The sequence below is a fragment of the Vibrio sp. 2433-A1 genome, assembly GCF_056726085.1.
Window position 1 is genome coordinate 1 of the sequence record NZ_JBRESC010000014.1, and the last position, 57,671, is coordinate 57,671.

The window sequence follows — 57,671 nt, forward strand, 5'->3', positions numbered from 1 at the left end:
GTAATGCCAGTCAGTTAAGCTGACTGGCATTTTTTCTATTTGTTGCGTACTTCTTGGGTTTCAACTTCACCCATCGAGGATAACTTCTATCTTCTCTTCGAGGCGGTAAGATAAACATGGATACATGCTCTAGTAATACCTCATAGTGTTTAGGGAGCTTTCCTGGGCTTGTTAAAGGCAACGCTGCAAAGTATTGCGTCACAGCCATAGCGCTACTCGTAAAGCTCAGTTGATTTGGCCAGACGCTATCTAACCTACTTGCCGCTTTTGTCATAACCTGCCTGATAAGGTTATAGGCGAGTAAAATACCCCAGAGCTCCTGCTTAACCATATCTGGACGCTTGCTTCGCAATGTATACTCACTGTCAAGTAAGGTCTGCTTCATTTCCCGATAGCCTAATTCGATTTCCCAGCGATAACGATAGAGCTCTACGATTTCTTCGCCAGGAAAACGTAACCCATCACGCATTGATGTAAGCACCTGATACTCCTTACCTTTAATGATTTTTGAGACTAACCTTGCTTCAACTACATCAGGAAGTTCACTAAACTTCTTTCTTGCCTGAGGTGTTGTTTTAATCGCAACGATTGCATCACTCTTGCTGTACCTATGAACGACTTCATACTGGAAGTCTTTTCTCACAGGGAGCATCCAATGCCTCTCTTGGCCGACTTTGTTCCATCGGTTAAGCAGTCCCAGAGAGTAATATCCTTTGTCAAAAATAGTCAGAGAATGGTCTGGCGTTTGTTCTATGAGTTCTTCTGCAAGCCGCATTTCGTTGGTTCGATAGTCAGAGAATGCACTATCGATGAGCTGATGACTTGTAAGCTCCATCAAGCAAACCATGCGTATCTTAGGGTAAATATTTTCAGATGACTGATTACGCTGTGCTTTAAACTCTTGATGATTTTCAGGTGTATCTGCCGTTCTCCAAACGACACCATCGACAGATAGAAGATTGAGTCCACACCAAGTTTCAAACTTAGAAGATTGATAACTCTGAGCCGCCATCGTCTTAAAGACTTGTTTAACACCTTCTTCGCCTAATCTCTGCCTCGCTTGGACAACAGCACTTGGCGCAACAAAGCGCTGTTTGTCTGGTAGGACAATATCAAGTTGGTTAGCGATATCCCAAACAGATTGTTGCCGAAAAAGACTCATTCCTACAACGGACCAAAGTACTGCTTCCAAGGGTAAGCGTCTTCTTCTCACTGTTGCTACACCAGCTTTTTCAAAACCTTGCTGGATAAGCTCTGGACTAAGGATCTCAGAGTATTTGTCAAAGTGATGGAAGGTATTGCATGAGCGAAAAGTATTCGCAAGTTGGCTTTCTAAAGACATGAAAAATCCGATATTAGTTTCCTAATATCGGATTTTGAAGCCTTTTGAGGATCGGTCAAATGATCTCAAAAATTTTTCTTAACTGATCGGCATTAGTCACCTCGGTGACCTTTTTTTGTTTTTGTGGGTAGTTACTTAATAGTCATTCCATTACGTTTTACCACTGTCATCACTCAAGAGTGAGGAACGAACGAGTTGGGGATTAAAGCAAGTCGAATAGGGTATAGAGATTCCTTACTCACTCATGCTTCGTTCTAAGGAATGACAATCAGAACCAATACTTTCACTTAACGATTCAAGGCAAAAGTCGGCAGTGACAAGTGCCAACGTATCGCACCTAAGCGAATCAATAGAGTTGAAAACACGCCAGCTAAGAAGGCGCTATCACTGTCACAGCCCATGGCTAATGCAGTGGTATGGAATACGCCACCAATGATACAAGCGGTCGCATAGACTTCGCTTCTCAGTACCATTGGAACTTCCCGAGCGAGAACATCACGAATAATACCGCCGCCACAACCAGTGATCACACCCATGATAACAGCGACTAGTGCTGAATCTTGGTAAGCCATGGTCTTTTCGACACCAATGCCGACAAACACGGCTAAGCCGATGGCGTCACAAACGGGTAAAATCCACCAAGCAAGGCGTTTAGGGCGTCTAACAATCAACATTGTTAGTAGGCACGTAATAAGGATCGTCCAAAGGTAATTGGTGTCGGTGATCCAAAAGACGGGAGTTGCGCCTAATGCCATATCACGAATGGTGCCACCACCAATAGCGGTCACGCTGCCGAGTACAGCAACCCCGAAAGGATCCATTTTTAATCGACCTGCAAGTAGGACGCCTGAAATTGCAAAAATTGCCGTACCGAATAAGTCGATACTGTAAAGCAGCATGGAATCCATGTTACTAAAATCTCTTACTAAATATGGGAACAAGAAGTGAGGAGGAATTGTACGAGATCTTGTAGTTAAACGTTAGCGTTTTTCCCTTGTGGTCTCGAAATGTTCACAAACTTGCTCAATCGCGTTCAGTGTTCGCGGAGTAGGACGGTTAATCCAATCGGAATTGAGTGACCAGATATGGTTATTTTGCACTGCTGATAGCTGATCGTGCCACTTTTGCCACATATTACCATTTTCGATGGCATGCTCTGAGGTAAAGATAACATCCGGGTTTTGGATGATCACTTGTTCAATGCCGACTTGCGGGTAAGGGGCTGCGCTATGCTCAAAAATGTTTTCGCCGCCACAGAAACTAAACACTTCGCTCGGCCACTTGCCTTTAGCGAGTGTGATTATCGGCTGCTCGCTGAGTTGATAGAAGTAGCGTACCGGAATATCAGTTTGATACTTGGCTTTTAACTCTTTTAAGCTCTGTCTGAAGTCGTTTGCCGCTTTTTTACCAATACTTGGGTCGTCTGAGTATTGGCTGAGCTGTTCAATATTATTCGCAATATCTTCGAGCGAGTTAGTCTGCGAGTAATAGATCTCAAAGCCGAATTGCTCTAGCTTTTTGAGTTCACCGACTGGGTTACCCGATGGCCAAGCAATGATTAAATCAGGCTGCAGAGCAATGATGCGCTCAATTTTGATTCCTTGGTAGTTGGACACCTTCTCAATGCTTTTAGCTTGCTCAGGATAATCACTACGTTCACTGACAGCGACCAGTTTATCGCCGAGTCCTGCTGCGAAGGCTATTTCCGTTGCATGTGGAGCAAGGCTAACGACCTTTTCAACAGTGGATGCGTGAGCGGTTGAAATAGCGATAGTCGTTAGAGCGATAAGATAGCGTCGCATTTAAAATCCTTGGTAGATGAGGCCCATAATAAGGCTTTGAATTACAACCCAAGCAAACATGCGCCAGGCGAGTAATTTCTGCACTTGGGCAACATGAATAGCGGATGGAGCAATGCGTCCGCCTAGTTTAGCTCTGACCGCTTTGTGCTGGTCATAGATGGCAGGCCCCCCTAGAGAAAGCTCTAACTTCGCACCAACAGAAACCAAAAGCCATGCTGGTCCAGGTAGCGGCCAAGACTTGGCCTGCTGCGAGATAAGTTGCGCGGTTTGTTTTGCTCGGTGACCAATAGCAATCATGATGGCAAACAGACGCATTGGGATGAAATCTAACACCGCAACGGCTCTTATTGCAGGAATACCAAATGGGGAAAACTGCTGTCTGGACGGAGACCAAGCTCGAGCAAGCTCTACACTCATTCGATACAAGAATGCTCCGATGCCGCCGCCGATGGCGTACCAAAATAGCACCCCAACCACATTGCGACCGTAAGACATGATCAGCGTTTCTGAGCCCGCTTTACCCAAACCGAGTAACGAAAGTGAAGAAGTTGAACGATTGACGATCGGCTTGATCAACATTTTGGCGTGCTCTTTATCCTCACGAGCCAACGCCGCGACAAATTGCGCGGTGAACTTATCGGTATTGCGCCAGTCGATTGCGAGTAGGAGAAAAGCCAGCTCGAACAGTTGAGGCTGCCACACCAGTGGCTTGAGCGCGATCAGGACAATTAGCATTGGTAGCAGCATTAATAGCCAAGCTAAAGTGCCTGAAATGATGCTTTGCGAGTAATTGCTGTTGTTATTAACTTTATCTGCCAGCTGTTCGGCAAATTTATGCCAGAGTATTGCTGGATGCGCTTCGCGTGGGAAAGGAAGAATGAGATGAAACAATAGAGCGCCCCATAATACTAGGAGCGCTCCATTTGAGTAAAAATGATTGAATATATCTTCCATGATATCGCTTATTTTCCTTCAGAGGCTTATTTCAGCAGCTCAACCATTTTAACCACCATCTCTGATGAGCTCTTAGCCGCTAGTGGTAGGAACTCATCGAAACTCATCCCAGCTTCTTTGTCAGCAACATCTGAAATAGCGCGTACGACAACGAATGGAACTTTGAATTGGTGACAGGTTTGTGCGATAGCTGAAGCTTCCATTTCAACTGCCACGACAGAAGGGAAGTTCTTGCGAATGAATGCTTGGCGTTCTGCGCTTGCAATGAAGGCATCGCCAGTACAAATTAGGCCACGCACTGCATGAGTATCTTGCATTTGTGCTAGTGCTTTTTCTGCCACATCCATCAGCTTATCATCCGCGATAAATGCCGCTGGCTGCTGTGCCATTTGACCAATTTCATAACCAAAAGCGGTTACGTCAGCGTCGTGGTGACGAACTTCAGTTGAGATAACCACATCACCTACGTTTAGGCTTGGATCAAAACCGCCTGCTGAGCCTGTGTTGATGACTACGTCTGGTTGGTACTCATCCAGTAGGATTGTTGTACCCACAGCTGCTGCTACTTTACCAATACCTGACTGAAGCAAAACCACCTCAACACCGTTGATCTGACCTGAGAAGTAAGTACAACCTGCTTTGCTAACTTCTGTACGGTTTTCAATTGCTTGTTTAAGAATGGAAATTTCTTGCTCCATTGCACCAATGATGCCGATTTTCATAGAGAATCCTGTTTATTCAAATAGGTAGGTTTTATTGGTCTAAGTGTAACAGAAAAGATTTGGATGCGGGAACGCCGAAAAGCGACCGTATTTCGAGTTGAGAGGTGTTATTCCATAGAGTGACGAAGGAGCGAGTAGGGAATCTCTTAAAATCTTCGACTCGCTTAAAGAGATCTCCAACTCACTCGTCCCTCGCTCTTGAAGATGACAGTAAATAGAGAGATAAACTCAGGTTTCCATCGGATGAGGTCAGTTCTAGAACCTCGACTCTCGCCCTTCGCTTCTTTCTCAAAGAACTTATTGCTTAACTTCTAGACATCCCATATAATTCGCGCTCCTCGTGTCGGCTGAATCAGAGATTGGCTGGCACAATGTTTAACTTACTCTTATTTAGGAGAGAATTATGTCTCTGAATGCAGAAACTAAAGCAGCAATCGTTGCAGAATACGCTCAAGTTGAAGGTGATACAGGTTCACCAGAAGTTCAAGTAGCTCTACTTACAGCTTCTATCAACCACCTACAAGGTCACTTCAAAGCGCACAAAGGCGATCACCACAGCCGTCGTGGTCTTCTACGTATGGTTTCTCGCCGTCGTAAGCTTCTTGACTACTTGAAAGGCAAAAACCTTTCTCGTTACCAAGACCTAATCAAACGTCTAGGTCTACGTCGCTAATTAGCGACTGCATAGCAGTTTGTCAGAAAAGGGGCTTGTAGCCCCTTTTTTGTTGCCTGTTACTTAATTTAATTGCGATAGCTTAGCCAAATCACTTTTATACCGTTATACTACGCACGGTAAAAATCCCTAATTGGGATTTTCTACGTAATTACTCATAGCATTACAGTCACCACGTCGACCAAAAGGTCGCGACTATTCAAAGTGAACTCGACGAATAACAGTTCATTTTCACTAGTCGCGATTTGTAGTGCCTTGAGTTTCAATCAATATCATCTGAGCACTATCGAATGATAGATGGCTGAGAAACAAGGAATTTCCATGTTCGAAAAACCAGTTGTTAAAACGTTCCAGTACGGTAACCACACAGTTACTCTAGAAACTGGCGTTATTGCACGTCAAGCTACTGCAGCAGTTATGGTGACTATGGACGATACATCAGTATTCGTCTCTGTAGTTGGTAAAAAAGAAGCGGTAGAAGGTCAAGACTTCTTCCCTCTAACGGTTAACTACCAAGAGCGTACTTACGCTGCAGGTAAAATCCCTGGTGGCTTCTTCAAGCGTGAAGGTCGTCCATCTGAAGGTGAAACACTGACGGCTCGTCTAATCGACCGTCCAATTCGCCCTCTATTCCCGGATGCATTCAAAAACGAAGTTCAAGTTATCGCGACAGTTATGTCTGTGAACCCTGACGTTCAACCAGACATCGTAACAATGATCGGTACTTCTGCTGCTCTTGCTATCTCTGGTATTCCGTTCAACGGTCCTATCGGTGCAGCACGTGTTGGTCATGTTGATGGTCAACTAGTACTGAACCCAAGCAACACTGAACTAGAAACGTCTAAACTAGACCTAGTTGTTGCTGGTACTGAAGGCGCTGTTCTTATGGTTGAGTCTGAAGCAGACAACCTAACAGAAGAAGAGATGCTTTCTGCCGTTGTATTTGGTCACGATCAACAGCAAGTAGTTATCTCTGCAATCAACGAATTCGCAGCTGAAGTAGCGACTCCAGCTTGGGATTGGGTTGCTCCAGAAGAGAACACTACGCTTGTAAACAAGATCGCAGAACTTGCAGAAGCGAAACTAGTAGAAGCTTACCAAATCACTGAGAAGATGGCGCGTTACGACCGTATCCACGCTATCGCTGGTGAAGTAAACGAAGTTCTACTTGCTGAAGATCCAGAAGCAAACACGAAAGAAATTCACACTATCTTCCACGATCTAGAGAAGACAGTTGTTCGTCGTAGCATCATCGCTGGTAACCCACGTATCGATGGTCGTGAAAAAGACATGGTTCGTGCGCTTGACGTACGTACTGGCGTTCTTCCACGTACTCACGGTTCTTCACTATTCACTCGTGGTGAAACTCAGGCAATCGTAACTGCGACTCTAGGTACGCAGCGCGACGCTCAAATCATCGACGAGCTAACAGGTGAGCGTAAAGATCACTTCCTACTACACTACAACTTCCCTCCATACTGTGTAGGCGAAACTGGTTTTGTTGGTTCTCCTAAGCGTCGTGAAATCGGCCACGGTAAACTAGCTAAGCGTGGTATTGCTGCTGTAATGCCATCTGTAGATGAGTTCCCATACACAGTACGTGTAGTATCAGAAATCACAGAATCTAACGGTTCTTCTTCAATGGCTTCTGTATGTGGTACTTCTCTAGCTCTTATGGATGCTGGTGTTCCAATTAAAGCTTCTGTTGCGGGTATCGCAATGGGTCTAGTTAAAGAAGGTGACGACTTCGTTGTTCTTTCTGATATCCTTGGTGACGAAGACCACCTAGGTGACATGGACTTTAAAGTAGCAGGTACTAACGACGGTATCACTGCACTTCAGATGGATATCAAGATCGAAGGTATCACTAAAGAGATCATGCAAATTGCTCTTAACCAAGCGCAAGGTGCACGTAAGCACATCCTATCTGTAATGGATGAAGCTATCTCTGGTGCTCGTGAAGATATCTCTGAGTTTGCTCCGCGCATTCACACAATGAAGATCAGCGCTGAGAAGATCAAAGACGTTATCGGTAAAGGTGGTGCAGTTATCCGTGCTCTAACTGAAGAGACAGGTACAACTATCGAAATCGAAGATGACGGTACAATCAAGATTGCTGCAACTGAAGGTACAGCTGCGAAAGAAGCAATCCGTCGTATCGAAGAGATCACTGCAGAAGTTGAAGTGGGCCGTATCTACACAGGTAAAGTTGCTCGTCTAGCTGACTTCGGTGCATTCGTTACTATTCTTCCTGGTAAAGATGGTCTAGTACACATCTCTCAAATTGCTGACAAGCGAGTTGAGAAAGTGTCTGACTACCTTGCTGAAGGTCAAGAAGTTCAAGTTAAAGTACTTGAAATCGACCGTCAGGGCCGCGTTCGTCTAAGCATGAAAGAAGCGGTAGAAAAGACAGAAGAAGCTGCTGCTGAAGAAAAGCCAGCAACTGACGCTTGATTTAGTCAACAATAGGCGAATTAGCCTATTACGCTAAAAGCATGTTATAAAGGGAGCATTACGCTCCCTTTTTTAATGTGGATAAACTGAGATTTTGCTCAGTGACAGGAGTACCTATACGTGAAATGGTTTCGAACAGCATCGATAAGTCTTGCACTATTAGTCACTGCCGGTTGTGCCTCAACCTCCAATGACAGTGCTCAATGGCTATACCCTCCAATGGCTGTTCCTTTGCAGGCTAGTGTGCAACAAGAAGTTCAGATTGCTCGTTTATCTCAATTACTAATGCGCCCCGACTTATCGAATGATGTTAGAGCAAAAATGCTCTATGAGCGGGGGAATTATTATGACAGTGTTGGTCTGCGTGATTTGGCTCGATTGGACTACAACCAGTCATTGACATTGAATCCTACACAGCCGGATCTGTTTAATCTACTCGGTGTTTACTTTACTCAAGTGGGTGAATTTGATGCCGCTTATGACGCGTTTGATTCAGCACTAGAATTAGCTCCTGACAACACCTATGCCGCTCGTAATAGGGCGATAGCATTGTATTACGGTGATCGTATCGACCTTGCGTTAGAAGACATTCAAAAGCATTACGATCAAGATCCAAGCGATCCATTTAGAGCGCTGTGGCTATATATCGTTAAGCACGAAAAAGAGCCTGAGTTAGCACGCCAAGAGTTGGAGCAAAGCTACCAGAACCGTGATGAGCAATGGGGCTGGGTGTTAGTCGCAATTACCTTAGGTGACGTGACTGAAGAGCAAGCCTTTAAAGCGATTCTTGCTGGTACAAGAGACAACACGGTTTTAGCCCAGCGCCTAACAGAAGCGTATTTCTACTTAGGTAAGCGTTACCAAGCTGAAGGTGACTTTGCTAGCGCAATCTCTCTGTATAAATTGGCGATCTCATTTAACGTATTTGAATATGTTGAGCACCGCTATTCCTTCCTTGAATTGAGTCGCATCTACAATCAAGTTAAAGCGGAGCACTTAGCTAAAGCAAAACAAGCGCAAGCTAAGAATACTCAGTAAGTAAAATGAACGAAAAGAAAACCGCTGCTCTCAGCGGTTTTTTATTGCCTAAAATTTGATTATGGTTAAAATAGTTAGCCTTGCTAACTAAAGTGCGACACTGATGACATTAGAGAACAGTTTGATTGAGTTAGAACGATTCTGTTCTAAAGCCTGGCGTGTCTATGCTAAGGAAGACTCGTTATCGCTACTGAGCTTTAATGAGTTCGATTACCTTAAAGTGATCCAAACTTCATCTGAAGGGATGAGGATTACTGACTTAGCGGAAGAGATGAAAGTCAGCAAGCCATCAGCATCAAACATGGTGGCACGTTTAGAAAAGAAAGGCTTAGTGCTTCGAGTGCCTTGTAACGAAGATGCACGTTCTAAGCGAGTGACGTTGACGGAAAAAGTGATTCAGGATTTATCACTAGAACAAGTTGTTTATAAGGAAATTGCTCAAGCGATGAATGCCAAGCTATCCGATAAAGAAGCTGAACAGTTGGTATCGTTGTTGGAAAAATCATTAAAAGCTTAAATTTAATTATTTAGTTAGCCTTGCTAACTAATGGTGATAACAATGCAAACTTCAATCTATAAACAGTTTTGGAAATACACCATCCCAACCGTTGCTGCGATGTTGGTGAATGGCTTATACCAAGTTGTCGATGGGATTTTTATTGGCCGTTATGTCGGCGCTGATGGTCTAGCGGGTATTAACGTTGCTTGGCCTGTGATCGGTTCGATCTTAGGTATTGGTATGTTGGTCGGAGTCGGTACCGGAGCGCTTGTCTCTATCCGTCAGGGAGAAGGAGATAATGCAGGGGCCAAGCAAACCCTCACTACTGGTTTATTATTGCTACTGGCATTGATGCCGATTGTCGCAGGTGTATTGTTCCTGTTTGCTGATGACTTTTTACGTTGGCAAGGCGCTGAAGGGCGTGTCTACGAGCTGGGTCTACAGTATCTTCATATCTTGATCGGAGCCTGTGTCTTTACTCTTGGTTCCATCGCTATGCCGTTCTTACTGCGTAATGATGATAGCCCGAATCTAGCCACTATGCTGATGGTGGTTGGCGCTGTGGTGAATATTGTGATGGATTACATCATGATTGCATTGTGGGGTTGGGAGCTTACGGGGGCAGCGATTGCAACCGCGATAGCGCAGGCAGTGGTGACCGCGTTAGGTTTAGCGTATTTCTTCTCATCTAGAGCTAATCTACGACTTAAGATCAGCGAGTTCAAGTTGAAGCTTAAAGCTGTACCACAGATCTTTGCCATTGGTACGTCTAGCTTCTTTATGTATGCCTATGGTTCAATGATGGTTGCACTGCACAACAGCCTGTTTACTCAATACGGTGATGTATTGATTATTGGTGCGTATGCTATTTTGGGCTACATCGTAACGGTTTACTACCTAACGGTTGAAGGGGTTGCTAATGGTATGCAGCCACTAGTGAGCTTCAACCATGGCGCTCGCAATCAAGATAATATCCGTAAGTTATTAAAAGTAGCGATGACGACATCCATTTTGATTGGTGTTGGATTTGTTGTACTGCTCAACCTGTTCCCTCGCGAGTTCGTATCGGTATTTAACTCGTCAGATAACCAGTTGATTGAAAATACGGTTCTGGGGATTCGCTTACATTTATTTGCGTTGTTTTTAGATGGCTTCTTAGTGGTTGCGGGTGCTTATTACCAAGCGATCAATAAAGGCAGTAAAGCGATGTTTGTTACTGTGGGTAATATGTTGATTCAGCTACCTTTCTTGTACATCATGCCGAAGCTATTTGGTGTGCCAGGAATATGGATTGCGTACCCTCTATCGAATATTGCCTTGAGTGCCGTCGTTATCTTTATGCTTCTCAAAGATATGCGTCGCTACCAAACACTGCAATCAGAGCAGGCTATCGCATAGAAAAAGGGGCTCATATAGCCCCTTATTTGTTGGTGTTTTTTATCTGGAAGTGAAATTAGATATTTTTCACTTCTAGGCCCGCAAGTTGGTGCCAATAGCCATTACATTGGCGACTTTCGATCGTTGACGGGCTATTACCATGCTCATTGGCGCGGAACTTATCCACTTGTGAAAAAGTATCGATACCAAGCGGGCTCAAGCGAACCACATCAACTAAACCGCTCATGCTTGGTAAGTCATTGATGAGGTTATAACAGTAGCCGGATTGAGTCTGGATGCCGTTTAGATTAAACACCTCTTGGCCTTCTTGGCTGCTCACTTGAATACCGGTTGGGTACTTAATGCAGCACGTCTCACAGTCATCTTTTGCCTTATTCTCAGCACGAGCAGTAAAGCAGCGAGCAGAGTAGGCCAGCGGCAGGTAACCGTGGCTAAACACTTCGACTTCAAACTTACCTTTAATGCCCAACTCATCACATTGAGTGAGCACGTTGCCTAACCATTCACGTGACAACTCAACGGGCATACACCAGCGGGTCATGCCTTGCTTTAGAAACAGGTTTAAGGTGTGTGCGTTGTAAGTATTGACGGCAGGGCCAACGACGAAAGGAACCTTGTGCTCGTGAGCCAATTGAATTGCCGATACATCATTGGCTTCGATAGCGAAGTCACCGTTGTTGATGTATTTCTTCATTACGTTGACTTCACTTGGTGCTTCAAGCAGTGCCATGGTGGAAAGCACTACTTGCTTACCTGTGCTACTAAGCTCTTTGGCAATATCAAACCAATGAGCAGGCTTCATCTCACGACGTTTTGAACAAACACTTTCGCCCAGATAAATAATATCAGCAGAGCTACTTTTAGCTTGGTTGTAAAAATCTTCGACATCTTGTTTTGGCCAGAAGTAAAGCAATGGGCCTAGTGCATATTTCATGTTGTTTTCCATTGTTCTCTCTACAAGTAAAGCTTTACTGCCATTTACGGTGGTATGCACCAAGCGTGGTCTGGGTGCCTTCCGAAACATTAGCTAGTGCCGCATCCCATGCTGGTTCAACATGGTAGCTATCTGGGTTCGCTAGGTAACGGTCGATAGCTGCGCGCCATGTGCGAGTGACTTGCTCTACATAAGCAGGGCTACGCTGACGCCCTTCGATCTTCACGGAAGCAACGTTGGCAGCAAATAAGTCCGGCAGCATAGATAATGTATTCAAACTGGTTGGCTCTTCCAGTGCGTGGTAAGCCTTAGTTTGGTTCTCAAGATCAGCGGTGAAGCGCCCTTTACACAATGTTGGATAGCCAGCATTTTCGCCATCACTGTAGCGATCGATCAGGATGTCATTAAGGCGTGACTCCAAACCGTTATCGGTCTCTTGCCAGCGAACATATTTTGCAGGTGAGCAAGCGCCGACGGTATTTGGTGATTCCCCGGTCATATATGAAGAAAGGTAGCAGCGACCTTCTGACATAATACATAGACTACCAAAGGCAAACACTTCAAGCTCAACATCACTGGTGATATTGCGAGACAACTGTTTCACCTGATGGATAGATAATACTCGCGGTAAGACGACACGTTTAACATCGAAGTTATTTTTATAAAAATCGATAGCAGCAACGTTGGTCGCAGAGGCTTGAACAGAGAGGTGAAGTTCCAGTTCAGGGTATTTACGTGCAGCATACTCCAGTACGGCAATGTCTGCGACAATCAGCGCATCAACCCCATTATGGGCAGCACGATCAACCGCTTCTGTCCAACGCTCAAATCCATTCGGGTGAGCAAAGGTGTTCAACGCAACATGAATCTTTTTGTTGTTGTCATGAACATACTGCACCGCTTTTTCGAGTTTTTTACCAGTGAAATTTAAACCAGCAAAATGTCGCGCATTGGTGTCATCTTTAAAACCGATGTAGACCGCGTCTGCGCCACAATCAATTGCAGTTTTTAATGCAGGTAGGTTACCTGCTGGGCATAGGAGTTCCATTGCTCTACCAAGGCTGTGTTCTTCTGAAATTGCTGAGCATTTTATGAAGAATTGTGAATGGCAAATTTGATGTAAGGCAGGTTTGAGTGAGTTTCTAAGTTAAATACTCACTTGGAGTTAGTTTTTGTGGCGACGATTTTGTGCAAACAGCTCTTCAACCTCTTGTCGTGGCTGCGGGCGATAGAAGTGGAAGCCCTGAATAGAGTTACAGTTGAGGTTAGATAGCAGGGTCGCCTGTTGTTGAGTCTCAACCCCTTCCGCGACCACGGTTAAGTTGAGTGATTTACCGAGGTTGATGATGTTTTCAATCACGGTGATTTGCTTAGGCAGGGTATCAATGTCTGAGATAAAGGCGCGGTCAATTTTAAGCTCGTCGATAGGAAAGCGTGCTAAGTATGATAGCGATGAGTAACCGGTACCGAAATCGTCAATCGATAGGGCGAAACCGAGCCTCTTAATCGCATTGAGCATCTGTAGTGTGTGTTCACTGTCGCTCATAACTGCACTTTCAGTCAGCTCAAAGGTGATGCAGCTAGGATCTAGTTCAGTAGTGCGTAGCAGCTTCTCCATATAATCAATCAGCTTAGGGTTACAAAATTGTTCTGGTGATAAGTTGATCGCCACGCGGCCTGGCAAAATACCTTGCAGTTTCCAGCGTTTAACCGTCGAAAAAACATCGCGCATCACTACGCGACCTAGATGCTCGATAAGACCTGCGCGCTCAGCAACAGGAATGAACGCGCCTGGACTGATATAGCCTTCAACAGGGTGTTTCCAACGGATCAACGCCTCGGCACCGTTAATGCTAAAGTCACGCGCGTTCACTTTAGGTTGGTACCAAACTTCTAAGCCGTTTTGTTGTAAGGCTTTTTGCAGTTCGATCTCAAGCCAAAGACGCATACGTGCTTCTTTGTTCATTTGATCATTGAACTTGATCAGGCGATTACGACCACGATCTTTTGCTTCGTACATCGCGGTATCGGCGTTTTGCAGCAGAATACGAGCGTCGTTGCCATCACCAGGGTAGGCGACACTACCAATCGAACAGGCCAGTCGTTTACTAAAGTGGTGCAAATCAAAAGGTTGATTGATCAAAGAGATAATGCGCTCTGACAACATTTCAACCATACGGTTGTTGTCAGGTTCAGGTAGAATAATACCAAATTCATCTCCTCCTAAATGCCCTAATACTGCGTGTTGCGGTAAAAGACGCTTAAGACGAGAAGAGACCTCTTTAATTACTTTATCGCCAATATGGTGGCCCAAAGAATCATTAATGTTTTTGAAGTTATCGATATCGAGGTACAGCATGATCAGCGGCGTTTCGTTATGAATCAGCTGCTCAAGTCGCTTGGTAAAGCCGAAACGATTGTATAGCCCTGTGAGTGAGTCTAGGTGGGCATCTTCATGTTGTGTGCTTGATAGCGTAACTTTGCTGGACTCAGCATCTTGAATCAGCACGAGTTGTGAGTCACTTCCTAAGACCATGGTTGAATCGGCAAGTAATTGTACTTTGCGCTCAAAGCCGCAGCGAGGTCCGGTTAAACACGTTAGAGGGGTTTCACTTAATTGGTCGACGAAAGTGTCTGAAAAGACCGTTTTCGTTTTCTCATCGACAAACAAGCGCGATAGATTCTCGCCAAGGATGTCTTGCATTGACTCAAAGCCGAGTAAGCGAAGAGCTGCTGGATTGGCTGATATGATGCAATCGCCTTCGAGCAGGAAAATACCTTCAGGCAACAAAGAAGTTAGGGTAGAAAACTTACCTTCAGACTCTTCGAGCGAGCGAACTAAGATTTGTTTTTCTGAGGTATCGAGTGCGTGAAAAATCACATGCTCAATTTTGCCATCATTATCGATAGGAGAGAGATTGAAATGCAGGCTAGTCTCGAGGCCGAGATCGCCAATGGTCATTTCAGCTTCGATAGATTCACCTTTGAAGGCTCTCGCATAGTAAGGCTTTAGGTGGTTATAGAATTGCTGGCCCATGATCTGGCTGTCATTCATACCGACCAATTCAGTTGAGGTTAAACCTGCAATATCACAATAGCGCCCGTTAACCATCGCATAATTATGCTGGTTATCCAGAATGGCGAAAAAAAACGGGCTATTGGCCGTTATTTTTGTAAACCAGTGCTGTAATTGTTGCGATAGCATCAAGTTTGTTCCGACTCTCCGACGAGCAATATATTCACAGTATAAGTGAATGTGAGTGATGTCATTACTATAACTGTCCTAGCGCCCAGTTTAAAGAGTTAAACCAGAGCACCTATTTTTTGACAAATAACAGGAATTGGCAGTAAAACATACTCTATGATGGGGGACTTAGCTAACAAAGTAACGGATAATTCGCGTGATTAACAAGATTCGCACCCAACTAGTTCAAAATGCCGCATCAATTTTGCGATCTCCAGTCCACTTATTGCCTCAAACCGTACAAAAAAAAGCCTTGCTTGAAGGGCTGAAAACCGTGTTTAAAGAAGCGTTAAATGATGGTGACTTTGAGTTTCTTGAAGGTAAGTGGCTAAAAGTAGAAGTAAAGGATATGCAGCTAAGTTGGTTGATTAGCTATGAAAATGAACAACTCATCGTGGCAGATCACGAAGTGAATGAGGATGTGCTATTTAGTGGCAATCTCAATGACCTTGTTTTGATTGCTGGACGCAAAGAAGATCCAGACACTTTGTTCTTCCAACGTCGCTTGAAAATTGAAGGTGACACTGAGCTAGGGCTTGAAGTTAAAAACCTAATGGACAGTGTTGATCTCGAATCTTTACCAAAAGCATTACAAACTCTTCTAAATCAACTAGCCGATTTTGTGCAAAAGGGCTTACAATCGCCAACAACACAAAAAGAGGTTGTAAATGCTTATTCGAACTGAAGCGCCAGCGGATATACTGGCTATCGATAGATTACTAAAATCTACGTTTGAAACCGAGGCCGAAGCCAACTTAGTGATGAAGCTAAGGGAAAATGGTCGTCGTACACTTTCCCTTGTTGCATGTAGCGATGAAGGCGAGGTGGTTGGTTACGTGCTGTTTAGCCCCGCAACTATTGATGGCACTGATCTTAATTGGCAAGGGTTAGCGCCTGTAGCGGTACATCAAGATTATCGTAACCAAGGCATTGCTGCCGAACTAATAAAAGAGGGCTTCTCTTCTTTACTAGAGTTTGGTTACCCAGCTTGTGTTGTACTTGGCGATCCTGCTTATTACGGTCGTTTTGGTTTTGAAAATAGCGCTAAGTTCAATATGCGTTGCCAATGGGATGTGCCGGAAGGTGCTTTCCAAGTTGTGGCATTAGTTGATGGTGAATTGGATGGCCATTCAGGACTCATCGAGTACAGCCCTGAATTTTCAGAAATTTAGAAGGCAATAAAAGATGGATGAAGGAAAAGTTATACTTTTGTCCTTTTTTTGACCGCTTAAGTCTAAGTGCGTGCTTTTTTGAAAAAATCTACTTGTCAGCGTAATCGTGTTTCGCTAGTATTGCTCGGCCTTCGATAAGGAGGTCGCTAGCCTTGTTCAAAAACACGATAAAAAGCGTTTTCGAGCGGCGCTGGCTCAACAATTTGGAACATAGGTGGAAATCATGTTTACAGTTCTACTTGTGATTTACCTGTTGGCAGCGGTTGGTGTAATCGGCCTAGTGTTGATTCAACAAGGTAAAGGCGCAGATATGGGAGCCTCATTCGGTGCAGGCGCATCAAACACAGTGTTTGGCGCAAGCGGCTCAGGTAACTTCCTAACCCGAATGACTGCAGTTTTTGCAACAGTATTTTTCATCCTTAGCTTAGTACTTGGTAATATGTCTACACATAAAACTGAGTCACAGTGGATAGACCCGACTCAAGGTCAGGTTATCCAACAAGCTGATGATGCGAGTGAAATTCCAGCCCCTCAAGGCGACGAAATTCCTCAATAAGCTATTCTAGCTTTTAGATAGATTTAGCTGCCGAGATGGTGAAATTGGTAGACACGCCAGCATGAGGTGCTGGTGCCTTAGGTGTGAGGGTTCGAGTCCCTCTCTCGGCACCATTGATTTACAAACTTGTAAAACACCTTGGAGAGCGTATAATGCTCGACAAGTCGGACGCGGGGTGGAGCAGCTTGGTAGCTCGTCGGGCTCATAACCCGAAGGTCGTCGGTTCAAATCCGGCCCCCGCAACCAAATCCTTTTTCTTTTATAGATAGTGGATTAGGACAAGTTTGCGTAGTAGCAATACTACGAGTTAAACGGCATAGATATCGTTTAACGTATCAGGGTCCAGCAACAAAAACCCCGACTTTTCGGGGTTTTTTGTTATCTAAATTTCCTTAATTGGATGTTTGGAGCTTTGCTTGGAATTTAAATTGGGCTCTGAGCCCTTTTTTTGTTTCTGGAGTGGTTAAAATGACTGGTTTAGAAAGACAACTTACTGAAATGCTTGACGCTCCTGTAGCAGCATCAGGTTATGAGTTAGTTGGATTAGAATTTATTCGCGCAGGCGAGCATTCAACGTTACGTATTTTCATCGATCACGAGAACGGCATTAATGTCGAAGATTGTGCTGAAGTTAGCCGCCAAGTAAGTGCGGTTATGGACGTTGAAGATCCAATCACTGTGGCTTACAACCTTGAAGTGTCTTCACCAGGTTTAGAAAGACCTCTTTTCAAAGCTGCACACTATGAACAATTTATTGGTCACGAGGTAAGCATCGTTTTGAAGATGGCTGTTGGTAACCGTCGTAAGTGGAAAGGTGTAATTCACGCCGTCGATGGTGAGACAATCTCTGTTACTGTTGAAGGTAACGAAGAAGAGTTTGTTCTAAGCAACATCTCAAAAGCTAACCTGATCCCTAAATTTTAATTAAAGTCTTAGAGGCTATTTAAAATGAGTAAAGAAATTTTAGCGGTAGTAGAGGCAGTATCGAACGAAAAAGCGGTACCTCGTGAACGCATCTTTGAAGCCCTTGAAATTGCTCTAGCAACATCAACTAAGAAAAAACACGAAATGGAAATTGACGTTCGTGTTGAAATCGACCGTAAAACTGGTGAATTTGAAACTTTCCGTCGCTGGGAAGTAGTAGAAGTTGTAGAAAGTCCAACTAAAGAGATCTCTTTAGAAGCGGCTCAATACGAAGATCCAGAACTAAATATTGGTGACTTTGTTGAAGATGATATTGAGTCAGTGACGTTTGACCGTATTACGACTCAAACGGCTAAGCAAGTTATCGTGCAGAAAGTACGTGAAGCTGAGCGTGCTCAAATCGTAGAACAGTTCATCGATAACGAAGGCGAGCTAGTTACTGGTGTTGTTAAGAAAGTAAACCGCGAAACGGTTGTTCTTGACCTAGGTAACAACGCTGAAGCGGTTATCCTACGTGATGACCAACTTCCTCGTGAAAACTTCCGTCCAGGTGACCGTGTTCGTGGTCTTCTGTACAAAGTTGCTCCAGATGCTCGTGGCTTCCAGCTATTCATCACTCGCTCTAAGTCTGAAATGCTAGCTGAGCTATTCCGTGTTGAAGTGCCAGAAATCGCTGAAGAGATCATCGAACTGAAAGGTGCAGCTCGTGATCCAGGTTCTCGCGCAAAAATCGCAGTTAAAACTAACGACAAGCGTATCGACCCTGTAGGTGCGTGTGTTGGTATGCGTGGTGCACGTGTACAAGCTGTATCTGGCGAGCTTGGTGGTGAGCGTATCGATATCGTACTTTGGGACGACAATCCAGCTCAGTTTGTTATCAACGCAATGGCTCCTGCTGACGTTGCTTCTATCATTGTTGATGAAGATGCAAATGCAATGGACATTGCTGTTGAAGCAGACAACCTAGCGCAAGCTATCGGCCGTAACGGTCAAAACGTACGCCTAGCGTCTCAACTAACTGGTTGGGAACTAAACGTAATGACAGTTGAAGACCTTCATAAGAAACACGCTGAAGAGTCTCAAGCTGCAATCGAAAACTTCATAAAGCACCTAGATATTGAAGAAGACTTCGCTCAACTACTTGTTGAAGAAGGTTTCTCAACGCTAGAAGAAGTTGCTTACGTTCCTGTAAACGAGCTTCTTGAAGTTGATGGTCTAGACGAAGACCTAGTAGAAGAACTACGTAGTCGTGCTAAGAATGCACTAACCACTCTTGCGCTTGCACAAGAAGAGTCTTTCGAAGGTGTTGAGCCTGCAGAAGACCTACTAGGCCTAGAAGGTTTAGAGCGTGAGATGGCATTCAAACTGGCAGCAAAAGGTGTAACAACACTAGAAGACCTTGCTGATCAGGGTATCGACGATATTGAAGGTATCGAAGGTCTAACCGAAGAACGTGCGGGTGAGCTAATTATGGCAGCTCGTAACATTTGTTGGTTCGGCGAAGACGCATAATTTTCAGCAAGGAGGAAGCGGCATGACACAAATTACTGTTAAAGCACTGAGTGAAGAAATTGGAACTCCAGTGGACCGCTTATTAGAACAACTTGCTGACGCTGGCATGAAGAAAGCGAGTAGTGATCAAGTTTCTGACGATGAGAAGCAGAAGCTTTTGACTCACCTTAAGAAAGAGCACGGTGACACTTCAGGTGAAACTGAGCCTACTCGCTTAACTCTACAGCGTAAAACTCGCAGCACACTGAGCGTGAATGCAGGTGGCGGCAAGAGTAAGGATGTTCAAGTAGAAGTACGTAAGAAGCGCACTTACGTGAAGCGCAGCACTATCGAAGACGAAGCAAAACGCGAAGCTGAGGATGCAGCGAAGCGTGAAGCCGAAGAGCTTGCGAAACGTGAAGCTGAAGAGCTTGCAAAACGTGAAGCTGCAGAGAAAGCACAACGCGAGGCCGAAGAGAAAGCGAAACGAGAAGCGGATGCAAAACGTGACGCTGAAGAGAAGGCACAACGCGTACAAGCTGATAAGGCTAAGAAAGACATGAATGCAAAAAATGCAGAAGTGAATACTCAAGCGAAGAAAGAAGCTGACGAACTTAAGCGTCGTCAGGAAGAAGAAGCACAGCGCAAAGCAGAGCAAGAAGCTGCAAAGCTTGTTGAAGAAGCTCGTAAGCTAGCTGAAGAAAACGAAGCGCGCTGGACTGAAGAAGAGAAGAAAAAGAAAGAGTTAGAGAACTCTGACTACCACGTGACGACTTCTACTTACGCTCGTGAAGCAGAAGATGCAGCTGACCGTAAAGAAGAAGGCGGCCGTCGTAAGAAGAAGAAAAAAGCTTCTAACAACGATGACCAAGGTCGTGGTGGCCGTAACCAGCGTGGCGGCAGAAACCGCAACAAAGGTAAGCTAGCTAAACCAACTTCAATGCAGCAAGGCTTTGATAAGACAGCAACAGTAGCCAAAGCTGATGTTGCTATCGGCGAAACGATCGTTGTTTCAGAACTTGCTAACAAGATGTCTGTTAAGGGCACTGAAGTTATCAAAGTAATGATGAAGATGGGCGCAATGGCGACTATCAACCAAGTGATCGACCAAGAAACAGCAGCGCTTGTTGCTGAAGAAATGGGTCACAAGGTAATCCTACGGAAAGAGAACGAGCTAGAAGAAGCGGTACTATCAGATCGTGATAACAGCTTAGAATCAGTACCTCGTGCACCAGTAGTAACTATCATGGGCCACGTAGACCATGGTAAAACGTCTACACTTGACTACATCCGTAAAGCACACGTTGCTTCAGGTGAAGCGGGCGGTATCACGCAGCACATCGGTGCATACCACGTTGAAACTGATAACGGTATGATCACTTTCCTTGATACTCCTGGACACGCGGCATTTACAGCAATGCGTGCTCGTGGTGCTCAAGCGACAGATATCGTTGTTCTAGTCGTAGCAGCAGACGATGGCGTAATGCCACAGACAATCGAAGCGATCCAGCACGCGAAAGCGGCGGGTGTTCCTCTGATTGTTGCTGTAAACAAGATCGATAAAGAAGACGCAAACCCAGATAACGTTAAGAACGAGCTAGCTCAATATGACGTTATTCCTGAAGAGTGGGGCGGTGAGAACATGTTCGTTCACATCTCTGCGAAACAGGGTACAAACATCGAAGGTCTTCTAGAGACTATCCTTCTACAATCTGAAGTTCTAGAACTGACTGCAGTTGAAGAAGGCATGGCGTCTGGTGTTGTTGTTGAATCTCGTCTAGATAAAGGTCGTGGTCCAGTTGCAACAGTACTTGTTCAATCAGGTACGCTAAACAAAGGTGATATCTTACTTTGTGGTCAAGAATACGGCCGTGTTCGTGCAATGCGCGACGAAAATGGTAAAGAAATCACTTCAGCCGGTCCTTCTATTCCTGTTGAAATCATCGGTCTATCTGGTGTGCCATCTTCAGGTGACGAAGCAACTGTAGTTCGTGATGAGCGTAAAGCGCGTGAAGTTGCAAACTACCGTCAAGGTAAATTCCGTGACGTGAAACTTGCTCGTCAGCAGAAGTCTAAGCTAGAGAACATGTTCTCTAACATGACTGCTGGTGAAGTTGCTGAACTTAACGTTGTACTTAAAGCAGACGTTCAAGGTTCTGTTGAAGCAATCGCAGACTCGCTACTGAAACTTTCTACTGACGAAGTGAAAGTGAACATCGTAGGTTCTGGTGTTGGTGGCATTACTGAAACTGACGCAGTTCTTGCTGAAGCTTCAAACGCTATCATCCTTGGCTTCAACGTTCGTGCAGATGCTTCAGCGCGTCGTGCAATTGAATCAGCTAACGTTGACCTACGTTACTACTCAATCATTTACCAATTGATTGATGAAGTGAAACAAGCAATGGGCGGCATGCTAGCTCCAGAATTCAAGCAAGAGATCATTGGTCTTGCTGAAGTACGTGACGTATTTAAGTCACCTAAACTGGGCGCAATCGCTGGTTGTATGGTTACAGAAGGCACCATCAAGCGTAGCAACCCTATCCGTGTACTACGTGAAAACGTTGTTATCTACGAAGGTGAACTAGAGTCACTACGCCGCTTCAAAGACGACGTTCAAGAAGTTAAGAATGGCTACGAATGTGGTATCGGCGTTAAGAACTACAACGATGTTCGCGTTGGCGACCAAATCGAAGTATTCGAAATCGTTGAAGTTAAACGTACTCTAGACTAATTGACTATGATTACTGGCTTACTCTTTGATGAATAAGCAGTAATTGGTTGTTGAATACACCATGGGGGGTTGGAATTTATCCATCCCCCCATTCTTTCTAATAAGAGAAAAGATATGTCAAAAGAATTTAGCCGCACGCAGCGTGTTGCACAGCAGCTGCAAAAAGAACTAGCGATGATCCTTCAGCGTGAAGTTCGTGATTCTCGCCTAGGTATGGTGACCATCTCTGATGTAGAAGTGTCACGTGATCTAGCTTACGCAAAAGTATTCGTTACTTTCCTATGCGTTGGCGAGCAAACACCAGAATCTTGTCTAGAAGCACTGCGTGAACACGAAGTGCACATTCGTATGATGCTAGGTAAGCGCATTCGTCTACGTCTAACACCTGAAGTTCGTTTCTACTACGATAATACTCTTGTTGAGGGTATGCGTATGTCGAACCTTGTGTCTGAAGTGGTAAGCGAAGATAAGCGCAAGCAGCAAGATTCAGGTCGTGAAGAAGATCAGGCAGGTGAAGAGTAATGGCTCGTCGTCGTAAAGGTCGTCCAATTAATGGCGTTATCCTTCTGGATAAACCAACAGGCATTTCATCTAATGATGCACTGCAAAAAGTAAAGCGTATTTACTTTGCAGAAAAAGCAGGTCATACCGGTGCTCTGGATCCCCTAGCGACAGGTATGCTGCCAATTTGCCTTGGTGAAGCAACCAAGTTTTCTCAGTTCTTGCTTGATTCAGATAAGCGTTACCGAGTGATTGCTAAACTAGGTGAGCGCACTGATACATCAGATTCTGATGGTGAGGTTGTTGAGACTCGTCCAGTTGATGTATCTCTTGAGAAGCTAGAAGCATCTATCGATAAGTTCCGTGGTGAGTCTGATCAAGTACCTTCAATGTTTTCGGCGTTGAAGTATCAGGGTAAGCCATTGTACGAATATGCTCGTAAAGGCATTGAAGTGCCGCGTGAATCGCGCAAGATCACTGTGTACGAAATCGTACTACATCGTTTTGAAGGTGATGAAGTCGAGATGGAAGTTCACTGCTCTAAAGGTACTTACATCCGTACAATCGTAGATGACCTTGGCGAGATGCTTGGTTGTGGTGCTCACGTGACTATGCTTCGTCGTACTGGAGTTGCAAAATATCCTTACGAGAAGATGGTGACGCTTGAACAGCTCAATGAGCTCCTTGAGCAAGCACACCGTGATGAAGTGGCACCAAAAGAGTTGCTTGATCCGCTGCTATTGCCAATGGATACCGCAGTTGAAGATTTGCCAGAGGTGAATTTGAATGCTGAGTTGACCAACTTAGTGCAGCACGGTATGCCAGTACAAGTATTGGGTGCACCAGAAGGAACGCCTCTGCGTATGACTTCTGGTGAAGAGAAACTGTTTATTGGTGTAGCAGAAGTCAATGGTGACGGTAAGGTTGCGCCTAAGCGCCTTGTTGTTTTCCGTGATGAAACTGAGCAGTAATTTGCTTTCCCGCCAATTAAAAAGCCGAAGCCTAATGCTTCGGTTTTTTGTATCTGGCCACGACATTGCTACTCGATAAGACCGCCTTCTTTTAATCGCTCACGCAGCAGATCGGCGCGTTTACGATTCACGCCAAAATCTGAATACCCAACACGTGACTCTGAGCGTACTACCAGTGTGTCACCATCTATTTTCAACTCTAAGTCATCAACAAAGCGCATGATCTTCGAGGTACACTCGATACGTAAGTAACCCCCTTCTTTGACTGCAGTTTTCGCTCCTGGTAGCTTAAGGGCTGCTTGCTCGATACTATCTAGGTTCGCATTTGCTGTCAGGGTAAACGGGGCGAGTTGATATTTCTCGCGCTGATCTTGCGTTGAGACACAGTTGGGTTTATCACCGCAAGGTGAAGCAGTACGATCCGTCATGGTTTGAACTCCTTGGCTACAGGCGGTTAAACCCAACATAGCGATGGAAATGAGAGCCGCTTTCTTCATGTTGAATTCCTGTTTGTTATTTTTGGCTTAATTATATGTAGCGCAAGAAAAAAGGATCCAACTGTAGGATCCTTTTGTGATGTTGATAGAGCTAAAAGTCGAATTAGACGTCTAGGTAATCGAGAATACCTTCGGCTGCTTTTCGCCCTTCATCAATTGCGGTTACAACCAGATCTGAGCCGCGAACGGCGTCACCACCGGCAAAGATCTTTTTATTGCTGGTTTGGAACATAAACTCTTGCTCTGATGGCGCTTGGATGCGTCCCCATTGATCGAGTTCAACGCCATAAGGTTCAAGCCAAGCCATTTTATGCGGCTGGAAGCCAAATGCCATAATGACTGCATCTGCTTCAAGTATATGTTCACTGCCTTCAACCGGCTCTGGACGACGACGTCCAGCCTCGTCTGGCTCGCCAAGTGCGGTCTTAACCACCTTAACACCAGAGACCTTTCCTGAGCTATCCAGCTCAAGACCAAGAGGCTGAAGGTTGAACATAAAATTAACCCCTTCTTCCTTGGCATTTTTCACCTCGCGGCGAGAGCCTGGCATATTGGCTTCATCTCGACGGTAAGCACAGATGACGTGGTCTGCATTTTGGCGAATAGAAGTACGAACACAGTCCATAGCGGTGTCACCACCACCAAGCACCACGACTTTCTTGCCTTTCATATCAATGAATGGTTTGTCGTCCTCTAAATCCATCACTTTATAAGTGTTAGAAACGAGGAAAGGCAGGGCATCGTACACACCAGGTGCATCTTCATTCTCAAGACCTGCACGCATATTCTTGTAGGTGCCAACACCAAGGAATACTGCATCGTAGTCATCAATCAGTTGCTGCATTTGGATGTCTTGGCCGACTTCAGTATTAAGACGGAACTCAACCCCCATTTCGCTAAAGATTTTGCGGCGGTTTTCCATCACGCCTTTTTCGAGCTTAAATGATGGGATACCGAAGGTGAGTAGCCCTCCAACCTCTGGATAACGGTCAAAAACCACAGGCTTAACACCATTTCGAACTAGAATGTCAGCCGCAGCTAGACCTGCTGGGCCAGCGCCAATAATTGCGACTTTCTTATCCGTCCATTCGACTTTCGACATGTCTGGTTTCCAACCCATTTCAAAAGCTTTGTCTGTAATATACTTTTCAATATTACCTATCGTGACGGCACCAAAATCATCATTAAGAGTACAAGAGCCTTCGCACAGTCGATCTTGTGGGCATACTCGGCCACACACCTCTGGTAGGCTATTGGTTTGGTGGGACAGTTCAACTGCTTCGATAATACGTCCCTCATTAGCCAGTTTTAGCCACTGAGGGATATAGTTGTGAACTGGGCACTTCCATTCACAATAAGGGTTACCACAATCTAAACAGCGATCCGCTTGGGCTGTTGCTTGCTGCTTAGTAAAAGGTTCGTAGATTTCGACGAATTCAATCTTACGAATTTTAATTGGCTTTTTCGCAGGATCTACACGTTGTACGTCGATAAATTGGTATACGTTCTGGCTCATGATCTATACATCCTCCATGACTTACTGGGCTTGAACGCGCAGTTCTGCAGCGCTGCGACTTTGGTGACCAAGCAGGGTGTTGAGGTCTGCCGCTTTTGGTTTCACCAAGTAGAACTTTGGAATCCATTCATCAAAGTTCGCCAAAATATCTTCAGCATGCACTGAGCCGGTTTCTTCTAGGTGTTCCGCGATTAGACCACGTAGATGTTCTTGGTGAATGTGTAAGTTAGACAGTGCAACTGCCTCAACTGACTCTTCATTTACGCGCCCTTGGAAGTCCTCATTCTTATCCAATACGTAAGCAAAACCACCAGTCATACCAGCACCAAAGTTAACGCCAGTAGCGCCAAGTATCGCAACAATACCCCCCGTCATGTATTCACATGCGTTATCGCCAGCGCCTTCAATCACGGCAATCGTGCCTGAGTTACGTACACCGAAACGTTCACCAGCGGTACCTGCGGCAAATAACTTACCTCCGGTTGCACCGTATAGGCAGGTGTTACCAATGATAGTCGCTTCATTACACTTAAATGCCGTACCTTGGTGAGGTTTGATAGCTATCTTACCACCGGCCATACCTTTACCCACATAGTCGTTAGCATCACCAGTCAAGTAAAGCTCAACGCCGCCAGCATTCCATACACCGAAAGATTGTCCGGCAGTGCCATCTAGATGAAGCTTAATTGGCTTGGCAGCCATGCCTTGGTTGCCATAACGCTTGGCAATTTCGCCAGATAGGCGTGCACCAATTGAACGGTCGGTATTGATAACGTTATAGAAAAAGTCTGCGGATTGCTTCGCTTCCACAGCGGCTAACGCATCTTCAATAATCTGTTGGTTGAGTTCCGCTTTATCAAACGGTGCGTTAGGCTCGGTCCAGTAAACTGGGTGGCCTTGCGGTGACACTGGTGTTTCCAAGATATTTGAAAGGTCGAGTTTGCTTTGCTTAGCTGTCATTCCTTCTACTGCTTCTAGTAGATCGGTACGGCCAATTAAGTCGGTCAGCTTCTCAACGCCAAGCTCAGCCAGTAGCTCACGTACTTCATCAGCTAGGCCGACAAAGTAATTCATCACCATTTCCGGTAGGCCTTTGAAGTATTCTCTACGTAGGGTGTCATCTTGGGTTGCAACACCAGTCGCACAGTTATTTAGGTGACAGATACGTAAGAACTTACAGCCCATTGCCACCATAGGCGCAGTACCAAAGCCAAAGCTTTCGGCACCCAAGATAGCTGCTTTGACTACATCTAGACCTGTTTTAAGACCACCATCAACTTGCAGGCGGATTTTATGGCGCAGGCCATTTGCAACTAGTGCTTGCTGAGTTTCAGCTAGACCGAGTTCCCAAGGGCTACCCGCGTATTTTACTGAGGTCAGTGGGCTAGCTGCCGTACCGCCGTCATAGCCGGAGATGGTGATAAGGTCGGCATAAGCTTTCGCTACACCTGTGGCGATAGTGCCAACACCCGGCTCAGAGACCAGTTTTACCGAAACCAGAGCTTTCGGGTTGACTTGCTTAAGATCGAAGATCAGCTGGGCCAAGTCTTCAATTGAGTAAATGTCGTGGTGGGGTGGCGGAGAAATCAGCGTCACGCCCTGTACTGAGTAACGAAGTTTAGCGATCTCAGCGGTTACTTTATGACCCGGTAGCTGACCACCTTCACCAGGTTTAGCGCCTTGTGCCACTTTAATTTGTAGCACATCGGCGTTGGTTAAGTAGTGCGGTGTAACACCAAAGCGGCCGGAAGCAATCTGCTTAATACGTGAGTTACGCTCGGTGCCGAAACGACGAGGGTCTTCGCCACCTTCACCTGAGTTTGAGTAACCACCTAAGCGATTCATTGCAGTAGCAAGTGCTTCGTGTGCTTCTGGGCTGAGTGCACCAATAGACATTGCCGCGGAGTCGAAACGCTTAAACAGTTCGGTACTGGGTTCTATCTCCTCAAGCGGAAGAGAGGTATCAGCCTTTTTCAGCTTCATTAGATCACGCAGCATCGCAGTAGGGCGTTCATTTACCTGTTTAGCAAAGCTCTTATAGTCTGATGATGCACCCGATTTAACCGCTTGTTGCAATGTACCAACCACATCTGGGTTGTAGGCATGATATTCGCCGCCGTGAACATATTTGAGTAAACCACCATGTTCGATAGGTTTACGTTTTGCCCATGCTTTACGAGATAGGTTGTAAATGTCTTGCTCGAAATCTTCGAAGTTGGCGCCTTGAATACGGGTCGTCACACCTTTGAAACACAAGTTAACCACGTCTTGGCTTAGACCAACCGCTTCAAACAGTTGTGAGCAGCGGTAAGAAGCAACCGTCGAGATACCCATCTTCGACATGATCTTATACAGACCTTTGTTGATGCCGTACTGGTAGTTCTGCATCACTTCACGGTAGCTCTTATCAATACCACCGTCGTCGATCACTTTACCCAGCGCCTCGTAGGCTAGGTATGGGTAGACGGCAGTGGCGCCAAAACCAAGTAGCACCGCAAATTGGTGAGGGTCACGTACTGTGCCTGTTTCTGCAATGATGTTGGCATCACAGCGGAGGTTGGCATCGATAAGACGGCTTTGCACCGCGCCGACGGCCATCGCTGCCGGGATAGGTAGCAAGCCTTTTTGCAGATTACGGTCGGATAAAACAACCAAAACGGTGCCATCTTGTACCACTTCAACTGCTTGGTCACACAGATCCTGAATTGCTTTCTCTAAATCTTTCTCTTCAGGATCGTAGTTAATATCTAAGATTGTGCTGCGGTAATACTGGTCATTAAGTTCGAGCAGCTGCTGCATATCAGAGTAAAGCAGAACGGGTGAGCCAAATGTCACGCGGTGGGCGTGTCCGTCTGTTTCACAAAAGACATTCATCTCTTGACCAATACTGGTTGCCAGAGACATAACATGCTTTTCACGTAGCGGGTCGATTGGCGGGTTAGTGACCTGAGCAAACTTCTGGCGGAAATAGTCAGTGACTAAACGCTCTTTAGAAGAAAGTACCGCCATAGGGGTATCATCACCCATTGAGCCGACAGCTTCTTGGCCCATATCACCAAGTACGCGTAATACTTGATCGACTTCCTCGTTGCTCATTGCAAACTGTTTCTGGTAAGTCTTTAGCTGATCATCGGCGAAGCTGCGCTCACCCACTTGATCATCCGATAATTCGGAGAAAGGAGTCAGTTTGTGAACGTTATTTTCCATCCATTCGCGATAAGGGTGGCGACCTTTAAGGTCATTATCAATTTCGCTCGATTGCCATAGCTTGCCGCGGCGAGTATCGACGACGAGAAGTTCGCCCGGTCCGACACGGCCTTTCTCAGCTACTTCATCTGGCGCGTAATCCCAAATGCCGACTTCAGAAGCTAGGGTGATTAGCTTGTCTTTAGTAATTACATATCGGGCAGGACGCAGGCCGTTACGGTCTAAGTTACATGCTGCGTAGCGACCGTCAGATAGAACAATCCCAGCAGGCCCATCCCAAGGCTCCATATGTTTGGAGTTAAAGTCGTAGAAGGCGCGTAAATCTGGGTCCATATCTGGGTGATTTTGCCATGCTGGCGGAACCAGCATGCGCATCGCACGGAAGATATCCATGCCGCCAGCTAGGAACAGATCCAGCATGTTGTCGAGACTTGAAGAGTCCGATCCGGTTTCATTAACGAATGGCGCAGCGGTCTTGAGATCCGGCAACAGTGGCGATGAAAATTTGTACGCACGTGCTCGCGCCCATTGGCGGTTGCCTTCAATGGTATTGATTTCACCATTGTGCGCTAAATAGCGGAATGGCTGTGCGAGAGGCCAACGTGGTTGGGTATTAGTTGAGAAGCGCTGGTGGAACAGACAGATCGCTGACTCCATACGAAGATCGGCAAGATCTAAGTAGAAGCGTGGCAGATCCGCAGGCATACATAGCCCTTTATAAACCATAACTTGAGTCGATAAACTACAGATATAGAAGTCACTATCATCAGTGATCTGCTTCTCAATACGTCGACGGGCAATATAAAGGCGGCGCTCGATATCTCGCTCACGCCAACCAGCAGGCGCGGAGATAAAAACTTGCTGAATATTTGGCAGTGAATCTGCTGCAATTGGGCCAAGCACAGCTGAGTTAGTCGGGACTTCACGCCAACCTGAAATGGTTAAGGTCTCTTGCGCAAGTTCTTGGTTTATAACATCTTTAGCTGATTGTGCTTTAGCTGGATCTTGGTTGAAGAAAATCATACCGACAGCATATTGCTTGCCAAGGTTAAAGCCATTTTCTTCAGCAATTAGACGTAGGTAAGAGTCCGGTTTTTGTAGCAATAAGCCACAACCATCACCGGTTTTTCCATCTGCTGCGATACCACCGCGGTGAGTCATTCGATCAAGTGCTGAAATAGCGGTACGTACCAATTTATGGCTTGGTTCACCTTCCATGTGCGCAATCAAGCCAAATCCACAGTTATCTTTTTCAAGATTAGGATCATATAGAGCCATTGCAATTCTCCCTTTGCTTCACCTGTCTCCCGACAGAACTACCAACATTAAAAGGGTTGGTATATATGACTAACTATTCATTCTAATTGTTATTATTTGTATAAATACGCACTAAACCCCGTTAGAACCATTAACAAATATTGAGGAAATAATTTTCATCGACTTCACAACGTATAGGTTATTATGAAAAAGGTCAAGTTCTTGGTGGAAAATCATGCCAATGTGCGATTTACCACTTAATACGCTGTAATAGTATATATAATTCAGAAACTTAAGGTTTCCAATGTTACGGTTTTGTAACATTGCCTATTTCGGGAAAATAAAAAAGACCAGCACAATGTACTGGTCAACTTATAAAGTTTGGAAGGATTGTTTATTTAATCATTGCCACCCAGAATCAACTAAAGGAAGTTGCTTGGGTGGCTAGATATTATGCAGATAGCATCAATGAGTCTGCTTTTGCCTCTAGGTTTGAATTACCCATTAGGTAATCATCAATAGCAATCGCACATTCACGACCTTCGTTGATGCAACGCACAACCAAAGACTGACCAGTACGCATATCACCTGCGGCAAACACACCTTTTTGGTTGGTTGCAAAACCTTCAGTCGCGACGTTGCCGCGTTCATCCAGTTTTATATCTAACTGTGCTAACACACCTGTTGGTTCTGGGTGTAGGAAGCCCATTGCTAGGAATGCGAGATCACACGGAATAACACGCTCGCTGCCTTCGACTTCTTTGAAGCTTGGGCGCTCACCTGGTTTCGTATCTTCCCATACGATATCCGCAAGACGTAGACCAGTAACTTCACCTTTGTCGTTACTGATAAACTCTTTAGTCAGAATATTCCAATGACGATCGACACCTTCTTCGTGTGAAGTCGATGTGCGTAGGATCATTGGGTACTGAGGCCAAGGCATATTCGCTGGGCGCTTCTCTGGTGGGACAGGCATGATTTCAACTTGAGTAACACTTGCCGCTTTATGACGGTTTGATGTACCTACACAGTCAGAACCTGTATCACCACCACCGATTACCACAACATGTTTACCTTTAGCGTGAATTTCTTCCGTTTTTAGGTCCATGCCATTTGCACGGCGGTTGTTTTGACCAAGGAATTCCATCGCAAAGTGAACACCTTTTAGTTCACGTCCTGGTACAGGAAGGTCACGTGGAACCGTTGAGCCACCAGTCAGAAGTACAACATCAAACTCTTGACGAAGCTGCTGAGCATTCACATCAACCCCAATGTGTTGATTAACTTTGAACTCAACGCCCGCTTCTGCCATTAGGTTGACCTTACGATCAATCACATCCATACCCAGTTTGAAATCAGGGATACCGAAACGCAGTAGACCACCGACTTTTTCATCACGTTCAAACACAGTGACCGAGTGACCAGCGCTGTTTAGCTGCTCTGCTGCAGCAAGACCTGCAGGGCCAGAACCGATGATTGCGATCGTTTTACCTGTGCGTGAACGAGGCGTTTTAGGTTTTGCGTACCCTTCACGGTACGCAGTTTCTACAATCGTTTTCTCGATATTACAGATAGTGATTGGGTCTTGGTTGATGCCAAGAACACACGCACTTTCACATGGAGCAGGACACACTCGACCTGTGAACTCAGGGAAGTTATTGGTTGAACTTAGAATGTTCCACGCTTCTTCCCAGCTGTCACGGTAAACCGCGTCGTTGAACTCAGGGATGATGTTACCAATCGGACAACCGTTGTGACAGAAAGGGACGCCACAATCCATACAACGAGAAGCCTGAGTATTGATCTTGTCACCAAACTCTTCGTTCAAAACGAATTCTTTGTTGTTTTCAATACGAACCGATGGGTCGAGCTTCTTTGGAAGCTCGCGACCATGTTCTAAAAATCCAGTAGGCTTACCCATTATATTGCCTCCACTTGTTCCGTTTGTGCTTGCGCCGCGATAGCCTTACGCTTTAGAAGTACCGCTTTGTAGTCACGCGGCATGACCTTAACCATAGAGGCTAGGCTTGCTTCAAAGTTATCAAGGAAAGACTGAGCAACTTCACTTCCTGTGAATTGAACTTGCTTGGTTAGCATTTCTTTAAGTAGTTCACGATCTTCTGCTTCGATAGGGTCTAGGTCGACCAGTTCAGGGTTGAGCTTGGTTTCAAAGTCACCAGACTTGTCCCAAACGTAAGCAACACCGCCGCTCATACCTGCCGCAAAGTTACGACCGGTTGAGCCAAGGATAACCGCAACACCACCAGTCATGTATTCACAACCGTGGTCACCGATACCTTCAACTACAACTTTCGCGCCCGAGTTACGTACACAGAATCGCTCACCGGCCATACCGCGAATGTACGACTCACCAGATGTTGCACCGTAGAAACATACGTTACCAACAACGATGTTATCTTCAGCGACGATGGTTGATTTCGCATCTGGGTAAAGCACGAGCGTACCGCCAGATAGACCTTTACCCCAGTAGTCGTTTGCGTCGCCTTCAACTTCGAACTTAACGCCCTTAGCGAGGAAAGCACCAAATGACTGGCCTGCGCTGCCGTTGAACTTCACGTTCATTGGCTGAGGTAGGCCTTGGTCTTTGTACACCTTAGAGATTTCGTTCGACAGCATGGTACCCGCAGAGCGATCCGTGTTGATGATAGGGAACTCAGCGTTGACTGCTTCACCTTTCTCAAGTGCAGGAATAGCCGCCTGAATCAACTTACGGTCGAGAACGTGTTCTAGGTTGTGGTTTTGTTGCGTTTGGTTGTAAACGCCATCATCTTCACGCGCTTGCTCGATATGTAGCACAGGCGATAGATCTAGGTTCTTGTACTTCCAGTGGCCGATATCATCGCGAACTTTTAGTTTGTGTGATTGACCAACCATCTCATCGATAGTGCGGTAGCCTAGCTCTGCCATCACTTCACGCAGGCCTTCAGCCATGTATTGGAAGAAGGTCACAACGTCTTCTACTCGGCCATCGAAGCGCTCACGTAGCGTCTTGTTCTGAGTCGCGATACCTACAGGACAGGTGTTCTTATGACACTTACGCATCATGATACAGCCTTCAACAACGAGAGCGGCTGTAGCAACACCCCATTCCTCTGCACCTAGTAGTGTTGCGACTGCTAGGTCGCGCGGTGTTTTCATCTGACCGTCAGACTGAACCACGATACGGTTACGTAGACCATTCTTAAGAAGCGTTTGGTGCGTTTCTGCTAGACCAAGCTCCCAAGGTAGACCTGTGTGACGGATAGATGACATCGGTGATGCACCTGTACCGCCATCAAAACCTGCGATAAGGACAACGTCAGCTTTCGCTTTGGCGACACCTGAGGCGATAGTACCAACGCCTGCTTCTGATACTAGCTTCACGTTGACACGACCAGCGCGGTTAGCATTCTTCAAGTCATAGATTAGCTGAGCCAAATCTTCGATTGAGTAGATATCGTGGTGTGGCGGTGGCGAGATTAGACCTACGCCCGGAGTCGAGTGACGTGTTGCACCGATCCAGTCATCAACCTTATCACCTGGGAGCTGACCACCTTCACCTGGTTTCGCACCTTGAGCCATCTTGATCTGTAGCTCATCAGCATTAGTTAGGTAGTAAGACGTTACACCAAAGCGACCTGACGCAACCTGTTTGATTGCAGAGCGCTCCCAATCACCGTTTTCTTTGCGCTCGAAACGAGTTGGGTCTTCACCACCTTCACCCGAGTTTGATTTTGCGCCAATGCGGTTCATTGCAACAGCCAGTGTTGAGTGCGCTTCGTAAGAGATAGAACCGAATGACATTGCACCTGTCGCGAAACGCTTAAGGATTTTTTCGATTGGCTCTACTTCTTCTAGCGGGATTGAACCTGCCGGGTTCTTAACAAAGTCTAGTTGGCTACGTAGCGTTGCTGCATTATCGCCTTGGTCATCAACCGCTTTCGCGTATTGTTTGAACTGTGCATAGTCTTTGTTACGAGTTGACTCTTGCAGTAGTGAGATAGTTTCAGGGTTAAACAGGTGTTTTTCACCACGCTGTTTCCATTGGTAAACACCACCGACATCAAGAATTTGTACTGGGATTTCACGAGTTGGGTAACCAATACGGTGACGCACGAGGACTTCCTTCGCGATGTCATCAATGGTTAGACCTTGGATACGTGAAACGGTACCAGTGAAGTATTTTTCGACGACAGATTTGCTGATACCTAGTGCTTCAAAGATCTGTGCACCGTGGTAAGACTGTAGCGTCGAGATCCCCATCTTTGAGAAAATCTTCAGTAGGCCGCCGTTGATCGACTTACGGTAGTTCTCAAATAGGTCACGAATATTGGTTTCAGGGTCAAGCTTCTTAGTGCGTTGCAGTTCAACCATAGTTTCGATAACTAGGTAAGGGTTCACTGCATTTGCGCCGTAACCGATTAACGTTGCAAAGTGGTGTGTCTCACGCGCATCACCTGTCTCAACCACGATATCACATTTTGCACGTAGACCTTTACGGATTAGGTGATGGTGAACAGCACCAACCGCTAGCATCGCTGGAATCGCGGCGTGGTTAGAGTTAACAGCGCGGTCAGTTAGAAGGATGATTGAGTAACCATCGATCACTGCATCTTCTGCATACTGACAGATACGCTTCAGTGCACGTTCTAGCTTTCCTTCGTCTTCACTTGCTTGGAATACGATGTCTAGTGTCTTAGCTTGTAGGTGCTCGTTGTCGATAGCACGCAGCTTCTCAAGTTCTGAATTAGATAGAACAGGAGACTCAAGCTCTACTTTCTGACAGTGTTCTGGAGACTCAGCTAGTAGGTTCTGATCCTTACCGAGGTAAGTGTTCAGTGACATAACCATACGCTCGCGAATCGGGTCGATCGGCGGGTTAGTTACCTGAGCAAATAGCTGTTTAAAGTAGTTTGATAGATGTTGTGACTGGTGCGAAAGAATTGCTAGTGGCCAATCGGCACCCATTGCAGAAAGTGGCTCTTTACCATCTTTCGCCATAGGTACAATGATTTCGTTCACTTCTTCAGAGCTAACACCGAATGCTTGCTGCTTGTGCAGTAGTTTCTCTGGCGAAGGCTGGCTGAATTCGTTGCTCGCATCTGGCAGTTTCTTCAGACTCAGTAGGTTTTCTTCAACCCACTTCTCGTATGGCTGCGCTGATGCAATGCCATCTTTCACTTCTTCATCAGAAATGATGCGGCCTTGCTCAAGGTCAGCAACGAAGATACGACCTGGCTGTAGACGACCGCGGAACTCAACGTTTTCTGGTTCAATCTCAACAACACCAGACTCAGAAGCCATCACTAGGAAGTCATCTTTGGTCACTGTGTAGCGAGAAGGACGTAGACCGTTACGGTCAAGGGTTGCACCTACTTGAACACCATCAGTGAAACACACCGATGCAGGGCCATCCCATGGTTCCATTACGTTCGCGTGGTATTGGTAGAACGCACGACGAGTTGGATCCATATTTTTGTTTTCTTGCCACGCTTCAGGAATCATCATCATTAACGCATGTGGCAGGCTGCGACCAGATAGAACTAGGAGCTCTAAGGCCATATCGAAGTTAGATGAATCGGATGCGCCTTCTTGACAGATAGGCAGTAGCATGTCGATCTCAGCTTGAGTAAACAAGTCAGATTCGATGATTGCTTCACGGGCTTTCATCCAGTTCAGGTTACCGCGAACGGTGTTGATTTCACCATTGTGAGCAATGTAACGGAAAGGCTGAGCAAGACGCCAGCGCGGGAATGTATTAGTAGAGAAACGAGAGTGAACAAGTGCAAGCGCACTCACCATCGTTGGATTCTGTAGATCTAAGAAGTATTGAGGTACTTGCTCTGTGGTTAGCTGACCTTTATACACCACTGTCTTGTAAGACATAGAGTTGATGTAGAAGTCATCGCCGATATTAGAGACGCTCTCTAGACAAACACGTACGGTGTAGTTACGTAAAACATACAGTTTACGCTCTAACTCTTCCGGTGTAATACCAGGGCCGCCAGAAACAAACACATGTTCAAATTGAGGTTCAGTGCTTAGTGGATCAGCACCAATCATCGAGTTATCGGTAGGAAGAACACGGTAACCAATAACATCTAGTTCAAGACGTTGTGCATTGCGTTCTAAAATGTCACGACATTGTGCACGTTTGTGCTCATCTTTAGGGAAAAGTACAACACCAACACCGTACTTCTCAAAAGAAGGCAACTTAATACCAAGCTTGACTGCTTCTTCTAAGAGAAATTCGTGAGGTTTTTGTAGCAAGATACCGGCACCGTCACCCGAACAAGGGTCACACCCTTGACCGCCACGGTGCTCCATACGTGCAAGCATATCTAATGCTTGAGTCACTACTGCGTGTGATTTGCGGTTTTTAAGGTGAGCTACAAAACCGATACCACAAGCGTCATGCTCCAGCTCTGGAGTATAAAGACCTTGTGATCTTTGCTCTCTATCTACCATGGATACATCCTTCCAGTTCAAATAGGCGCAATTGGGCTAGTCGAAACTAGTTCTACGTCCTGTCCTTTATTTTTATGATTCGAAGTCGCCTAGGTTGGTGACTTTGATTCCATTCCGTATCTCGCAGGAAAAATATTGCGAGAAAAACAATCCTTGGTGTAATCCATTTTTTTTGTATCACAATCTAGTGATTTATATAGGTGGGAGTTGGAAAACACCGATGTTTTGCCGATTTTTAATGTAATTTAAAATACATAAAACAGCAAAATCTGTAAGTATCCTACAATTTAGTTAGGCGGAAATGCAATCAAAACTCGACTCTGTTGCCCACTTTTTTCGTCGTTTAAATGAATAATATGTTTAACTTTTGCGTAACAATTAGCCTGAGGCACGTTATTTCTGCATGTTTATTGACTTTGCTTAACTTGTTGCCTGTTTGAAATCGTTAAATTCAACCCTAGATGATTTTTCAAAACTGTAATTTAATTACATTAATCTTAATGATATTCATTTCGATTTATGGGCAAGAGTTAATATGCAACTTCATGAATTGGTCAACACTATTGGACAAGACTTACAACGTCGTTATGGAGAAAAGGTCCACAAACTGACTTTGCATGGCGGTTTTAGCTGTCCTAATCGCGATGGCACCATAGGTCGCGGCGGTTGTACGTTTTGCAATGTAGCGTCATTTGCAGACGAAGAGGCTCAAGCAAAAAGCATTCATGAGCAGTTAGTTGCTCGTGCAGGTGAGATTGATCGAGCGAAGAAGTATCTCGCTTACTTTCAAGCCTACACCAGCACATATGCCGAAGTACAAGTACTGAAAAACATGTATGAGGAAGCCTTAAAAGCAGCCGATATTGTCGGTTTGTGTGTCGGTACTCGTCCCGATTGCGTGCCTGATGCGGTGCTAGACCTATTATCCGGCTATGTTGAGCAGGGATACGAAATTTGGTTAGAGTTAGGGCTGCAAACCGCAAATAACCAGACGCTTAAACGCATTAATCGCGGTCATGATTTTGAATGCTACGCTGAGATTACCAAGCGAGCTAGAGCATTAGGTATTAAGGTGTGCACTCATTTAATCGTTGGTTTGCCGAAAGAGACGCGTGAAGATAATATTGCCACTATGGAGCAGGTGCTAGCGGTTGGCACAGATGGCATCAAGTTACATGGGCTACACATTGTCGAAGGCAGTACCATGGCCAAAGCCTGGAAAGCGGGACGACTTGAGGCCCCTGAACTTGATGAGTATGTCTCAATTGCTAGTGAAATGATCCGAATGACGCCACCCGAAGTGGTTTATCATCGTGTATCCTCTGCGGCGAGAAGACCAACGTTACTCGCGCCGTTATGGTGTGAGAATCGATGGTTAGCAATGACGGAGATTGGTCGTGCTTTGAACCGCGACGGGGCTCAAGGGACATTAATGAATCAACCATTTATATATACAAAACCAATATTAAAGGCTGAATAGTAAGCAATAAGCTGATATCTTTTGTACCCTTATAACGGGTATATCACAGAGTTTGAGTATTGGGATGGAGCAAGTATTAGTTTGGTTGTGGGATACGACCCACGGGCATGGTTTTGATCTTGTTATCATTTTACTCGCTATTATTATTACTGCAGCGATCTACGCTCGTAATCAGGCTCATTTAGTTGAGCTTTTGGTTGCCACACCTAATGCTTTACTCCTGATTGATAGCAAAAGTGGCGAATTGCTACTTGCCAACTCGGTCGCGAGCCAAGTCCTCGGCGTTCGTCGGGTGGGCAGTAATTTCATGTTGCCTGACCTTGTAACCCGGCAGTATTTACTGACTTCAGTCTCACCATTTACTGGACGTTTTTTCTCATCTCACACCATCAGTTGGCCGATATCAAAAAGCCGTAGAATTGCGTTGGATGTGGTCGGGCGTAAGACTCTTTTCCGCCGTCGAACGGTTTGGTTACTCTACTTTTCTAGTCATCAAGAAACGGATACTGAGTTAAAGAATCAAGTGAACTCTTTGTCGATTGTGAAGAGCGCGTTTGATAATTTGTCTGAGCTAATTTTTATTAAAGATAAGGATGGTCGGATTATTTCGAGTAATCGAGCATTTCAACGTTTTTGGCATGATCGCGAAAATGAGGGCGTTGCTGATATCGAAGGGGTGATTAAAGGGCGTGCAAGTAAACGACGTTGGACCGTTACGCCTGATGGCCGAAGTTGTCTGCTTGAGAGTCATCAAAGCGCACTGATATCTGCTAGCGGTGAGAAAATCGGTACTTTGGGCATCAGTCACGATGTGACCGATTGGTATGATATGCAAAAGAGTCTGCGTGATGAGATGGAAAAGCGTAAAGATACCGAAGTCGCCCTTGCTCAGCGTGATACCATTTTACAAAATATCTTAGAGTCTAGCCCGGACTCTATTGGCATCTTTAACGAGAACATGGTTTATCAAGCGTGTAATCAACCGTTTGTTAGAGCGCTTGGCATTGCCGAAGTGGATGATCTTATTGGTAAGCGTTTGCAAGATGTTATCCCTAACGAGTCATATAGCCGTTTATCAGAAACTGATAATAAGGTTCTGCATGAAGGCAAGTCGCTGCGCTACATCGACCGTGTGGTAAGTAGCAATGGGCAGTTCATTTGGTATGACGTGGTTAAGTCTCCGTTTAGAGACCCTGCATCAGGCACAAATGGGGTACTGGTGATGGCGCGTGATGTATCTGAGCGATACTTGGCAGAGCAGAAGCTAGAAGAAGCCAACCAAGAGTTAGAGAGGCTGAGTTTCATCGATAGTCTGACACAGATTGCTAACCGTCGCCGCTTTGATGAGCAGCTTGACACATTGTGGCATGTCCACATTCGCGAGCAGAAACCAATGACGGTAATGCTGTGTGATATCGACTACTTTAAAGGTTTCAATGATTTTTATGGTCACCAACGCGGTGATGAAGCGCTGATCAAAGTTGCTGAGGTGTTCAAAAAGGTGCTGCCGCGCTCAAGTGACAGCGTTGCTCGTTACGGTGGTGAGGAGTTCGCTTTTATCTTGCCGAATACCACCACGGAAGGGGCGAAGAAGGTTGCCGAGCGTATCCATCAAGGGGTCGCTGCGTTAGCACTCACGCATAATACGTCGAAAGTATCTGACATTGTCACGGCCAGTATTGGTCTCGTCTCTTTGGTGCCGCAGCCACACGACAATAGTGAGTCTATCGTCGCCTTGGCAGATAGCGCTCTCTATCAAGCCAAATCGAATGGGCGTAACCAAACCTGTGTGCATCACACATCAGAGAATTAACGTTTTGTTCGCTAAGGATTCTTTTAGCTGTCGTTAGGTAAAACAGGTAGAATTTATCTATCGTTTTTCCGCGGAGCTTTAAATGAAACCGATAAAAAACCTTGCTCAGTATTATGTCGACCTTCTGGTCAAATTGGGTATTTTGCGTTTCTCCATCTTACTTGCTTTGGCTTTGGTGGCGCTGGCTGTTGTTGTTCAAGTAGGTATCACGCTCGTTCTTAATGGTTATGTGGATGATATTGATATTGTCCGCTCGGTCTTCTTTGGCCTACTTATCACTCCTTGGGCGGTCTATTTTCTTTCGGTGGTTGTCGATCAGTTGGAAGAGTCCCGCCAGCGCCTTTCTAAATTGGTTTCAAAACTCAAGGATATGCGCTCTCGCGACCAAGAGCTGAATAACCAGCTTCAACAGAATATCGCCAAGTTAAATCAAGAGATTGAAGAGCGTATTAAGGCAGAAGAAGCTCGTGAAGAAGCGATGAAAGACTTAGAAAATGAAGTCTATCAGCGCGAAAAAACACAGGTAGAACTTGCTGAGCGAACCGCCTTACTGCGTTCTTTTATCGATGCCTCACCGGATTTGATCTATTACCGCAATGCCGAAGGCGTTTTCTCTGGCTGTAACAAAGCAATGGAAGAACTGACCGGCAAGAAAGAAAGCCAATTAGTTGGTCTAACGCCTTGGGATGTCTATAGCAAAGAAGTCGCTCAACAAATTGTTGATACCGACCAAAAAGTATTCACAGACAACCAAGCCTTAACCTATGAACAGTGGTTAGAGTACCCTGATGGACGCCGCAACTACTTTGAACTGCGTAAAGTGCCTTTCTACAGCAAAGATGGCCGCCACCTGGGGTTGGTCGGTTTTGGTCGTGATATTACCGAGCGTAAGCGTCATGAAGAATCACTAGAAAAAGCCAGTCGCGATAAAACCACTTTCATCTCGACGATTAGTCATGAACTGCGAACGCCGTTAAACGGTATCGTCGGTTTAAGTCGTATGCTGTTGGATACGCAAATGACTCAAGAGCAGCGTAGTCATATGCAAACTATCAACGTCAGTGCGATTACGCTTGGTAATATCTTTAACGATATCATCGATATGGATAAGTTTGACCGTCGTAAGTTGGAGCTTTTCCCTTCAGCACTCAACTTTGAAGAGTTTGTCGCGGAAATGGAGAGTATTTCTGCACTGATGGCGTCACAGAAAGGCCTGCGTTTTGATCTCGAAAGGTTGAGCGAATTGCCAAGCGGCATTGAGGTCGATGCAACACGACTACGCCAGGTACTTTGGAACCTTATCAGTAATGCGATGAAGTTTACCAAAGAGGGCGGTGTGGTGATGACGGTGAGCTCTGAAGTCATCGATGAACATGCTCATATCATTATGGAAATTGAAGATAGCGGTATCGGTATTCCAGAAGCTGAGTTGGATAAGATCTTCGCCATGTACTACCAAGTGAAGTCTGGCAAAGACAACCTACATGCTGTGGGGACTGGCATTGGCTTAGCGGTATCAAAGCAACTGATCAATATGATGGATGGTGATATTACCGTTTCGAGCGAAGAAGGTTTTGGTAGTACCTTTACTGTGACTATTCGTGTGCCATTGGCTGATGTTGAACTTCCTCAATCTGTGGCGTCGCTTCAATCGCAAGAGCTGAATATCTTTATGGTTGAAGATATTGAACTCAATATCACAGTGGCTCGTTCGTTGTTGGAGAGTATGGGCCACGAAGTCTCCGTTGCGATGAATGGCGCTGAAGCGATGGAGATGTTTGATCCTGAACTCTACGACTTGGTGTTCCTTGATATCCAACTGCCTGATATGACGGGCTTTGATATTGCTGAATACTTCCGCCGCACCTACTCAGACCTTCCACCGCTGGTGGCACTAACTGCAAACGTATTGAAGAATAAGCAAGAATATCTTGAAAGAGGCATGGATGACGCCATCAGTAAGCCGCTCTCAGTCACAGCAGTGCAGGATGTATTGGCCAAGTTTACTAAAGGTGAAAGAGAAGAGATCATCGAGCAGGCTAAAGTGGTTGAAACTGCCCCTGAAGGCGGCGAAATATACGCTCGATTGCTTGATCTGGAAATGCTGGAGTCTTACGTTAGTATCGTCGGTTCACAGCCTGTATTAGATAGTATCCAAATGTTTGAAGAGATGATGCCTGATTATCTACAAGTACTTGATTCTAATATGGTCGCAAGACATCAAGAAGGTATTGTCTCTGAGGCGCACAAAATTAAAGGTGCCGCAGGGTCTATTGGTTTGAAACATATTCAAAGTGTTGCCCAGAAAGCGCAATCGCCGGATTTGCCTGCTTGGTGGGAAAATATCGATGATTGGGTTGAAGAAATGAAGAATGAGTATGAAAATGATATTCAAATACTCAAAGAATGGCTCAATAACAACAAAGGTAAATAAAATGAAAAAAGTAGCATTAGTTTCGCTCGGTGTCGCTTTGTTGGCCGGTTGTGCGACTCAGCAAGTGGGCTGGGAGCAAGATAACCAAACAGTGATAGCAGAGTCAACAGTGACGCTTAAGAGTAACCTTTGGTTGAACAAAATGCCGACCATCGGTGAAGTGCAAGATAATACTTTACATGGCGCACTTTATTTAGAGTCAGACTCAACGTTGCCCGCTGAGCTCGATATCGAAAGTATTTCGATTCAGCAAGGTGAGGAGACTTGGATGATTGATGGTGATCTGCTTGAGATGCGTACCCATAGCCCAAATCAGTGGGAAGTGGTGTTTGTGTGGCAGTTCCCAGTCGACCCTAATCTACCAGTTAACGTTGCGTTGCTTCTGAATAACAACGATAAAGTTGACTGGCTAGTTGAGAACAATGTTCAGATCGATACTGTGTACTGATTGTCATTTTAAATCCTAGATACCAAAAAGGCTGACCCCATCTGGAGTCAGCCTTTTTTACATAAAGCCGATAGTATTACTTATTTGCTTTTCTTAAGACCAGCGTTGATATCTAGGATATCTTGCTCGCTTAGTGTGCCTACTGCTTGGCGTAGCTGAAGAACACTTAAGATGTAATCGTATCGAGCGTTAGATAGGCTCTTGTTCGCATCGTAAAGACGACGAGTTGAATCAAGTACGTCAACGATAGTACGAGTCCCAACATCGAACCCAGCTTCTGTCGCTTCTAGAGCTGACTGAGCTGAAACCACTGTTTGCTCATAAGCGCGTAGTGCACCGATTGAAGCTGTAATGTTATTATTTGAAGCACGGACCTCTTTTATAACACTGCGATAGGTTTTTTCTAGCTCTTGGCTCGCTGCAATATAGCTGAACTCAGCCTGTTTAGTTTGCGAGCTAATGTTACCACCGGTGTATAGTGGTACATTTAAGTTCACGCCAATATTGAAGTTATTAGTCGTGCCATCTGATGTACTTTCAGATGTATCACTGTAGTTGTAACCGCCATCTAAGGTTAATGATGGTAAGTGGCCTGAGCTTGCTAGTGAAATATTGTCTTTCGCTGCGTCTTGAGCGATACGTGCTGACAGTAGGCTTAGGTTTTTCTGCTGAGCTTCATCGACTAGCGCGTCGATTGCTGTCGAAGTTTTGCTTGCTGAGAAACGCTTAGTATCAAGCACATCTAAGTTAGAGTGCTCTTGACCAGTAATCTCACGTAGACCTTCATAGCTGTTCACTAGGTCATTTTGCGCCAATACTTCGTCAGCCAGTACCGCATCGTATTGTGCTTGAGCATCATGAACGTCAGTAATCGCTGATAGACCCACTTCAAAACGTTGCTTAGTCTGTTCTAGTTGGCGGCCAACCGCCGCTTTTTCTGCTTGAACAAACTCTAAGCTGTCTTGTGCGCGCAGTACATCAAAGTATGCCGTAGAAACACGTAGAATTAGTGCTTGTTGGATTGCAGCGTAAGAAGCATCTGCTTGGCGAGCGCTCTTTTCAGAGATATCCAATGTTAGCCAGCTTGAACGTTGGTAAAGCTCTTGAGAAAAGTTAATACCAGCAGTTAGTGCATTCTTATCGTGGTCGATTGTGCCACCACGTGTTAGATTGTAGCCAGCCGTTAAGTTAATCTGCGGCAGCAAAGATGAACGACTAGAAGTCACTGCTTCAAATGCGGCATCACGCTGAGCAGCTGCACTAAGTAGCGTCGGGTCGTTTTCTTTCGCTTGATTATAAATGTCTGCCAGTGTGTCAGCGAATGCGTTAGTGCTTAGTCCGCCTAGTGCTGCACTGATAAATAGTGGAAGCAGTTTCTTCATTAGTCCTATTCCTGCCAAAATATGAAAAGGGTGTCTCATCAGGAGTTTAACTCAATTGATGCGAAATCACTCTATACTTTGCAAAGTTTTACATTTAATTATCCAGCTGTACAATAAAAATGATTCATCAATTTAACTGGAATTATAAAAATTATACAAAAAGTTGAGCCATATCCTTGGAAGTTAAGCTTTTGTCTGAGTAAACTATAAGATTCACTCAGAGAGGTGCCAAATGCAACAGTCTGACAATCAAGATGAACAGTTTACTCGCCAAGATGTGGAAATAATCTCAAAAGAAACACTGTTTCAGGGTTTTTTTAGAATGGTCAGATACCGCTTCAAGCATCGATTGTTTGAAGGTGGCTGGAGTGAGCCGATTGAGCGTGAAATGTTCGAACGTGGTCATGCTGCTGCAATGCTCCCATATGATCCTATCACTGATCAAGTTGTGATTATTGAACAGATCCGAATCGGAGCACTAGAACACCGAAGTCCTTGGCAGCTTGAAATTGTTGCAGGCATGATTGACCAAGGTGAAGTCGCGGAAGACGTCGTGCGCCGCGAAGCGATTGAAGAAGCGGGAATTGAAGTCGGGTTATTGGAAAAAGTGACCTCTTACTATCCTTCTTCAGGTGGTTGTTCTGAAATGCTGGATGTTTTTGTTGGCCAAGTCGACGCGAGCAAAGCGTATGGCATTCATGGTTTAGACTATGAAGGTGAGGACATTCGTGTCCATGTTATGTCTCGTCAACAAGCTTACCAGTGGGTTATCGATGGGCAATTTGAAAATGGCGCCTCTATCATTGCTATGCAGTGGTTAGAGCTCAATCATCAACGTTTGAAAGAAGAATGGAACAAGTAGCAATTAAGAAACCGTATCATGTTGATTTATCTGATTTGATGCGGACCTATGAAACAAACTACGCCAAATTAAACGCTTTGCTGCCAAATCAGCCGAGTGTCGATGACGTACGTTGCTACCAAGCTGCGAATATGACCTACCAAATTCAAGTGGTCGAAGTCACAAAGTACACAACTTTGGTCGATATCTGTCAAAGTGATGACGTTCCAGTATTTCCATTACCTACGATGTCTGTCAGGCTCTACCATGATGCTCGCGTAGCAGAAGTATGCGCTTGTGACCATCTGAAACGTGTGAATGCCCGATACAGTTATCCAAATGAGAAAATGCTCCAACAAGATGAAAAGGTTCAGCTCAACCGTTTTTTGGGTGATTGGCTTTCATTTTGTTTAAGACGGGGTATTAGTCGCACCCCATTGAATATTTAGGGTTTGTTTTGAAAGTTACGTCTATTTCATCAGATCAAGACAGCATCAAGCTGCTACAAATCACCGACACTCATTTGTTTGAGCCGTTGGACGGTAGCTTGTTAAGTGTCAACACACTCGACAGCTTTCATGCCGTTGTCGATGCAATTGTTGATAGTGGAGCAAGCTTTGATGCGATGCTCTCTACTGGTGATATCTCCCAAGACCACAGTGCGATCTCTTATCAGCACTTTGAACAAGGCATCGCAAAGCTGGAATTACCTTGCTTTTGGCTGCCGGGAAACCATGATTTTAAGCCGAGCATGAAAACGGTGCTACCTTCTACTCAGATTCAGCAAGTGGAACACGCGTTACTTGGTGAATACTGGCAAATGGTGTTGCTCGATTCTCAAGTTGTCGGTGTACCACACGGTTTCTTAACAGAGCAGCAGTTAACCTTGCTCGATGAAAAACTGACTGAGTACCCTGAACGTAATACTTTGGTGTTGCTTCACCATCACCCGATTTTGGTCGGCAGTCGCTGGCTTGATCAGCATACGCTTAAAGAAGCGGACAGCTTTTGGCGTGTGGTTGAAAAGCATAATAATGTGAAAGCTGTGGTGTGTGGCCATGTTCATCAGGATATGAACGTGATGCAAGGCGGCGTCCAAGTGATGTCGACGCCATCAACCTGCGTGCAGTTTAAACCTAACTGTGATGACTTTTCTCTCGATACCTTATCACCAGGTTGGCGTGAGCTAGAACTGCACAACGATGGCTCAGTTTCTACTGAGGTGAAACGTTTAAAACCAGGAAGCTTCCAACCTGATTTTAATTCAGCAGGCTACTAATGAAACCTTCATTGCTACTTTATATCCATGGCTTTAACAGCTCGCCTTTATCGCATAAAGCGAACGTAATGAAAGCGTACTGTGAATCACAAAGGCCAGATATCAAAGTAGTCATCCCGCGTTTACCGTGCTTCCCACAAGCTGCATCTAAATTGCTGCTCGATATCGTTAATCAGCATAAAGATGAGTACCGTATTGGATTAGTGGGCAGTTCTCTCGGTGGATATATGTCAATGTGGCTCAATGCTCAGTTTGGCTTTAAGGCGGTGGTGGTTAACCCCGCGGTCAAACCTTACGAGTTACTGGTCGACTTTCTTGGTGAACAAGAAAACCCTTACACCAACGAAAAGTATTTGCTCGAAGAAATGCACATCGATGAACTCAAAGCGTTAGATACTCCATCGATAGCATCCCCATCTGACTTTTGGCTGTTGCAGCAAGTGGAAGATGAAGTTCTTGATTATCGCCAAGCGGTGGCACATTTTTCCGGTGCTAGACAAACAGTAGAAGAAGGGGGGGATCATAGCTTTGTGAACTTTGAAAGTTACCCTGCACAGATCGTCAAATTCTTACAACTCTGACTCTCATTGAGGGAAGAGTCATAATTTTACTTGTTACTTACTTATCTCTCTTGACATAATTAGGTCTGTTCCAGACTATGTTTCTCCTGTGCTAAGCAGGATTTAAAGCGATTAGAATTTGTTCGCACTCTCAATGAGTCAAATCATTGAGCATATATTTACCTGCCTGTTTAGCTACTCCATTTATTCTTTATAAAGATATTCCGTATTATGACTGAACAATATAATGCGAAAGACCTTTCGGTTCTTGAAGGTCTTGACCCAGTACGACATCGTCCTGGCATGTATACCGAGACAGAGCGTCCAAACCATCTTGCACAAGAGGTTATTGATAACTCGGTCGATGAAGCACTTGCTGGGCACGCAAAAAAGATCAAAGTCATTCTCCATGCAGACCAATCACTAGAAGTGATCGATGATGGTCGGGGCATGCCGGTTGATATTCACCCTGAGAAAGGTATCTCAGGTGTTGAACTTATCATGACCAAGCTACACGCTGGTGGTAAGTTCTCTAACGACAATTATAAGTTTTCTGGCGGTCTACACGGCGTTGGTATCTCAGTAGTAAATGCGCTCTCTAAGCGTGTTGAAGTGACGGTGAGACGTGGTGGTGAAATACATGAAATTGCCTTTGAAGGCGGTAACGCAGTCACTGAACTTACTGTGACAGGCACTTGTGGTCACCGTAATACTGGTACTTCTGTGCACTTCTGGCCAGATTCTAAATACTTCGATAGCTACAAATTCTCTGCACTGCGCCTAGTAAACAACTTGCGTGCGAAAGCAGTTCTTTGTCCTGGATTAGAGATTACTTTCAGCGACAAAGTGAACAACGAAGAACATAAGTGGTTCTATGAAGACGGCCTAAAAGACTACCTTTCTGAAGGTGTTAAAGGCTATGAAGTTCTTCCAGCTGAACCGTATATCGGCGAATTTACCGCTGATACTGAAATGGCAACGTGGGCGGTAATCTGGCAGCCAGAAGGCGGCGAGATGATCACAGAAAGTTACGTTAACTTGGTTCCAACCAAACAAGGTGGTACGCATGTTAACGGTCTACGCCAAGGTCTACTTGATGCGATGCGTGAGTTCTGTGAGTTCCGTAACTTGTTGCCACGTGGTGTTAAGCTAACCGGTGACGACATCTTTGACCGTTGTTCTTATGTCCTGTCGGTGAAGATGCAAGATCCTCAGTTTGCAGGCCAAACTAAAGAGCGTCTTTCATCTCGTCAAACTGCGGCGTTTGTTTCTGGCGTGGTTAAAGATGCCTTCAGCTTGTGGTTAAACGAAAAACCGCAACTTGCTGAACAACTGGCAGAAGTGTGTATCGCTAATGCTCACCGTCGTATGCGTGCAAGTAAGAAAGTTGTGCGTAAGAAGGTGGCATCAGGCCCTGCATTGCCGGGTAAGCTGACTGACTGTTCAGTCCAAGATTTAAATCGCACTGAAATCTTCTTTGTCGAGGGTGACTCGGCAGGCGGCTCAGCAAAACAAGCCCGTGATCGTGAGTTCCAAGCGGTGATGCCACTGCGCGGTAAGATCTTGAATACGTGGGAAGTCTCTGCTGACCAAGTCCTTGCCTCTCAAGAAGTGCATGATATTTCAGTTGCGCTGGGTATCGACCCTGATAACGACAACCTCGATGGCTTACGTTACGGCAAAATCTGTATCCTTGCCGATGCGGACTCGGATGGTCTGCACATCGCAACGTTATTATGTGCTCTGTTCACTCGTCACTTCCGTGCATTAGTGGAAGCGGGTCATATCTATGTTGCAATGCCACCTTTGTATCGTATCGACTGCGGCAAAGAAGTGTTCTACGCCCTAGATGATGATGAGAAAGAAGGGGTTCTTGAGCGTCTATCGAAGAAGAAAGCCAAAATCAACGTACAGCGATTCAAAGGTCTGGGTGAAATGAACCCACTCCAACTGCGTGAAACAACCATGGATCCAAATACTCGTCGCCTGGTTCAGTTAACCATTGATGACAATGAACAGACCATGGAAATGATGGATATGTTGCTAGGTAAGAAGCGCGCGGATGACCGCCGTCACTGGCTGCAATCTAACGGTGATATGGCAGAGGTTTAATGAATGTCTAGTGAGATTACATACGATGGCGTTGAACAGTTGCCGATGCGCAAGTTCACTGAAGACGCTTATCTGAATTACTCAATGTACGTAATTATGGACCGCGCATTGCCATACATTGGCGATGGTTTGAAACCGGTTCAACGACGTATTATTTACGCAATGTCGGAGCTTGGTCTTTCGGCGTCAGCAAAATATAAGAAATCAGCACGTACCGTTGGTGACGTGTTAGGTAAATACCATCCACACGGCGACTCAGCGTGTTATGAAGCGATGGTATTAATGGCACAACCATTCTCTTACCGTTATCCACTTGTGGACGGTCAAGGTAACTGGGGTGCGCCAGATGATCCTAAATCTTTCGCTGCGATGCGTTATACCGAAGCGAAACTGTCTAAGTTTGCTGAAGTACTGTTAGGCGAACTTGGCCAAGGTACGGTCGAGTGGCAACCTAACTTTGACGGTACAATGAAAGAGCCGCAGATGCTACCTGCACGTCTGCCGCACATTCTACTGAATGGTGTTACTGGTATCGCCGTAGGTATGGCTACTGATATTCCGCCTCATAACGTGCGTGAAGTGGCTGATGCCGTGATTCATTTAATCGATCATCCAAAAGCAGAACTGCCGGATGTCATGAACTTTGTTCAAGGCCCTGATTATCCGACCGACGCAGAAATTATTTCTCCGAAAGCGGATCTTGAAAAGATCTACCGCACTGGTCGTGGCAGTATCAAGATGCGTGCGGTTTGGCACAAAGAAGGCTCTGATATTGTTATCACTGCTTTGCCACATCAAGTATCGGGCGCGAAATTGCTAGAACAGATCGCCAACCAAATGCGTGCGAAAAAGCTGCCAATGGTGGATGATCTGCGTGATGAATCGGATCACGAGAACCCAACGCGTATTGTTGTTGTACCTCGTTCAAACCGAATCGACTGTGATCAGTTGATGAATCACTTGTTTGCGTCAACGGATTTAGAGAAAAACTTCCGTGTAAACCTGAACATGATTGGTCTTGACAATCGCCCACAGGTGAAAGGCTTAGTACAGATTCTTTCTGAGTGGATTGAGTTCCGTCGCGCGACTGTTCGCCGTCGTCTACAGCATCGCCTTGATAAAGTGATGGCACGTTTGCACATCCTTGAAGGTTTGTTGATTGCGTATCTAAATCTTGATGAAGTAATCGAAATCATCCGTACTGAAGATGATCCTAAAGCGGTGCTGATGGCGCGCTTTGGTATTACTGAAATTCAAGCTGACGCCATCCTAGATACCAAACTTCGTCACCTAGCCAAGCTAGAAGAGATGAAGATCCGTGGTGAGCAAGATGAGCTTGAAAAAGAGCGTGAGAAGCTAGAGAAACTCCTTGGCTCTGAACGTCGCATGAATACGCTATTGAAGAAAGAGATTCAAGCTGACGCTGATAAGTACGGTGATGATCGTCGTTCTCCTCTGGTTGAGCGTGCTGAAGCGAAAGCTCTTACTGAGCGTGACCTAGTTCCAAGTGAACCTATTACTGTTGTTCTGTCTGAGAAAGGCTGGATTCGTCACGCGAAAGGACACGATGTTGACGCAGAAGGGTTAAACTACAAGTCTGGTGATAACTACCTTGCGCATGCGCGCGGTAAGAGTAACCAGCAAGCGGTGTTCCTTGGCAATGATGGGCGAAGCTACTCGCTAGAATCTCATTCTCTGCCATCTGCACGTAGTCAGGGCGAGCCAATTACAGGTCGACTTAACGTTAATGCGGGCAGCCAAATTCGCCATGTAGTGATGGGTGAAGAAGAGCAGCTATGGTTGATTGGTTCTGATGCAGGCTACGGTTTCGTGTGTAAGGGCAGTGACTTACTGTCTAAGAATAAGAGTGGTAAGGCACTGGTGACACTGCCTGCCAACTCTGAAGTGATTTCTCCGCAAACCATCAGTAATTTGGATAGCGATGAAATCCTGACGATTACTAACCAAGGCCGAATGCTGCTGTTCCCAATTAAGGATCTGCCTCAGCTCGGTAAAGGTAAGGGTAATAAGATCATCAATATTCCAGCTGCAAAAGCGAAAGAGCGTGAAGAGTACGTCTCTCACTTGCTCTCTTTACCGCAGGGCAGTTCGGTGACTTTGTATGCTGGTAAGCGCAAGTTGGGACTGAAGGCGTCAGATCTCGAGAACTTCCGTGGTGAACGTGGCCGTCGTGGCGGTCTGTTACCGAGAGGCTTGCAGAGAGTGACTCGCATAGAGATTGAATCAGCGGAAAGCTCAGATTCACAAGAGTCTCAAGAATCCTAACAAAAACCCCATGCCAAGGCATGGGGTTTTCTTTTTCACCCACTCGCGAATTTTAATCCCGAGTATCTTCTTCGATGGTCACTTGCAAGGTCTGCTCTTTCCCTTTGCGTAGAATCAACACATCAACCACTGTTCCCGGTCGAAGTTCAGTGACAATATCCATAACGCTTTGGCGGCCATTAATTTTCTGATCGTTAATTTTGAGAATGATATCTTGCGGCTCAAAGCCTGCGTTGGCAGCCGGTCCATTAGGGTCTACGCCTAATACAACGATCCCCCCTAAATGCTCGCTGCCCAGTAGTCTTGAGGTAACGGAGTTAATGTCTTGGCCATCGATACCAATGTAGCCCCGAATTACACGTCCATCGGCAATGATTTTTTGCATGATCTTATTGGCCAGCGAGTAAGGAATCGCAAATGAAATTCCATAGGTTTCAAGTTCCGTCGCTTGTTGGAACGAAGCAGTATTGATACCGACCAGTTCACCACGAGTGTTAACCAATGCGCCTCCAGAGTTACCTTCATTGATGGCAGCGTCTGTTTGAATAAAGGCTTGGTGACCATCGGCACTGATTGATGAGCGACCAGTGGCTGAGATAATACCGAAAGTGGTGGTTTGCCCTAGGTTGTATGGGTTACCAATGGCTAACACGACATCGCCAACAATCGGGGCATAGTTAGGGTTTAGTGGAATGACAGGTAGGTTGTCTCCCTCAACTCGTAATATAGCAATATCTGTGCGACGATCTTTACCCACCAACTGTGCCGCTGCAACACGACCATCTTGCAGTGCGACAATGATTTGGTCAGCTTGAGCGACTACGTGATAGTTGGTAATGATGTAGCCTTTCTCACTCACGATCACTCCAGAACCTAAGCCTTGGGTAAGCAGTTTAGAGCGATCTTTCTCTGTGTATTTTCGGCTATAGATGTTTACTACGGCAGGTGCGGCTCTACGCACTGCCTTATTAAACGAAATCTGCGATAAGTTATCGATGCTGCGATCTTCAGGCACATCTTGGGGAAGAATATTAGTGCGTAGAGAGGGCACGGCTACTAACAACAGAGCGGCTGTTGCCAAACCTAAGCCAACAGAACGCAATAAAAACTGCAGCATGCTTTCCTCGTCATCGTTATAAAAGGGATAAGTTGGTGAAGAATAGCATTAGATGAGAAAATAATAAAAGGACAGCCGCTTATGCTGCTGTCCTTTCAAGGTTGTATCGCATTTTGTCTTGCTGAGCGGATTAGCGATTAGCGAATCACTAGGTAGATGCTTCGCTCTCCGCGTTGAATGTTCAGGGCTAACACGCCTGATTGTTTCTCAACGATTTTTCTAAACTCAGCAAGGTTTTTCACTCTCTGGCGATTTACTCCAATAATGATGTCATCTGGTAGTAACTGATAGGCCTCGGCATTCGAACCAGCTTTAACAGCGGTCACTTTAACGCCTTGTACCTTGTCTGAGGCACTGGTGTTACTTAACTGAGCGCCTGCTAATCCGTCGTGTAGCTTATCAGCAGTCGTCTTCATATTGGCTTGCTCACCTAAGGTCACATCAAAAGATTTCTCTTTGCCGTCGCGAATGATGCCCAAGGTTACCTTTTTGCCCGCGCCTAGTGTCGCAACTTTGGCACGTAACTCACTAAAAGAGTTAATTGCTTTGCCGTTGACTGAAACAATCACATCTCCCGCTTTTAACCCAGCCTTATCTGCGGCGCTCTCTGGCACGACTTGGCTAATAAATGCTCCTTTACTTGACTCATAGCCAAGTGCTTCCGCAAGCTCTGAGGTGATTTCTCCGCCTTGAACGCCAAGCATACCGCGTTTCACTTCACCAAAGTCGAGAATCTGCCCGGTGAGGTTAGTCATCATATTAGACGGAATAGCGAAACCAATACCGACATTGCCGCCATTTGGTCCCAAAATCGCGGTATTAATACCAATCAATTCTCCGTTGAGGTTGACCAGAGCGCCACCGGAGTTACCGCTGTTAATCGCCGCGTCGGTTTGAATAAAGTTTTCGAAGTTTTCTAGATTTAAGCCACTTCGGCCTAAAGCAGAAACGATACCCGAAGTGACGGTTTGTCCTAGGCCAAATGGGTTACCAATCGCGACAGTGAAATCACCAACGCGTAACTTATCTGAGTCAGCGATTTTAATTTCGGTCAGGTTTTTCGCTTTCTCTAGTTTGAGTAACGCCACATCTGACATTTGATCGCCACCGACCAGTTCGGCGTCGTATTCGCGACCATCATGCAGTTTGACACGGATTTTCTCTGCACCATTAATTACATGGTAGTTGGTAACCACGTAACCTTTTTTAGCATTGATAATTACACCTGAACCAAGCCCTCTAAATGGACGTTCTTGCAACTGTTCGGTAGGAAAGTCGGGACCAAAGAAGAAGCGGAATTGATCAGGGATATGCTGCTTCGATACTTGAGTGCCTTCAACAGAGATGCTGACGACAGCTGGGGTTACTCGTTCTAGCATTGGCGCTAGGCTTGGTAATTGTTCGCCATCAACAGACAACGGCAGTGCAGCTGTTGCTTGAATCGGCGTGATAATCGAACTTAGGCTTAAAGATAGGACAGTTAATGCAAGCAAAGGTTTTTTCATCGGATACTCCTACTAAGTTAAGGGCCTGATACTGATATGTATACGACAAATCAGATTTCAATGGTCACTTGTAGGAGTTATGACTCAAAAACCTTTGCAAAGTTCAGCAAAAAAAATCGTTATGAAGCTTTTGCTGACACCACATCTTGAGAATCAAGAATCTCTTTCTTCTCTTCTTTGAGTAGGCCAGTTGAGCCTGACGCGTAATCTTTTGGTGCTTCGTTAAGCGGTTGAATGTTAGCCAGTACTTCGACATTTTCATTCTTGCTCGACGTTTCTGATTGCTGGTTAATCTTCTTCACGAATGGGTTGTCTTGCTCTGGAATGTTCGGCAAGAGTTCACCAGAGGTCTTTGCCATGTGCTGGTAAAGCTTAGTGTACTCTTTACCAAGTGAGTCCAACATTTCTGCTGATTGGGCAAAGTGGTCAGCAAGGTCTTGTTTTTGCTGCTCTAATTCAAATTTAGCGCTTTCTAGATCTTTTTGGACACTCTTTTGTTTTTTGTAACTAGGCGTTGTTAAGCGAGAAATGACCACACCTAATACTGTACCGACAAGCAAACCAATTAAGGCATACATCCAAGGCATAATAGCTCCTTATTATTGTTATTTAACATGTTTTTTACTGGTTGGTTACACATGTTGAGCTCACATGGTACTATGAGAGTCTTAGCCAATAAAGAAAAATGCATGTGCTCTACATAGCAGTTTCATAGTCTTCTTCATTAGGTAACGAAGCGATGACGCCATTAGAAATCTATAACAACGACATAAAAGAACATGGTTTTCAGAAGGATGCAGCTCAACTTCAAGCTGTTTCTGCCCTTGATAAGCTTTATCACGAATTTCTTGAATACTTGAATACGCCAATCGAAAAGCCAAGTGGTTGGCGGAGTTGGTTCTCCAAGAAACCCGCAGATTTACCTCAAGCACCTAAAGGGCTCTATTTTTGGGGCGGAGTGGGGCGTGGCAAAACCTATTTGGTGGATACTTTTTTCGATTGCTTGCCGACTGAGAAGAAAATGCGTGTTCACTTCCACCGTTTTATGTACCGAGTTCACGACGAATTAAATGCGCTCGGTGACGTAAACGACCCGTTGGAGTTAGTGGCTGACAAATTTAAATCTGAAACAGAAATTATCTGTTTTGATGAGTTTTTCGTTTCCGACATCACTGATGCGATGATTTTGGCCACCTTGTTTCAAGCATTGTTCAAGCGAGGGGTGATTTTGGTTGCCACCTCTAATATCCCGCCGGAAGATTTGTATCGTAATGGGTTGCAGCGTGCTCGTTTCCTACCGGCGATTGCTTTGATTCAAGAAAACTGTCACGTACTCAATGTGGATAGTGGCATCGACTATCGACTCAGAACTTTAAAGCAAGCCGAAATATACCACTACCCACTCGACCAGCAGGCAAGTGAAAACTTAGCGCACTATTACGAACAGCTGGTCGGAGAAGGTAAACGTGGCGCAAAGAGCATCGACATCAATCATCGAGAAATAGCGGTTATTCAAGCTTCAGAAGATGTACTGCATGCCACCTTCGAGCAATTATGCCAGTCAGCACGTAGTCAGAATGACTATATCGAGATGTCTCGTATTTACCACACCGTATTGTTGGCTGACGTTAAGCAAATGCATAGCACCATCGATGACGCAGCGCGACGCTTTATCGCACTAGTGGATGAGTTTTATGAGCGCAATGTAAAACTGATTATTTCATCGGAAGTGGCATTAGAAGAGCTTTATGCTGGAGGATTGCTTGAGTTTGAGTTTAAACGTTGTCAGTCACGGTTGATTGAAATGCAAAGTCATGATTATTTAGCGAAAGAGCATTTAGCTTAACTGCTCGCCAAGCCAGAGCAGGATTGAAAAAAAATGAATTTTTTCTGCGAAAAGAGGTGATTTTTTCTACTGACTTCTCTATAATCCTGCGACCCACCGTTACTGCAGACCTTATTATCGAAGGTATTTCGACATAACGGGTCGAGAGTGCCAACCACTCGAAGGGGTGTTGACTGGACTCTTAGTCAGTGGGAGCGAAAGCTCCTTAAGTGTAAATTTAATTATTGAACGGGTTATTATTAGCATGAAAACTTTCGTTGCTAAACCAGAAACTGTAAAACGCGACTGGTACGTTGTAGACGCTGAAGGTAAAACTCTTGGCCGTCTAGCAAGTGAAATTGCATCTCGCCTACGTGGCAAACACAAAGCTGAATACACTCCACACTGTGACACTGGTGATTACATCATCGTTGTTAACGCGGAGAAAGTTACTGTAACTGGTAACAAGGCTAAAGGTAAGATTTACTACCGTCACACTGAATTCCCAGGTGGCCTAAAATCAATCAGCTTCGAGAAGCTAATTGATCGCAAGCCAGAGATGGCTCTTGAACTAGCAGTTAAAGGTATGCTACCACGTGGTCCTCTTGGCCGTGCTATGTACCGTAAGCTGAAAGTTTACGCTGGTGCTGAGCACAACCATGTTGCTCAACAACCACAAGTACTAGACATCTAATCGGGGATTTCGAAAATGGCAGATAATCAATACTACGGTACTGGCCGTCGCAAAAGCTCAGCTGCACGTGTTTTTGTTAAACCAGGCAGCGGCAACATCGTAATCAACAAGCGTAGCCTTGATGAGTACTTTGGTCGTCCAACTTCTCGCATGGTTGTTAAACAGCCTCTAGAGCTAGTTGAACTAACTGAGAAACTAGACCTATACGTTACTGTTAAAGGTGGCGGTATTTCAGGTCAGGCAGGTGCGATCCGTCACGGTATCACACGTGCTCTAATGGAATACGATGAGTCTCTACGTCCTACTCTACGTGCAGCTGGTTACGTTACTCGTGACGCACGTTGCGTTGAACGTAAGAAAGTTGGTCTACGTAAAGCACGTCGTCGTCCACAGTTCTCTAAGCGTTAATCTTTTTTCGAAAAGATTCGCTTCCAATGCTTGCATTGGGATGTGGTACCAAAAGCCTGGCTTCTGCCAGGCTTTTTTGTTTTCCCCTCAAAAAAATCTCCTATCCGACACATACTTAATGTTTGAGTTATCCTACTTCATCTCCTTTTGTGACCTCACTGGCGATTCATCTCACAAATGTTACAAAAAGGTAGCTTTATCTTGTCAAAAAGTAGGGTTTTATTTATCATTTGCCGTCAAATAAATACAACTAAATTCGTATTTTGTTAGCCATGCTCTTTAAGCGGAATAACAATAATCCACAAGGAGCAAATGGGAGAATGTTTGGATGAGCAATGCGCCTTTAAATAACGGTCGCAGACGTTTCTTAACCGCTACAACAGCTGTTGTTGGTGGTTTAGGAGCCGCTGCAGTCGCCGTTCCTTTTATTAAATCTTGGAACCCAAGTGAAAAAGCCAAAGCTGCGGGTGCCCCTGTTGAAGTTGATATCGGTAAACTTGAAGAAGGGCAGATGGTTCGTGTCGAGTGGCGTGGTAAACCTGTATGGGTTGTACGTCGTGCACAAGCTGTCGTAGACGGGCTTAAAGCGATCGATGGTCAATTACGTGACCCTTCATCAGGAGAAGAACAACAACCGACTTACGCTCAGAATGCTTACCGCTCAATTAAGCCAGAGTACTTTGTCGCTGTTGGGATCTGTACACACCTTGGTTGTTCTCCAACCTATCTACCTGACAGTTTTAATGAACAAGTTCAGGGTGTGAAGTCAGGTTTCTTCTGTCCATGTCATGGTTCTAAATTCGACATGGCAGGCCGTGTATTCCAGGGCGTTCCAGCGCCATTGAACCTAGTTGTTCCAAAGCACATGTACTTAAGCGATACGAAAATCCTTATCGGTGTTGACGAAGAAGGGGAGGCATAATGCAAGCTCTACTTGATTGGGTAGAAAAACGCATACCCGCAATGAATGCGTACAAGAAGCACCTTTCTGAGTACCCGATGCCAAAGAACTTTAACTTTTGGTATCTATTTGGCTCACTAGCGATGCTTGTATTAGTTAACCAGATCCTAACGGGTATTTGGCTAACGATGAACTATGTACCGTCAGGTGATGGTGCCTTCGCTTCAATCGAATA

General features: G+C 45.3%; 45 protein-coding genes and 2 tRNA genes (1 of these 47 running past the window's edge). 30 read left to right on the top strand and 17 right to left on the bottom strand.

Annotated elements, in window-relative coordinates; genetic code table 11:
• Window positions 1-10: 10 nt before the first annotated feature.
• From ACU01J_RS14675 to mtnN, 5 genes are all read right to left on the bottom strand, one after another.
• Window positions 11-1,342 carry an IS4 family transposase gene (locus ACU01J_RS14675; protein WP_481084253.1) on the bottom strand — a complete coding sequence of 444 codons (1,332 nt, stop codon included), beginning with the start codon at window positions 1,340-1,342 and terminating at the stop codon, window positions 11-13.
• A 287-nt stretch (window positions 1,343-1,629) separates the two neighbouring features.
• The gene (locus tag ACU01J_RS14680) at window positions 1,630-2,250 is read right to left on the bottom strand and encodes a TRIC cation channel family protein (protein WP_481086381.1); all 621 of its coding nucleotides are present in this window, start codon (window positions 2,248-2,250) and stop codon (window positions 1,630-1,632) included.
• Window positions 2,251-2,322: 72 nt separating this feature from the next.
• Complete coding sequence (gene btuF, locus ACU01J_RS14685) at window positions 2,323-3,144, bottom strand: vitamin B12 ABC transporter substrate-binding protein BtuF (RefSeq protein WP_481086382.1); 822 nt, start codon at window positions 3,142-3,144, stop codon at window positions 2,323-2,325.
• Window positions 3,145-4,098 (bottom strand): cobalamin biosynthesis family protein, encoded by a 954-nt coding sequence (locus ACU01J_RS14690; protein WP_481086383.1) that lies wholly within the window; start codon window positions 4,096-4,098, stop codon window positions 3,145-3,147.
• Window positions 4,099-4,124: 26 nt separating this feature from the next.
• Window positions 4,125-4,820, bottom strand: a complete 696-nt coding sequence (gene mtnN / locus ACU01J_RS14695) for a 5'-methylthioadenosine/S-adenosylhomocysteine nucleosidase (RefSeq protein ID WP_481086384.1) — start codon at window positions 4,818-4,820, stop codon at window positions 4,125-4,127.
• Window positions 4,821-5,223: 403 nt separating this feature from the next.
• Here mtnN and rpsO point away from each other — a divergent pair, with 403 nt between their 5' ends.
• The 5 genes from rpsO (at window position 5,224) to ACU01J_RS14720 (ending at window position 10,882) form a co-directional block, all read left to right on the top strand.
• A complete protein-coding gene (gene rpsO / locus ACU01J_RS14700; RefSeq protein ID WP_004415549.1) occupies window positions 5,224-5,493 on the top strand; it encodes a 30S ribosomal protein S15 in 270 nt (89 codons plus the stop codon).
• A gap of 321 nt (window positions 5,494-5,814) precedes the next feature.
• Window positions 5,815-7,947 carry a polyribonucleotide nucleotidyltransferase gene (pnp, locus tag ACU01J_RS14705; protein WP_481086385.1) on the top strand — a complete coding sequence of 711 codons (2,133 nt, stop codon included), beginning with the start codon at window positions 5,815-5,817 and terminating at the stop codon, window positions 7,945-7,947.
• 120 nt (window positions 7,948-8,067) lie between these two features.
• A complete protein-coding gene (gene nlpI, locus ACU01J_RS14710) occupies window positions 8,068-8,985 on the top strand; it encodes a lipoprotein NlpI (RefSeq protein WP_481086386.1) in 918 nt (305 codons plus the stop codon).
• Between the two features lie 103 nt (window positions 8,986-9,088).
• Window positions 9,089-9,502 (top strand): MarR family winged helix-turn-helix transcriptional regulator, encoded by a 414-nt coding sequence (locus tag ACU01J_RS14715; protein WP_481086387.1) that lies wholly within the window; start codon window positions 9,089-9,091, stop codon window positions 9,500-9,502.
• 42 nt (window positions 9,503-9,544) lie between these two features.
• A complete protein-coding gene (locus ACU01J_RS14720) occupies window positions 9,545-10,882 on the top strand; it encodes an MATE family efflux transporter (protein ID WP_481086388.1) in 1,338 nt (445 codons plus the stop codon).
• A 55-nt stretch (window positions 10,883-10,937) separates the two neighbouring features.
• Here the strand turns inward: ACU01J_RS14720 and ACU01J_RS14725 are convergent, their stop codons facing one another.
• The 3 genes from ACU01J_RS14725 to ACU01J_RS14735 all read right to left on the bottom strand — a co-directional run bounded on the left by ACU01J_RS14725 (window position 10,938) and on the right by ACU01J_RS14735 (window position 15,021).
• Window positions 10,938-11,816, bottom strand: a complete 879-nt coding sequence (locus ACU01J_RS14725; protein WP_481086389.1) for a U32 family peptidase — start codon at window positions 11,814-11,816, stop codon at window positions 10,938-10,940.
• Between the two features lie 34 nt (window positions 11,817-11,850).
• Window positions 11,851-12,864, bottom strand: a complete 1,014-nt coding sequence (gene ubiU / locus ACU01J_RS14730) for a ubiquinone anaerobic biosynthesis protein UbiU (protein WP_481086390.1) — start codon at window positions 12,862-12,864, stop codon at window positions 11,851-11,853.
• Window positions 12,865-12,981: 117 nt separating this feature from the next.
• Window positions 12,982-15,021, bottom strand: coding sequence for a sensor domain-containing protein (locus ACU01J_RS14735; protein WP_481086391.1), 2,040 nt, complete (start codon window positions 15,019-15,021; stop codon window positions 12,982-12,984).
• Window positions 15,022-15,217: 196 nt separating this feature from the next.
• Here ACU01J_RS14735 and ubiT point away from each other — a divergent pair, with 196 nt between their 5' ends.
• The 10 genes from ubiT to truB all read left to right on the top strand — a co-directional run bounded on the left by ubiT (window position 15,218) and on the right by truB (window position 23,406).
• Window positions 15,218-15,745 carry a ubiquinone anaerobic biosynthesis accessory factor UbiT gene (gene ubiT, locus ACU01J_RS14740; RefSeq protein ID WP_481086392.1) on the top strand — a complete coding sequence of 176 codons (528 nt, stop codon included), beginning with the start codon at window positions 15,218-15,220 and terminating at the stop codon, window positions 15,743-15,745.
• Complete coding sequence (locus ACU01J_RS14745) at window positions 15,729-16,232, top strand: GNAT family N-acetyltransferase (protein ID WP_481086393.1); 504 nt, start codon at window positions 15,729-15,731, stop codon at window positions 16,230-16,232. The genes ubiT and ACU01J_RS14745 overlap by 17 nt, the downstream gene beginning before the upstream one ends.
• Before the next feature lie 223 nt (window positions 16,233-16,455).
• Window positions 16,456-16,788, top strand: coding sequence for a preprotein translocase subunit SecG (gene secG / locus ACU01J_RS14750; protein ID WP_481086394.1), 333 nt, complete (start codon window positions 16,456-16,458; stop codon window positions 16,786-16,788).
• A gap of 29 nt (window positions 16,789-16,817) precedes the next feature.
• Window positions 16,818-16,901, top strand: a tRNA-Leu gene (locus ACU01J_RS14755).
• Between the two features lie 56 nt (window positions 16,902-16,957).
• Window positions 16,958-17,034, top strand: a tRNA-Met gene (locus ACU01J_RS14760).
• Between the two features lie 222 nt (window positions 17,035-17,256).
• The gene (gene rimP / locus ACU01J_RS14765) at window positions 17,257-17,712 is read left to right on the top strand and encodes a ribosome maturation factor RimP (RefSeq protein ID WP_481086395.1); all 456 of its coding nucleotides are present in this window, start codon (window positions 17,257-17,259) and stop codon (window positions 17,710-17,712) included.
• Between the two features lie 24 nt (window positions 17,713-17,736).
• Window positions 17,737-19,224 (top strand): transcription termination factor NusA, encoded by a 1,488-nt coding sequence (nusA, locus tag ACU01J_RS14770; protein ID WP_481086396.1) that lies wholly within the window; start codon window positions 17,737-17,739, stop codon window positions 19,222-19,224.
• A gap of 22 nt (window positions 19,225-19,246) precedes the next feature.
• A complete protein-coding gene (gene infB / locus ACU01J_RS14775) occupies window positions 19,247-21,934 on the top strand; it encodes a translation initiation factor IF-2 (protein ID WP_481086397.1) in 2,688 nt (895 codons plus the stop codon).
• A 114-nt stretch (window positions 21,935-22,048) separates the two neighbouring features.
• Window positions 22,049-22,456: a 30S ribosome-binding factor RbfA gene (gene rbfA, locus ACU01J_RS14780; protein ID WP_053440172.1), complete on the top strand. Its 408-nt coding sequence runs from the start codon at window positions 22,049-22,051 to the stop codon at window positions 22,454-22,456.
• Window positions 22,456-23,406, top strand: a complete 951-nt coding sequence (gene truB / locus ACU01J_RS14785) for a tRNA pseudouridine(55) synthase TruB (protein WP_481086398.1) — start codon at window positions 22,456-22,458, stop codon at window positions 23,404-23,406. The genes rbfA and truB overlap by 1 nt, the downstream gene beginning before the upstream one ends.
• 68 nt (window positions 23,407-23,474) lie before the next feature.
• On the opposite strand, the gene ACU01J_RS14790 is transcribed toward truB, so the two are convergent.
• From ACU01J_RS14790 to gltB (ACU01J_RS14810), 5 genes are all read right to left on the bottom strand, one after another.
• Window positions 23,475-23,903, bottom strand: coding sequence for a DUF1499 domain-containing protein (locus ACU01J_RS14790; protein WP_481086399.1), 429 nt, complete (start codon window positions 23,901-23,903; stop codon window positions 23,475-23,477).
• A gap of 103 nt (window positions 23,904-24,006) precedes the next feature.
• Window positions 24,007-25,419 (bottom strand): FAD-dependent oxidoreductase, encoded by a 1,413-nt coding sequence (locus ACU01J_RS14795; RefSeq protein WP_481086400.1) that lies wholly within the window; start codon window positions 25,417-25,419, stop codon window positions 24,007-24,009.
• Window positions 25,420-25,440: 21 nt separating this feature from the next.
• Window positions 25,441-29,904 (bottom strand): glutamate synthase large subunit, encoded by a 4,464-nt coding sequence (gene gltB, locus ACU01J_RS14800; protein WP_481086401.1) that lies wholly within the window; start codon window positions 29,902-29,904, stop codon window positions 25,441-25,443.
• A 430-nt stretch (window positions 29,905-30,334) separates the two neighbouring features.
• Complete coding sequence (locus ACU01J_RS14805) at window positions 30,335-31,804, bottom strand: glutamate synthase subunit beta (protein WP_481086402.1); 1,470 nt, start codon at window positions 31,802-31,804, stop codon at window positions 30,335-30,337.
• Window positions 31,804-36,351 carry a glutamate synthase large subunit gene (gltB, locus tag ACU01J_RS14810; protein ID WP_481086403.1) on the bottom strand — a complete coding sequence of 1,516 codons (4,548 nt, stop codon included), beginning with the start codon at window positions 36,349-36,351 and terminating at the stop codon, window positions 31,804-31,806. The genes ACU01J_RS14805 and gltB (ACU01J_RS14810) overlap by 1 nt, the downstream gene beginning before the upstream one ends.
• A 535-nt stretch (window positions 36,352-36,886) precedes the next feature.
• Between gltB (ACU01J_RS14810) and mnmL the strand changes: the two genes are divergently transcribed.
• The 4 genes from mnmL to ACU01J_RS14830 all read left to right on the top strand — a co-directional run bounded on the left by mnmL (window position 36,887) and on the right by ACU01J_RS14830 (window position 42,526).
• Window positions 36,887-37,831, top strand: a complete 945-nt coding sequence (mnmL, locus tag ACU01J_RS14815; protein ID WP_481086404.1) for a tRNA modification radical SAM protein MnmL/YtqA — start codon at window positions 36,887-36,889, stop codon at window positions 37,829-37,831.
• A gap of 64 nt (window positions 37,832-37,895) precedes the next feature.
• Window positions 37,896-39,644 (top strand): diguanylate cyclase domain-containing protein, encoded by a 1,749-nt coding sequence (locus ACU01J_RS14820; RefSeq protein ID WP_481086405.1) that lies wholly within the window; start codon window positions 37,896-37,898, stop codon window positions 39,642-39,644.
• An 82-nt stretch (window positions 39,645-39,726) separates the two neighbouring features.
• The gene (gene arcB / locus ACU01J_RS14825) at window positions 39,727-42,078 is read left to right on the top strand and encodes an aerobic respiration two-component sensor histidine kinase ArcB (RefSeq protein WP_481086406.1); all 2,352 of its coding nucleotides are present in this window, start codon (window positions 39,727-39,729) and stop codon (window positions 42,076-42,078) included.
• 1 nt (window position 42,079) lies between these two features.
• A complete protein-coding gene (locus tag ACU01J_RS14830; RefSeq protein WP_481086407.1) occupies window positions 42,080-42,526 on the top strand; it encodes a hypothetical protein in 447 nt (148 codons plus the stop codon).
• Between the two features lie 80 nt (window positions 42,527-42,606).
• On the opposite strand, the gene tolC is transcribed toward ACU01J_RS14830, so the two are convergent.
• Window positions 42,607-43,908, bottom strand: a complete 1,302-nt coding sequence (gene tolC, locus ACU01J_RS14835; RefSeq protein WP_481086408.1) for an outer membrane channel protein TolC — start codon at window positions 43,906-43,908, stop codon at window positions 42,607-42,609.
• Between the two features lie 232 nt (window positions 43,909-44,140).
• Between tolC and nudF the strand changes: the two genes are divergently transcribed.
• From nudF to parC, 6 genes are all read left to right on the top strand, one after another.
• Window positions 44,141-44,770 (top strand): ADP-ribose diphosphatase, encoded by a 630-nt coding sequence (gene nudF / locus ACU01J_RS14840; protein WP_481086409.1) that lies wholly within the window; start codon window positions 44,141-44,143, stop codon window positions 44,768-44,770.
• Complete coding sequence (locus tag ACU01J_RS14845; protein WP_481086410.1) at window positions 44,758-45,198, top strand: DUF1249 family protein; 441 nt, start codon at window positions 44,758-44,760, stop codon at window positions 45,196-45,198. Before nudF ends, ACU01J_RS14845 begins: the two co-directional genes overlap by 13 nt.
• Before the next feature lie 8 nt (window positions 45,199-45,206).
• Window positions 45,207-46,028: a 3',5'-cyclic-AMP phosphodiesterase gene (gene cpdA, locus ACU01J_RS14850; RefSeq protein ID WP_481086411.1), complete on the top strand. Its 822-nt coding sequence runs from the start codon at window positions 45,207-45,209 to the stop codon at window positions 46,026-46,028.
• The gene (gene yqiA, locus ACU01J_RS14855; RefSeq protein ID WP_481086412.1) at window positions 46,028-46,609 is read left to right on the top strand and encodes an esterase YqiA; all 582 of its coding nucleotides are present in this window, start codon (window positions 46,028-46,030) and stop codon (window positions 46,607-46,609) included. The genes cpdA and yqiA overlap by 1 nt, the downstream gene beginning before the upstream one ends.
• Window positions 46,610-46,819: 210 nt before the next feature.
• The gene (parE, locus tag ACU01J_RS14860) at window positions 46,820-48,700 is read left to right on the top strand and encodes a DNA topoisomerase IV subunit B (protein WP_481086413.1); all 1,881 of its coding nucleotides are present in this window, start codon (window positions 46,820-46,822) and stop codon (window positions 48,698-48,700) included.
• Between the two features lie 3 nt (window positions 48,701-48,703).
• Window positions 48,704-50,986 carry a DNA topoisomerase IV subunit A gene (parC, locus tag ACU01J_RS14865; protein WP_481086414.1) on the top strand — a complete coding sequence of 761 codons (2,283 nt, stop codon included), beginning with the start codon at window positions 48,704-48,706 and terminating at the stop codon, window positions 50,984-50,986.
• Window positions 50,987-51,038: 52 nt separating this feature from the next.
• Here parC and degS read toward each other — a convergent pair whose 3' ends face one another.
• The 3 genes from degS to zapG form a co-directional block, all read right to left on the bottom strand.
• Window positions 51,039-52,103, bottom strand: coding sequence for an outer membrane-stress sensor serine endopeptidase DegS (gene degS, locus ACU01J_RS14870; RefSeq protein ID WP_481086415.1), 1,065 nt, complete (start codon window positions 52,101-52,103; stop codon window positions 51,039-51,041).
• A 137-nt stretch (window positions 52,104-52,240) separates the two neighbouring features.
• Complete coding sequence (locus ACU01J_RS14875) at window positions 52,241-53,608, bottom strand: Do family serine endopeptidase (RefSeq protein WP_481086416.1); 1,368 nt, start codon at window positions 53,606-53,608, stop codon at window positions 52,241-52,243.
• Window positions 53,609-53,727: 119 nt separating this feature from the next.
• Window positions 53,728-54,195 (bottom strand): Z-ring associated protein ZapG, encoded by a 468-nt coding sequence (gene zapG, locus ACU01J_RS14880; RefSeq protein ID WP_481086417.1) that lies wholly within the window; start codon window positions 54,193-54,195, stop codon window positions 53,728-53,730.
• A gap of 152 nt (window positions 54,196-54,347) precedes the next feature.
• On the opposite strand from zapG, the gene zapE reads away from it, so the two are divergent.
• From zapE to ACU01J_RS14905, 5 genes are all read left to right on the top strand, one after another.
• Window positions 54,348-55,454: a cell division protein ZapE gene (gene zapE, locus ACU01J_RS14885; protein ID WP_481086418.1), complete on the top strand. Its 1,107-nt coding sequence runs from the start codon at window positions 54,348-54,350 to the stop codon at window positions 55,452-55,454.
• A 244-nt stretch (window positions 55,455-55,698) separates the two neighbouring features.
• The gene (rplM, locus tag ACU01J_RS14890) at window positions 55,699-56,127 is read left to right on the top strand and encodes a 50S ribosomal protein L13 (RefSeq protein ID WP_004744972.1); all 429 of its coding nucleotides are present in this window, start codon (window positions 55,699-55,701) and stop codon (window positions 56,125-56,127) included.
• 15 nt (window positions 56,128-56,142) lie between these two features.
• On the top strand, window positions 56,143-56,535 hold the full coding sequence (gene rpsI / locus ACU01J_RS14895; protein ID WP_004415472.1) for a 30S ribosomal protein S9: 393 nt from the start codon (window positions 56,143-56,145) through the stop codon (window positions 56,533-56,535).
• A gap of 328 nt (window positions 56,536-56,863) precedes the next feature.
• Entirely contained in the window at window positions 56,864-57,457 is a 594-nt protein-coding gene (gene petA, locus ACU01J_RS14900; protein WP_481086419.1) for a ubiquinol-cytochrome c reductase iron-sulfur subunit, read from the top strand.
• A protein-coding gene (locus ACU01J_RS14905; RefSeq protein ID WP_053440149.1) for a cytochrome b crosses the window boundary here: on the top strand, window positions 57,457-57,671 show its start. The gene runs 1,051 nt beyond the window's last position; only the first 215 of its 1,266 coding nucleotides appear in the window; its start codon is at window positions 57,457-57,459; its stop codon lies off the right edge, out of view. The genes petA and ACU01J_RS14905 overlap by 1 nt, the downstream gene beginning before the upstream one ends.

Coding starts and splice junctions, on each gene's coding strand:
- ACU01J_RS14675 (WP_481084253.1), bottom strand. CDS start 1,342: ATGTCTTTAGAAAGCCAACTTGCGAATACTTTTCGCTCATGCAATACC.
- ACU01J_RS14680 (WP_481086381.1), bottom strand. CDS start 2,250: ATGGATTCCATGCTGCTTTACAGTATCGACTTATTCGGTACGGCAATT.
- btuF (WP_481086382.1), bottom strand. CDS start 3,144: ATGCGACGCTATCTTATCGCTCTAACGACTATCGCTATTTCAACCGCT.
- ACU01J_RS14690 (WP_481086383.1), bottom strand. CDS start 4,098: ATGGAAGATATATTCAATCATTTTTACTCAAATGGAGCGCTCCTAGTA.
- mtnN (WP_481086384.1), bottom strand. CDS start 4,820: ATGAAAATCGGCATCATTGGTGCAATGGAGCAAGAAATTTCCATTCTT.
- rpsO (WP_004415549.1), top strand. CDS start 5,224: ATGTCTCTGAATGCAGAAACTAAAGCAGCAATCGTTGCAGAATACGCT.
- pnp (WP_481086385.1), top strand. CDS start 5,815: ATGTTCGAAAAACCAGTTGTTAAAACGTTCCAGTACGGTAACCACACA.
- ACU01J_RS14715 (WP_481086387.1), top strand. CDS start 9,089: ATGACATTAGAGAACAGTTTGATTGAGTTAGAACGATTCTGTTCTAAA.
- ACU01J_RS14720 (WP_481086388.1), top strand. CDS start 9,545: ATGCAAACTTCAATCTATAAACAGTTTTGGAAATACACCATCCCAACC.
- ACU01J_RS14725 (WP_481086389.1), bottom strand. CDS start 11,816: ATGAAATATGCACTAGGCCCATTGCTTTACTTCTGGCCAAAACAAGAT.
- ubiU (WP_481086390.1), bottom strand. CDS start 12,864: ATGGAACTCCTATGCCCAGCAGGTAACCTACCTGCATTAAAAACTGCA.
- ACU01J_RS14735 (WP_481086391.1), bottom strand. CDS start 15,021: ATGCTATCGCAACAATTACAGCACTGGTTTACAAAAATAACGGCCAAT.
- ACU01J_RS14745 (WP_481086393.1), top strand. CDS start 15,729: ATGCTTATTCGAACTGAAGCGCCAGCGGATATACTGGCTATCGATAGA.
- secG (WP_481086394.1), top strand. CDS start 16,456: ATGTTTACAGTTCTACTTGTGATTTACCTGTTGGCAGCGGTTGGTGTA.
- rimP (WP_481086395.1), top strand. CDS start 17,257: ATGACTGGTTTAGAAAGACAACTTACTGAAATGCTTGACGCTCCTGTA.
- nusA (WP_481086396.1), top strand. CDS start 17,737: ATGAGTAAAGAAATTTTAGCGGTAGTAGAGGCAGTATCGAACGAAAAA.
- infB (WP_481086397.1), top strand. CDS start 19,247: ATGACACAAATTACTGTTAAAGCACTGAGTGAAGAAATTGGAACTCCA.
- rbfA (WP_053440172.1), top strand. CDS start 22,049: ATGTCAAAAGAATTTAGCCGCACGCAGCGTGTTGCACAGCAGCTGCAA.
- truB (WP_481086398.1), top strand. CDS start 22,456: ATGGCTCGTCGTCGTAAAGGTCGTCCAATTAATGGCGTTATCCTTCTG.
- ACU01J_RS14790 (WP_481086399.1), bottom strand. CDS start 23,903: ATGAAGAAAGCGGCTCTCATTTCCATCGCTATGTTGGGTTTAACCGCC.
- ACU01J_RS14795 (WP_481086400.1), bottom strand. CDS start 25,419: ATGAGCCAGAACGTATACCAATTTATCGACGTACAACGTGTAGATCCT.
- gltB (WP_481086401.1), bottom strand. CDS start 29,904: ATGGCTCTATATGATCCTAATCTTGAAAAAGATAACTGTGGATTTGGC.
- ACU01J_RS14805 (WP_481086402.1), bottom strand. CDS start 31,804: ATGGGTAAGCCTACTGGATTTTTAGAACATGGTCGCGAGCTTCCAAAG.
- gltB (WP_481086403.1), bottom strand. CDS start 36,351: ATGGTAGATAGAGAGCAAAGATCACAAGGTCTTTATACTCCAGAGCTG.
- mnmL (WP_481086404.1), top strand. CDS start 36,887: ATGCAACTTCATGAATTGGTCAACACTATTGGACAAGACTTACAACGT.
- ACU01J_RS14820 (WP_481086405.1), top strand. CDS start 37,896: ATGGAGCAAGTATTAGTTTGGTTGTGGGATACGACCCACGGGCATGGT.
- arcB (WP_481086406.1), top strand. CDS start 39,727: ATGAAACCGATAAAAAACCTTGCTCAGTATTATGTCGACCTTCTGGTC.
- ACU01J_RS14830 (WP_481086407.1), top strand. CDS start 42,080: ATGAAAAAAGTAGCATTAGTTTCGCTCGGTGTCGCTTTGTTGGCCGGT.
- tolC (WP_481086408.1), bottom strand. CDS start 43,908: ATGAAGAAACTGCTTCCACTATTTATCAGTGCAGCACTAGGCGGACTA.
- nudF (WP_481086409.1), top strand. CDS start 44,141: ATGCAACAGTCTGACAATCAAGATGAACAGTTTACTCGCCAAGATGTG.
- ACU01J_RS14845 (WP_481086410.1), top strand. CDS start 44,758: ATGGAACAAGTAGCAATTAAGAAACCGTATCATGTTGATTTATCTGAT.
- yqiA (WP_481086412.1), top strand. CDS start 46,028: ATGAAACCTTCATTGCTACTTTATATCCATGGCTTTAACAGCTCGCCT.
- parE (WP_481086413.1), top strand. CDS start 46,820: ATGACTGAACAATATAATGCGAAAGACCTTTCGGTTCTTGAAGGTCTT.
- parC (WP_481086414.1), top strand. CDS start 48,704: ATGTCTAGTGAGATTACATACGATGGCGTTGAACAGTTGCCGATGCGC.
- degS (WP_481086415.1), bottom strand. CDS start 52,103: ATGCTGCAGTTTTTATTGCGTTCTGTTGGCTTAGGTTTGGCAACAGCC.
- ACU01J_RS14875 (WP_481086416.1), bottom strand. CDS start 53,608: ATGAAAAAACCTTTGCTTGCATTAACTGTCCTATCTTTAAGCCTAAGT.
- zapG (WP_481086417.1), bottom strand. CDS start 54,195: ATGCCTTGGATGTATGCCTTAATTGGTTTGCTTGTCGGTACAGTATTA.
- zapE (WP_481086418.1), top strand. CDS start 54,348: ATGACGCCATTAGAAATCTATAACAACGACATAAAAGAACATGGTTTT.
- rplM (WP_004744972.1), top strand. CDS start 55,699: ATGAAAACTTTCGTTGCTAAACCAGAAACTGTAAAACGCGACTGGTAC.
- rpsI (WP_004415472.1), top strand. CDS start 56,143: ATGGCAGATAATCAATACTACGGTACTGGCCGTCGCAAAAGCTCAGCT.
- petA (WP_481086419.1), top strand. CDS start 56,864: ATGAGCAATGCGCCTTTAAATAACGGTCGCAGACGTTTCTTAACCGCT.